Raw genomic sequence first — 56,821 nt, forward strand, 5'->3', positions numbered from 1 at the left:
CAGTCTGCGCGCCCGCCCCCTCGCGGAGAAGGCGGCGATCGTCGCGGCGGTGCGCGAGCATGTCTGGCCCCTCGTGGAGAGCGGCCGGGTGCGTCCGATCGTCGACCGCATGATCCCGATGCCCGAGGCGGGGCAGGCGCACCGCGTGCTCGAGGAGAGCGGCCACATCGGCAAGGTGCTGCTGACGGTCTGAGACGGCCGGATGGCCCAAGCCTCGCGTGCCGTGCCCATGCCGTCGTGTGACGCTGAAACCGTCATGCGACGGCTCGGCACGGGAGGGTGACGACCGTGGGACCTGCGCTTCAAAGGCTGCGCACGCTGCCGGCGGTGCTGGTGATGGCCGGTGTGGCACTGCCGGCCGTACCCGTCGTGGCGCATGCCGACGACAACGACGAGCTGGCCGGGACCCGGGCCGGCGAGGGCCGGGCGCACCCCGGGCGCACCGAGGCGCCCGACGCCATACCGCCCGCCACATCGGTTCGGCCCGCGCCCTCGCGGCGGGCCGGCGAGGGCACGGGGGAGCGGCGGGAGGGGCAGCGCGAGCGGGGCCGGGGGAAACAGACGCAGGGGCCGCGGGGGTCGTACGACGACGCGTACGACCCGGCCGATCCCGCCGATCCCGCCGACGCCGCGCGGACCGACGCCGTGCCCACCGGGCGGACGCTGCGCGTGCTGCCGCTGGGCACCGGCCTGGCCCTGACGGGGCTCGGCCTGGGGCTGGCGTTCCTCGGCCTGCGGCTGCGCCGTCAGTGAGCGCCGAATCCTGACCACCCTCCCCCTCCGTACGGGTGCGCGTGCGGAACAATGGGGGTTATGAACCAGCCGATGAACGAACGATCGCAGGAGAGCCCGCACGTCCTGGTCGTCGGCCCGGACGGCATGGCCCTCGGGGGCGCCACTTCCGGCGACGGCGGCGGTGACGACGAGTCGCGCGAGGTTCCCGTGACGGACATGGTCGAACAGCCGGCCAAGGTCATGCGCATCGGCAGCATGATCAAGCAGCTTCTGGAGGAAGTCCGTGCGGCGCCTCTCGACGAGGCCAGCCGGGTCCGTCTCAAGGAGATCCACTCCAGCTCGGTGAAGGAGCTGGAGGACGGGCTCGCGCCCGAGCTCATCGGCGAGTTGGAGCGGCTTTCCCTCCCCTTCACCGATGAGGCGGTTCCGACCGAGGCCGAGCTGCGGATCGCCCAGGCGCAGCTGGTCGGCTGGCTCGAGGGCTTGTTCCACGGCATTCAGACGACGCTGTTCGCCCAGCAGATGGCGGCGCGCGCGCAGCTGGAGCAGATGCGCCGGGCCCTGCCGCCGGGCCTCGGCGGCGAGGACGGGGAGGGGGGTCCGCAGCACGGCGGCGCCCGCTCGGGCCCGTACCTTTAGCCGTCGGCCGATCTTTTACCCACGGCGGGTCGCCCCTCGGGGCGGCCCGCCGCCGTCTTGCCTCCGACGCGACCCGTGACACGACCCCTGACGCGACTCCCGACACGCCACGCGACGCGACCCCTGACACACCCCGCGACGCGAAATGGCCCACGGTCTCGCCCCCGGATTGTCCCCTGACAGTGATCCGGTCGCTTTCTAGCCTGGCCTGGTTGTTGATCATCCGGAGCAGAGAGAGGTCCGCCATCATGCGCATCTTCGTCGCGGGAGCCACGGGCGCCGTCGGCCGCCGCCTCGTCCCGCTTCTCGTCGCGGCGGGACACGAGGTGACGGGCGGTACGCGCACCCCGCAGGGAGCGGAGCGGCTGCGCGCGCAGGGGGCCTCGGCCGTACGTGTCGACGTCTTCGACGCCGACAGCGTGCACCGGGCGGTCACGGCCGCCGCCCCCGAGGCGGTCATCCACCAGCTGACCGACCTGGCGGGGGGCGACCGCGCTGCGAACGGGCGGATCCGCAGGGAGGGCACCCGTCACCTCGTCGACGCCGCCAAGCGCGCCGGGGTGACGCGCATCGTCGCCCAGTCCATCTCCTGGGCCTACGCACCCGGCGACGCCCCGGCCGACGAGTCCACCCCGCTCGACGGGGCGGCCGAGCCGCCGCGGGCCCAGATGGTCGCGAGCCTGCGGGCGCTGGAGGAGGCGGCCGCGGAGATCGAGACGCATGTCGTACTGCGCTACGGGACCTTCTACGGCCCCGGCACCTGGTACGCGCGGGGCGGGCCGCTGGAGGCCGCGCTGCGCGGCGAGCAGACGGCGGGGGACCCGGTGGCGGCGCTGCTCGGCCCGGTCGTGGCGGGCGACGCGGTCAGCTCGTTCGTCCATGTCGAGGACGCCGCCCGCGCCGCGGTGGCCGCGCTGGACTGGCCGAGTGGCGCGGTCAACGTGGTGGACGACGAACCGGCGCCGGCCCGCGCGTGGCTCCCGGCGTTCGCGGCCGCGGTGGGCGCGCCGGCGCCCGCCCCCGCCGGGGACGGCGGCCGGGCGGGCTGGGAGCGCGGGGCCGACAACACCCTCGCCCGCCGCGGGCTCGGCTGGCGGCCCCTCCACCCGACCTGGCGTACGGGCTTCACAACACTGTGATGCGGAAAGGGGCCCGGCGGACGCCGGGCCCCTTCAGAGAGAACCTGAGTGCGGAAGCGGGCGGGCTCAGCCCGGCAGCCCCGTGGAGACCGTCAGCTCGATGGTGTCGGTCTTCGGGTCGTACGGCTCGTAGTTGCGGTACGTGTAGTTGAGGACGGTGCCCTTGCCCCACAGGTTCTCGTCCTCGGTGGTCACGCGGTAGTGCCAGCCCGCGGCCCGGATGCACTTCTTCACCGAGTCGATGTAGAGGTTCTGGAAGTCGGGCACGTTGTAGGCGCCCTTCTGCTCGTACGACTCCGAGGCGTCGGTGCACTTCTCCGGGTCGATGACCTTGCTCTTGTCGCCCTCGCGGAACCCGGACGGGGTCGAGGACGCCGTGGCCGTCTTGGTGTCCTTGCCGTCGTCGCGCGCTTGGTCGTCCTTGGACCCGCCGCCGCTGAGGGCGATCACCAGGACCACGGCGACGACCGCGATCGCCGCGACGACCGCCGAGCCGATGATCACGCGCTTGTTGCCGTTGTCGCCGCCCTGGCCGCCGCCGGAGGCCGGGGCCGAGGCGGGCGAGACGGTGTACGGCGGCGGGGTGTTCGCGCCGCCCTGCGCATACGGCGCGGGGGCCGGGGTCGGGGCCGGCGCCGGGGTGTTGTAGCCCTGCTGGCTCACCGGCTGGGTGGGCGGCGGCGGGGTGGAGGGGCCGAAGCCGCCGAAGCCGCCGGAGGACTGCGGCTGGTACGGGGTCTGGACGTTCCCCAGGCCCGGGCCGGGGGGCTGCTGGCTGACCGGCGGGAAGACGGCCGAGCCCACGCCGGAGCCGCTGCGGGCGGGCGGGCCGCCGCTGATGATGATCGGGGAGGCGCCGGTCTGGCCGGTGCGCGTGACGCGGTCGCATTCGTCGCGCATGGCCTCGGCGGTGGGGAACCGCTCGTTCGGGTTCTTCTTCAGGGCCCGGGCGACCAGCGCGTCCACCGCCGGGGGGATGGACTGGTTGATCGAGGAGGGGGCGACCGGCTCCTCCTGGACGTGCGCGTACGCGATGGCGAGCGGCGAGTCCGCGTCGAACGGCAGCCGGCCCGTCAGCAGCTCGAAGAGCATGATGCCGACGGAGTACAGATCGCTGCGGGCGTCCACGCCGCGGCCGAGGGCCTGCTCGGGCGAGAGGTACTGCGGGGTGCCGACGACCATGCCGGTCTGGGTCATGGAGGTCACACCCGACTGCATGGCGCGGGCGATGCCGAAGTCCATGACTTTGACCACATTACGCTTGGTCATCATCACGTTACCGGGCTTGATGTCGCGGTGGACCAGCCCCATCTCGTGGCTGATCTCCAGCGCGGCCAGCACGTCTGCGGTGATTTTCAGCGCTTTTTCCGTGGGCATCGCGCCGTACTGCCGGGCATCCGCGTCGAGGACGGCGCGCAGCGGCTGGCCCTCGACGTACTCCATGACGATGTACGGCATCACGGAGCCGTCGATCGTGTCCTCGCCGGTGTCGAAGACCGAGACGATGTTGGTGTGGGTCAGCTTGGCGACCGACTGGGCCTCGCGGCGGAAGCGCTCGCGAAAGGACTGCTCACGGCCCAGTTCGGTGTGCAGGGTCTTGATCGCCACCTGGCGGTCGAGGACGCTGTCGTAGGCCAGGTGGACGGAGGCCATGCCGCCCTCGCCGAGCAGGTCCCGCAGTTGATAGCGGCCGCCGGCGAGGGACTTCCCTTCGTAGCGGCCCGGTGCGCCCTGCTGGCTCATTTCTTACTTCCCCCTCGGCGCACTCACTATCTTGACGCGCACGTTCCGACCCATTGATCTTCTTGTACTCGATACCCTGGCCCAGTCTGCCCCAGGCCGCGGACACGTCAAGCGACGTGCCCGTTCCGTGACCGGATGCGCAAGAACCCGTCACGCGATTTGCATGGCCTCACCTACAACAGGTTGGATGGCCGGTCCATCAGGAACCGGCGAGTGGCACGAACCCTGTAGCGTGCCCTAGCAGGAAACCGTACCGCCCGCGAGCGGGGCGATCACGACAGACCCCCACCCAGATCAGACGGCGAGGACCGATGGCACAGACCCAGAGCGCCCAGGGGCCCTCCGAACCTGACGCCACCGGGTCCGGAATCCAGGACTCCCCGGAAGCGTGGGGTAACGGCGGACTGGTCGGCGACGGCCGGTACCGGCTCACCAGCCGTCTCGGCCGCGGCGGTATGGCCGAGGTGTTCGCCGCCGAGGACGTGCGGCTCGGCCGTACGGTCGCGGTGAAGCTGCTCCGCGCCGACCTGGCGGAGGACCCGGTCTCCAAGGCCCGCTTCACCCGCGAGGCCCAGTCGGTCGCCGGGCTCAACCACCACGCCGTCGTGGCGGTCTACGACTCCGGCGAGGACATCGTCGGCCAGAGCACCGTGCCGTACATCGTCATGGAGCTGGTCGAGGGCCGTACGATCCGCGATCTTCTGGTCAACGCCGAGGCGCCGCCGCCGGACCAGGCGCTGATCATCGTCTCGGGGGTGCTGGAGGCGCTGGCCTACAGCCATCAGCACGGCATTGTGCACCGTGACATCAAGCCGGCCAACGTGATCATCACCCACAGCGGCGCCGTCAAGGTGATGGACTTCGGCATCGCCCGCGCCCTGCACGGGGCCGCCTCCACCATGACCCAGACCGGCATGGTCATGGGCACCCCGCAGTACCTCTCGCCCGAGCAGGCCCTCGGCAAGGCCGTCGACCACCGCTCGGACCTGTACGCCACCGGCTGTCTGCTCTACGAACTGCTGGCGCTGCGCCCGCCGTTCGTCGGTGAGACCCCGCTGTCGGTGGTCTACCAGCACGTCCAGGACATGCCGGTGCCGCCGTCCGAGGTCTCGGGCGGTGTGGTGCCGCCGGAGCTCGACGGGCTCGTGATGCGCTCGCTGGCCAAGGACCCGGACGACCGGTTCCAGAGCGCCGAGGAGATGCGCGGCCTGGTGCAGTACGCCCTGCAGATGCTGATCGACGCGGGCGGCCACACCGGCACCTGGAACACCGGCCCGGTCACCCAGCACCTGGGCGGCTCCACGGGCGCCATGGGCGTGGCCGGCACCACCGCCCTGCCCCACCCCGGGCACGGCGACACCACCCAGCAGCCGGTCCTGTCGGGCCGGCGCGACGACGGCGGCGGTTACGACGGCGGGTACGACAACGGCTCCGGCGGCCGCGGTGGCCGCGGCAAGCTGTGGCTGCTCGCCGTGCTCGCGGTGATCGCCATCGCGGCCGGGGTGGCGTTCGCTATGGACTTCGGCGGCGACAAGGGCGGCGGGAAGCAGCCGGGCAAGGCGGAGACGTCGACCTCGAAGCCCCACACCAAGGAGCCGACCGAGAAGGCGACGGACGAGCAGACGGAGACGAGCTCGCCCACCGAGACCTCGGGGGACACGGGCGGCGGCTACCCCGGCTCCGCGGAGCCGTCCTCGCCCACGTACACCGAGCCCACGACCGAGCCCCCGACGGCCACGGAGACGGACTCGCCCACCGACCGGCCGACCGACGACGCGACGACTCCGGGCGACGGCGGCGAGGAGACCACCCCGCCGACGACTCCGCCCACGACGCCCCCGACCACCGACCCCACCGACCCGGCCGACCCCGGGGTGACGGGCTGACGGGCTCACTGGACCTCCGACGGGGCGCGCCTTGTGTGAAGGCGCGCCCCGTCGCGCGTCATCCCGGCGTGTGAAGCGTCATCCCGGCGTTTGAAGGGGATCAGCCGCAGAAGGCGTCGCGGACCGCCTCGTACTCCCGCGTCCACCACACCGCCAGGGCCGCCGCCGCGGGGAACAGCGGATCGGCGCGCCGGTCCCCGTCCTGGTAGCGCCAGCGCAGCATCCAGAAGTCGTTGAGCCGCTCCCACCACACCCGGTGCACGGCCGCCGCCATCTCGGCGGCCCCGGCGCCCGTCGCATGGCGGTACGCCCGCGCGTACGGGAGCACCTTGTCCAGCTCCAGCGGGCCGCCCGGCCGTACGAAGAAGATCGCGGCGGCGCGGACCGCCTCCTCGGCGCGGGGCTTCACTCCGAGCCGGTCCCAGTCGACGATCGCGGCGGGTTCCGTATCGCGGTAGAGGAGGTTCAGCGGGTGGAAGTCGCCGTGGACCCAGCCGGTGGCCGGGATGGCGTCGGCCTCCGGGCGGCGGTGCGCGTGCCGCTCCAGCAGCGAGCGCCGTTCGACCAGGCGGTGCTCGGCGAGCTCGTCGAAGGGGTCGCGTCGGCGGCGGCCGCGGGCGAGGGTGAGCAGCCGGTCGATGAGCGCGAAGGTGTAGGCGGGGTCGGCCGAGGCATCGGGCGGCTGGCGGTCGGCCGCGCGGGCCACCACGACCTGCTCCAGGCAGGTGTGGACGCGCCCGAGCAGCCCGCCGAGCCGCGACGACTGGGCACAGGTCAGCTCGACGCCGGCCCGGTGCCGTCCGTCGACCCAGGGGTGCAGGGCGTAGCAGCGGCCGCCGATGACCGCGACGGTGTGGCCGTCGGCGTCGGGGACGGGCGGGGCGACGGGCACCCCGAGCGCTTCCAGCTGTTTGGTCACGCGGTGCTGACGGTCGATGGCGGCGCTGTCCCCGTCCAGGTGGTGCTTGAGGAAGAACCGGCCGCGGGTGGTGGCCAGCCGGTAGCCGCGGTTGAGCAGGCCCTCGGCGACGCGCTCGCAGGTCACCGCCTCACCGGGCCCGTCGTAGCGGCGCAACAGCGCGCTCAGGGTTTCCCCGTCGGGAGCGGTCTCGGCGGAGGTTACATGTGAGCGCGGCACGCGCCAGATGTTAGATGAACGAGCGCGGGCGGCACGGCGCGAGTTGACGCGGGGGTCCGCTCAGTGCTTCTGCGGCTGGGTCTTCCGGTCCTCGGCCGCGGCCCGGGCCGGGGCGTGGTCCCTCGCCGGGGGCCGGCCGGGGGCGGGGGCCGGGGCCTGCGCCCGGGCCTGCAGCCGGGCCACATACGCGGCGGCCTGCGAGCGGCGCTCCATGCCGAGCTTGGCCAGCAGCCCGGAGACATAGTTCTTGATCGTCTTCTCGGCCAGATGCAGCCGCTCGCCGATCGCGCGGTTGGTCAGCCCCTCCCCGATCAGCAGGAGGATCCGGCGCTCCTGCACGGTGAGGCCGGCGCTCCGGTCGTCGTCCAGCGCGCCCGCGCCGCCGCTCGCACCCGCCTCGGCGCCCGTGCGCATCCGCTCCAGCATGCGGGCCGTGGCGGCCGGGTCGAGCAGGGAGCGGCCCGCGGCCACGTCCCGTACCGCCGCGAGCAGTTCGCCGCTCCCGACGTCCTTGAGGACATAGCCGTAGGCGCCCGCCATGATCGCGTCGATGAGGGCTGCGTCGTCGGCGAAGGAGGTGAGCATCACGCACTTGATGTCCGGATGGTGGGCACGGACCTCCCGGCAGACGTCGACGCCGCTGCCGTCCGGCAGCCGCAGATCCAGCAGGGCGACATCGGGGTGCGCCGCGGGGAGGCCGGTCAGGGCCTCGGCCACGGTGCCCGCCTCGCCGACCACGACCATGTCCGGCTCGCCCGAGAGGAGCTCATGAACACCACGTCGTAGGATTTCATGGTCGTCGAGGAGGAAAATGCTGATTTTTCCTTCTTCGCGCACGAAACCAGTCTCACACACCGAGCCTTCTTGGGGCTTTCAATGTCTTTCCGCGCCGTTGGCCGGGGAGATAACGTGCCGTTGTTCCGACGGGCTGCGGGGCTGTGACCAGTGATTGTTCCGCTTCTGCGCGATTTACTTGGAAATCCAAGCAAAATTGCAGGTCAGAAGGGGTTTCGCAGAGATGCGACCCACTGGGTAACGTGCCCTTTGCAGGGCCAGCCGCCGGGATACCTGTCACGCCCGGTCGGTCTTCGGCGCACCCACCCCGTGCGCTGTCGTCGAGCGAGCGAGCCGCAACTGGCCGCCGGCGGACCCCGGGGGCCGGACAGACGGAGGAGCACACGTGACCGTGGAGAGCACTGCAGCGCGCAAACCGCGCCGTAGCGGAGCCAAGCGCACCAGCGCGAAGCGGCGGACGGCCGACCAGCCCGAGCTCGTCCAGCTGCTGACCCCCGAGGGCGAACGGGTCGAACACCCCGAGTACTCCCTGGACCCCACCCCCGACGAGCTGCGCGCCATGTACCGCGACATGGTGCTGACCCGCCGTTTCGACGGTGAGGCCACCACGCTGCAGCGCCAGGGCGAGCTGGGCCTGTGGGCCTCGCTGCTGGGCCAGGAGGCCGCCCAGATCGGCTCCGGCCGGGCCCTGCAGGACGACGACTACGTCTTCCCCACCTACCGCGAGCACGGCGTCGCCTGGTGCCGCGGCGTGGACCCGGTGAACCTGCTGGGCATGTTCCGCGGCGTGAACCACGGCGGCTGGGACCCCAACAGCAACAACTTCCACCTCTACACCATCGTCATCGGCTCGCAGACGCTGCACGCGACCGGGTACGCGATGGGCGTGGCCAAGGACGGCGCGGACAGCGCGGTCCTGGCCTACTTCGGGGACGGGGCCTCCAGCCAGGGCGATGTCGCCGAGGCGTTCACCTTCGCCGCGGTCTACAACGCCCCGGTGGTCTTCTTCTGCCAGAACAACCAGTGGGCCATCTCCGAGCCCACCGAGCGCCAGACCCGCGTCCCGCTCTACCAGCGCGCCCAGGGCTACGGCTTCCCGGGCGTCCGGGTCGACGGCAACGACGTGCTGGCCTGCCTCGCGGTCACCAAGGCCGCGCTGGAGCGGGCCCGCACCGGCCAGGGCCCCATGCTCATCGAGGCGTTCACCTACCGGATGGGCGCCCACACCACCTCCGACGACCCGACCCGCTACCGCCGGGCCGAGGAGCGGGAGCTGTGGGAGACCAAGGACCCGATCCTGCGGCTGCGCACCCACCTGACCGCCCAGGGCCTGGCGGACGACGCCTTCTTCGCCGATCTCGAGAAGGAGAGCGACGCGCTCGCCAAGCGGGTGCGCGACGCGGTACGGGCCATGCCCGACCCCGACGACATGGCGCTCTTCGAGCACATCTACGCCGACGGGCACCCGCTCGTCGACGAGGAGCGGGCTCAGTTCGCCGAGTACCAGGCTTCGTTCGCTTCCGCCGAGGAGGGCAACTGACATGGCCGCCCAGAAGATGTCGCTCTCCAAAGCGATCAACGCGTCGCTGCGCACGGCGCTGGAGAACGACCCCAAGGTCGTGATCATGGGCGAGGACGTCGGCAAGCTCGGCGGGGTCTTCCGCATCACCGACGGCCTTCAGAAGGACTTCGGCGAGGACCGGGTCATCGACACCCCGCTCGCCGAGTCCGGGATCGTCGGCACCGCGATCGGGCTCGCGCTGCGCGGCTACCGCCCGGTGGCGGAGATCCAGTTCGACGGGTTCGTCTTCCCCGCGTACGACCAGATCGTCACGCAGCTCGCCAAGATGCACGCCCGGTCGCTGGGCAAGGTCAAGCTGCCGGTCGTCATCCGGATTCCCTACGGCGGTGGCATCGGCGCGGTCGAGCACCACAGCGAGTCGCCCGAGGCGCTGTTCGCGCACGTCGCCGGGTTGAAGGTGGTCTCGCCCTCCAACGCGTCCGACGCGTACTGGATGCTGCAGCAGGCCATCGACAGCGACGACCCGGTGATCTACTTCGAGCCGAAGCGCCGCTACCACGACAAGTCCGAGGTCGACACGGCCGCGATCCCCGGTCCGCTGCACGCCGCCCGGGTGGCCCGGGCCGGGACCGACCTGACGCTCGCGGCGTACGGGCCCATGGTCAAGGTCGCGCTCGACGCCGCCGGCGCGGCCGCCGAGGAGGGCAAGTCGCTGGAGGTCGTGGACCTGCGGTCGATGTCGCCGATCGACTTCGACACCCTTCAGCGGTCCGTCGAGAAGACCGGCCGGCTGGTCGTCGTCCATGAGGCACCGGTCTTTTTGGGCACCGGCGCGGAGATCGCCGCGCGGATCACCGAGAGGTGCTTCTATCACCTTGAGGCCCCGGTGCTGCGGGTCGGCGGTTTCCACACCCCGTACCCGCCGTCGCGGCTGGAGGACGAATACCTCCCGGGCCTCGACCGGGTGCTCGACGCCGTCGACCGCGCGTTGGCGTACTGAAGGGCTTGAGGAGAGTCGTGACCATGGCTGCAACCGATCAGCGCTTCCGTGAGTTCAAGATGCCCGATGTGGGCGAGGGACTTACCGAGGCGGAGATCCTCAAGTGGTACGTGGCGCCGGGCGACAGAGTCGCCGACGGCCAGGTGGTCTGTGAGGTCGAGACCGCGAAGGCGGCGGTCGAGCTGCCGATCCCGTTCGACGGCGTGGTGCACGAGCTGCGCTTCGGCGAGGGCACGACGGTGGACGTGGGCACCGCGATCATCTCGGTGGACACCCAGCCGGGCGCGGGGGACGAGCTCGCACCGTCCGCCGCACCGACGGAGCCCGCACAGGCCGCCGAAGCCGCCGAGGACGACGAGGCCGCCGGATCAGGGGGGCGCCAGGCCAATCTGGTCGGCTACGGAGCGGCGCCCTCGTCCACCAAGCGCCGCCCGCGCAAGCCGCGGCCCGGCGCCGGGGCGGCGCCCGCCCGGGGCGTCCCGGCCCAGCCCGCGCCCGCTGCCGCCGCCCCGGCCCCGGCGGCTCCCGCACCCGCCCCCGCACCCGCCCCCGCGCCGCCGCAAGCCGAGCTGAACGGCCACGCCAAGGCCGCGCGCCCGCTGGCCAAGCCCCCGGTCCGCAAGCTCGCCAAGGACCTGGGCGTCGACCTGGCGGCGGTCACCCCGACCGGCCCCGACTCCACCATCACCCGCGAGGACGTCCACGCGGCCGCGGCCCCCGCGCCCGCCGCCGTGGCCGAGCCCGTGGCGGAGGGCGCAGCGGCCGAGGCGGAGGCGGCCCCTGCCCGGCTCGCCGGCCGGGAGCGCCGGGTGCCGATCAAGGGCGTACGGAAGGCCACCGCCCAGGCGATGGTCAGCAGCGCCTTCACGGCCCCGCACGTGACCGAGTTCATCACCGTCGACGTCACGCGCACCATGAAGCTCGTCGCCGACCTCAAGCAGGACCCGGACATGGCCGGGCTGCGGGTGAACCCGCTGCTGCTGGTCGCCAAGGCCTTCCTGGTGGCCATCCGGCGCAATCCGGACATCAACGCGGCCTGGGACGAGGACGCCCAGGAGATCGTTTACAAGGACTACGTCAATCTCGGCATCGCGGCCGCCACACCCCGGGGGCTGATCGTCCCCAACATCAAGGACGCGGGCTCGCTCACCCTGCCCGAACTGGCGTCCGCCCTCGGCGAGCTCGTCTCCACCGCCCGCGAGGGCCGGACCAGCCCGGCGGCGATGTCCGGCGGCACCGTCACCATCACCAACGTCGGCGTCTTCGGCATCGACGCCGGCACCCCGATCCTCAACCCCGGCGAATCCGCGATCCTCGCCTTCGGCTCGGTCAAGCTCCAGCCGTGGGTCCACAAGGGCAAGGTCAAGCCGCGCCAGGTGACCACCCTCGCGCTGTCCTTCGACCACCGGATGATCGACGGCGAGCTGGGCTCCAAGGTGCTCGCGGACATCGCGGCCGTCCTGGAGCAGCCCAAGCGCCTCATCACCTGGGGCTGAACCCGGGGCTGAGCCCAGTGCTCAACCCGGGGCTCGGCCCCAACCCCGTACGGCCCGGCTGCCTCTCGCGGCCGGGCCGTCGGCATGACGGCCTTGTCCCATATCCCGGACGGCCCATGCCACGCATACGTGTTGTATCTATGATGTGCGCATGGCCTCCGCCCCTGTCCCCGTCAGCCCGACCGCCAAACAGCCACCCGCCGCCGAGCGCGTCTACGCGCATGTCAAACAAGCCGTCCTCGACCGCCGCTACGAGGGCGGCACCCTGCTGACCGAGGGCGATCTCGCCGAGGCCGTCGGCGTCTCGCGCACACCCGTGCGCGAGGCCCTGCTCCGGCTCGAGGTCGAGGGGCTGCTCAAGCTCTACCCGAAGAAGGGCGCCCTGGTGCTGCCCGTGTCCGCGCAGGAGATCGCGGACGTCGTCGAGACCCGGCTGCTGGTCGAGCGGCACGCCGTCGCCAAGGTCGTCCCGGCCGGGCCGAGGCTGCTCGCCCGGCTGGAGGAGCTGCTGGAGGAGCAGAAGGAGTACGCGGCGGCCGGGGACCTGAACGCCTTCGCGGTCGCCGACCGGTGCTTCCACGCCGAGATCGTACGGGCCGCGGGCAACGGCATCCTGGCGCATCTGTACGACCAGCTGAGGGACCGCCAGCTGCGGATGGGCGTGGCCACCATGCACGCCGAGCCCGACCGCATCGCCAAGAACATCACCGAGCACACCGAGATCCTGACCGCCCTGCGCTCCGGCGACGCCACGGCCGCCGCCGGGCTGGTCGAGCGCCACATCAGCTGGGTGAACAACCTCGCCCGGGGTGAGGAGCGATGAGCGGGCTCCGGCTGCCCGGCGATCCACCCGGCGGGCGGCGCGCCGCCGCCGTCTGGGGCATCGGGGTCGCCGTCTACTTCATGGCCATCACCTACCGCACCAGCCTGGGCGTGGCCGGCCTGGACGCCGCCGAGCGGTTCCACATCAACGCCTCGGCGCTGTCGACGTTCTCGATCCTCCAGGTGCTCGTTTACGCGGGCATGCAGATACCCGTCGGCCTGATGGTCGACCGGCTGGGCACCAAGAAGGTGCTCACGCTCGGCGTCGTGCTGTTCACCGCCGGCCAGCTCGGTTTCGCGCTCTCCCACTCGTACGGCTTCGCGCTGGCCTCCCGCGCGCTGCTCGGCTGCGGCGACGCCATGACCTTCATCAGCGTGCTGCGGCTGGGCTCGCGCTGGTTCCCGGCCCGCCGCGGGCCGCTGATCGCGCAGGTCGCCGCGTTGTTCGGAATGGCGGGCAACCTGATCTCGACCCTGGTGATCGCCCAGGCGCTGCACACCCTCGGCTGGACCCCGACCTTCGCGGGCAGCGCGATCGGCGGCGCGGTCGTCCTGGTCCTGGTGCTGGCCTTCCTCAAGGACCACCCGGAGGGGTACGAGCCCGTCCCGGCCACCCACTCCGGCGCCGCCTTCGTCCGCCGGCAGATCGCCGCGGCCTGGCGCGAGCCGGGCACCCGCCTCGGCATGTGGGTGCACTTCACCACCCAGTTCCCCGCGATGGTCTTCCTGCTGCTGTGGGGGCTGCCGTTCCTGGTGGAGGCCGAGGGGCTGTCCCGTGCGTCCGCCGGTGAGCTGCTGACCCTGGTGGTGCTCTCCAACATGGCGGTCGGCCTGGTCTACGGACAGGTCATCGCCCGGCACCACGCGGCCCGCGCGCCGCTGGCCCTCGGCACGGTGGGGGCCACCGCGCTGCTGTGGGGCGCCGTGCTGGCCTGGCCCGGCGACCACGCGCCCATGTGGCTGCTGATCATGCTGTGCGCCGTGCTCGGCGCCTGCGGACCCGCCTCGATGATCGGCTTCGACTTCGCCCGCCCCGCGAACCCGCCGGAGCGTCTTGGCACCGCCTCGGGCATCGTCAACATGGGCGGCTTCACCGCCTCGATGACCACCCTGCTGGCCATCGGCGTGCTGCTCGACGCGACCGGGGGCAACTACCGCGCCGCATTCGCCTCGGTGTTCGTCCTCCAGGCCCTCGGCGTGACCCAGGTGCTGCGGCTGCGCGGGCGGGCGCACCGCCGGGAGCGCGAGCGCGTCGTCGCGAGCCGCGTCGAGGCGGTGCACGTACCGGCGTGACGGTGACCGTGACCGTGGCTGTCCCGCTCGTCCCCTGGGGAACGCGTACGCCCTGAGGCCTTTCGAGGCCCCGGGGCGCCTCAGGCCGTGACGGCGAAGTGGGCCAGGATCGCGTCGGCCAGCTGCTGATCGCCCTCGATCTTCAGCTTGTCGGCGACCGCCTCCGGCCGCACCCGCCCGCACGCCAGGCGCAGATACGTCTCCCAGTCCACCGCGATCGTCACGGTCGGCCCCAGCGAGACGCTGCCGTCGATGGTGGCCCGGCCGTCGGCGCCCACCCGGACCGTGCGCATGAACTCCAGCGGGCCGCTCACATCGAAGACCACCGCCGAGCCGGGCGCCGCGCCCGCGTCCTCGGCGACCACCTTCGGAAGCGCGGCCAGCAGCCGGTCCCGGACGATGATCGCGCCCGGCGAGTCCAGATTGCCCGGCTTCCCGAGCGCCCGCCGCAGGTCCTGCTCATGCACCCACACGTCGAAGGCCCGCGCGAGCAGGGCCTTCTCCAGGGTCACCTCGCCCCCGCCGTACCAGCGCACCATGGTGTCCGGCTGGCGCTTCTCGTTCCGCAGCTGCCGGCTGCGGCGGATGATGGTGTAGTCCAGCTCGGAGGTCATCTCCGGCGCGGTGTGGCAGCGCCGTACGTCGACCTGGACCTCCATGTAGCGCGCTTGCTCGCTGGTGACGTGGAACAGGTCGCGCGGCAGCGAGTGGATCGGGCGCGGATCGCCGAGCATCTCGGTCTCGAGGCCGATGACATGCGAGACCACGTCGCGCACCGACCATCCTGGGCACTCGGTGGCCCGGTTCCACTCCCCTTCGACGAGCGGATTCACCAACTCGAATATCGCTTCGACGGAATGGGTCCAGGCGTCGATGGAAGTCTGCAGGCTGGGATGGACGGTCACGGGACCCCTCGGGCGGTTCGTACGCGGGCTGGGTGCTTGTGTGTGCGTTTAAGTTACGCTGCGCACGAGCACCCCGGGAGTGCTTTCGGCTCTGATCGTAGGCCCGGATCGGCCGCTCGGTCGCTGAGAGCGGTGGTAGGGTGCGCACCTCCCCGCCGCAGATCCGGATGAATCCGGACAGGTCGCTGGAAATCCATCGAGCGGTACCTCAGTTGGCGATGTGACGGTATCCGGTGACCTGCCCCGCCGATGGCAGGGGCGCCACCCGGACGGTGAGGCCGGTGCCCGGGGAGTGGATGACCTTGCCGCCTCCGATGTAGAGCGCGACATGGCCGCCGTGGTTGGACAGGACCAGGTCGCCGGGGCGCAGCGCGGCCCGGGTGGTCTCCTTACCGGCGTAGCGCTGCTGCCAGGTGGTGCGGGGGATGCTGACCCCGGCGGCCTGCCAGGCCCGCATGATCAGGCCGGAGCAGTCGTAACTGCCGGGGCCGGTGGCGCCCCAGACATAGGGCTTGCCGAGTTGGGCGCGGGCGAAGGCGACGGCCTTGGCGGCCCGGCCCGTGCCGTGCGGCTCGGGGTGCTTCTTGGCGGGCTTCTTGACGTGCTTCTTGACGTGCTTCTTGACGGGCTTCTTGGCGGGCTTCTTCGGCTGCTTCTTGGTGTCCTTCTTGGTGGTCTTCTTACCGCCGTCGTCAGCGTCGTCGGTGCCGCCGTGCTCGCCGTCGGCCGGCGCCGGACGCTCGACGGTGTCCCCCGTGACCGTCCCGGGCAGGTTCAGGGTGTCGCCCGCGTAGATGAGGGTGGAGCTGCCCAACTCGTTCAGCTGCTGCAGCGTCCTGACGGTGGTGTGGTTCTTCTCGGCGAGGCCGTACAGCGTGTCGCCGGAGACCAGCACCACCGTCGTCGGCGCGGCGGGCTCCACCGTGCCCGGGCGGTCGTCGGCGCCCCGGTCGTCCTTCTGGTCCTTCGGCTGCTCGGCCGGGGTCTTCGCCTCGGCCGGCGGAGCCAGGGTCACCTGCTCGGAGGGGGCGGGCGACTGCGCGGAGGCCCGGGCGCCCGGCCCGTGCAAGGCCAGCAGAGCCCCCGCCAGGATCGCCAGGACGGTCAACACCGCCAGGGCGCCAGTGCGCACCGCTGCCCGCGCCACCACGGCCAGCGACCCTCGCCGCGCGGCGCGCGGCTTGGCGTGGGCGGCCGATGACGACCCGGTGCGGCGCTTGGCGGCCCCTGTGTGCTCTCCCATCACAACCTCCTTCGCGGGCCCCTGGCTCGGGGCATGAAAGGGAGGCTGCTGGGGCGCGGGGGTGTCCGGCAACGCGTGGGCCGTCTGGGACAGTCCGGATCTGTCCGCACAGGTCAGGCCCTCTTCGGGCAGCCGATCCCGCCGACTGTCGGAGGGAGTTGGGACCATCCCGGCATGCGATTCGACGACCCCTCCGAGATGCGCCGAGAGTGCACCGAACGGCTCGGCGAGCAGGCCGGCCGGCAGTTCGCCGCCATGGCCCGCCGTGGCTTCCGACTGGAATCCCCCACAGACGACGCTCCGGCCACCGGCCGCTGCCGGCTCGGCGGCCCCGCCCTGCTCGAACCGGGCACCCCCTGGCCCGAAGTCGGGGGCATCCCGCTCTCCTTGCACGCCGTCCTCGACACCGACGCCCTCGCCCCCTGGCTCGGGGACGAACTGCCCACGCGGCCCGGCCTGCTCAACTTCTTCTGCCTCGACCCGGACCTGCCGTACCAGGAGTACTCGAGGCTGGACGACGAGCCCGAGGCGTGCCGCGTCATACCCGCCGATCCGGCACGGGCGGTCGAGACCACCGCCCCCGCACCGGCGCGGAGCTATCCGGCCACCCCCGTCCACGCGGCCGGGGTGGTCATGCTCCCGGACGCCTGGGACGTCGAGGACCGCGACGTCGAGTTCGACCGGGACGAACACTGGGGCGCGGCCTCGCTCATCCTCGACGCGATGGGCGACCTCAACGGCAACACCTCCGGCAGCCACTGCGCCTTCGGCTGGCCCGACACCTCGTACGCGTTCTGGGTGACCCGCCGCGACGCCGACGGCCCGGCTGTCCATCTGCTCCAGCTGCCGGAGGACTCGGAGCTCGGATGGGGCTGGGGCGACTCCGGGACGATGTACTTCACGATCCCCGCGAAGGCCTTCGCGGCGGGGGACTTCAGCAAGGCCCAGGCGGAGATGCGCTGCTGCTGAACCCCGCCCCTGGACGGCCGCCGTCGTCGCCGAGATCCCGTCCGGTCGCCCCGACCGGACGGGATCTCGGCTTTGCGTGGCCTGTCCCCACGACCCCGACGCGAGCCCGGACACCCAAGCTGACCTGCGCAGACGATCCTGGACGGGCCCGGACGCCGGAAACCGTTGCCGGACGTGCCGGACACCCCGAGGCTCTTGCCCATCGCCCCGCACCGCCGGGCGGCGCCCCGTCGAAGGCGCCGCCCGGGTGCTGCCGGGCCCGCCTTGCCGCTCACCGGTGTCGACGACCGAAGGCAGGCGCGACAGGAGCCTCATTCCTTGGACACAGGAGCATCAGCATGCGCATCACACGAGCCGGGCGCACCCGCAACCTGGTGGTCGCGGCCCTCGCCGGCAGTCTGCTCGCCGGCGGCGCGGCGGTCGTCGCGGGCGACGACCTCTTCACCACCGACGCCTCCGCGAAGCCCACCGACATCGTCGCCAACGCGGCGGCGGCGAAGTCGTCGAAGCAGTCCAAGAAGCAGGGCACGTCCTGCTGGACCGGCGCGCGGGAGGTCAGGAACAAGAAGTTCGTCAAGACCGTCTACGAGTGGCCCGACACCCCCGACTACGTGCAGAGCATGCCGGGTCCGGCGAAAACCACCTGGGAGTACAAGGTGGACCTCACCAGCAAGGTCAGCGCCACCCTCGGCATGAGCGAGGACGGGATCAGCGCCGGCCTGGGCTTCGAGATCAGCAAGACGCAGAGCAGGACCAAGAAGGTCGAGCTCAACCTGAAGGAGAAGGCGCACTATCTGGCCCGCGCCGGGATCGTCTACAAGCAGTACCAGTTCGACGTCTACGAGGAGCGGGGCTTCTGGAACTGGTACGGGGACTACCTCATCTGCCAGTCCTACCAGCAGCCCACCTGGGTGAAGAAGGGCAGCAGCACCGCCCTCAGGGCATGGACGGACACCTACCGGGTCAAGAAGGTCTCCAAGCGCGCGAACCAGCCGGCGGCCGTCCCCGCGTACCCCACGTACCAGACGGCGTAACCCACCGGGTGACGCCCGTGGGCTCGCCCTGGCCGGGCGAGCCCACGGCAACGCCCCAGGGGCGGGGAGCACCCACGGGCACACGAGTGGCACCCTTGACGTCATGACCAAGCGAGCCCGTGTCCGCGCCCCTGAGCTGCAAGGACGTACCTGGATCAACACCGGCGGCAAGGAACTGTCCCTCGCGGACTTCCGAGGCAGCATAGTGATCCTGGACTTCTGGACGTTCTGCTGTGTGAACTGCCTGCACGTCCTGGACGAGCTGCGCGAGCTGGAGGAGAAGCACCGCGACACCGTCGTGATCGTCGGTGTGCACTCGCCGAAGTTCGTCCACGAGGCCGAGCACCAGGCGGTGGTCGACGCCGTCGAGCGCTATGAGGTGCACCACCCCGTGCTCGACGACCCCGAGCTGGCCACCTGGAAGCAGTACGCGGTGAGGGCCTGGCCGACGCTGGTCGTCATCGACCCGGAGGGGTACGTGGTCGCCCAGCACGCGGGCGAGGGGCATGCGCACGCGCTGGAGAAGCTGGTGGCCGAGCTGGAGGCCGAGCACGGCGCCAAGGGCACGCTGCGGCGCGGCGACGGCCCGTATGTGCCGCCGGAGCCGGTCGCCACCGAGCTGAGGTTCCCGGGCAAGGCGCTGCTGCTGCCCGGCGGCACCTTCCTGGTCTCGGACACCACCCGGCACCAGCTGGTGGAGCTGGCGGCGGACGGCGAGAGCGTGGTGCGGCGGATCGGGGCCGGTGAGCGGGGGCTGGTCGACGGGCCCGCCGACCGCGCGCGGTTCAGCGAGCCGCAGGGGCTTGCGCTGCTGCCGGACGGCACGGTGATCGTCGCCGACACGGTCAACCACGCGCTGCGCTCCCTGGACCTTACGACCGGCGAGGTGCGGACCGTCGCCGGGACCGGGCGGCAGTGGTGGCAGGGGTCCGCGGCCGCCGGGCCCGCCCGCGAGGTCGACCTGTCCTCGCCCTGGGACGTGGCCTGGTTCGCCGACCGGCTGTGGATCGCCATGGCCGGCGTCCACCAGCTGTGGACGTACGACCCGGCGGACGGGACGGTGCGCGCGGCCGCGGGGACGACGAACGAGGGCCTGGTCGACGGGGAGGCCGCCGAGGCGTGGTTCGCCCAGCCGTCCGGGCTGGCCGCGGCCGGGGACCGGCTGTGGATCGCGGACTCCGAGACCTCGGCGGTGCGGTACGTCGAGCGGGACGGTCAGGGCGGCTTCGTGGTCCGCACGGCCGTGGGCACCGGGCTGTTCGACTTCGGCCACCGCGACGGCCCCGCCGACCAGGCGCTCCTCCAGCACCCCCTGGGCGTGACCGCGCTGCCCGACGGCTCGGTCGCGGTCTCGGACACCTACAACCACGCGCTGCGCCGCTTCGACCCGGCCTCCGGCGAGGTCAGCACCCTCGCCACGGATCTGCGCGAGCCGTCGGACGCCGTGCTGGTGGACGGGGACATCGTGGTCGTCGAGTCGGCGCGGCACCGGCTGACCCGGCTGCGGCTGCCCGAGGAGGCCGTACGCGTGGCGGCGGTGGCCCACCGCACCCAGCGGGCCGCCACCGAGATCGCCCCGGGGACGCTGCGGCTCGATGTCGTCTTCCAGGCCCCTGCCGGGCAGAAGCTCGACACCCGCTACGGCCCCTCCACGCGCCTGCTGGTCAGCTCGACCCCGCCCGGGCTGCTGGCCGAGGGCGAGGGGGCCGGTACGGACCTGAGCCGCGAGCTGGTGCTGGCGGACGGGGTGACCGAGGGCGTGCTGCACGTCTCCGCGATGGCCGCCTCCTGTGACGACACAGCGTCCAACAGCGGCTCCGCCGCGGGTGCCAACGAATACCCGGCCTGCCATGTGCACCAGCAGGACTGGGGCGTCCCGGTCCGGGTCACCGACGGCGGGGCGGCCAGGCTGCCGCTGGTGCTGGCGGGGATGGACGAGCCGTCCTGACGGGGTAGCCGTTCTGACCGGGTAGCCGTCCTGACGGTGTATGGGTCAGTCGGGACAGTTGGGAAGCTTGGTGTACTGCACCTCCTCCGGGTGGATCCGGATGCCCGGGACCCACATCCGCTTGCCGTCCTTGGAGACGCGGAACCACATGCTGCTGTGTCCGCCCGCCTCGTCGGTGACCGTGACGCCGTTGGCGATGCGGCAGTCGGCGCGCAGGACGTCGCCGTGCCACGCCCGGCCTACGATGTTCGCCGGGCGGTAGGCCATGTACGGATCGCGGGCCAGGCCCAGCGCGCAGTCACGGGTGCGCTTGTTCTGGCAGGCCCGCTCCGCGTTGTACACGGTGATCCCGGCATTACCCAGGTGCGCGGAGGCGGACGCGGGCAGCCCGTCATCGGACGACCGGAGGGCGATGACCGTGGCCGTGGCTCCGGCGATGACGACGGCCGTGCCCATCGCCGCGAGCAAAAGCCGCCGTCGGCTCCATGACGTCCGGTCCTCCGGGGACGGCGGCGGGGCGGCCGGCCCGGACGCGCCGTCCGTTTCCACGAGGGGCTCGGCCTTGTCGGCGGAGGTGGCCTCGTTGGCCCGGTGCAGCAGGTCCACCAGCGCGGGTAAACGGTCCTCGGCGGTGAAGGAGAGCTTGCCCCACTGGACCAGGAGCCGCTCGTCGGGGAGGCTCTGGCCACGCAGGTAGCGGGAGAGGGAGGAGCGGCTGGCCGGCAGCCGGTCCTCCAGTTCCTTGAGGCTCAAGCCGAGTTCGCCATGCATGTGGCGCAGTGCGGTCACGAATTTCCGCACTGGCTCGGCGAGGTTCTCGGGAAGCGGGGCGAGTGGCTTTCGTCGTGGGTTCTCGGAGCGATTCGGTTGTGCTGGCATGCCCTCATTGGAGCATCTTGATCATGAACATGCGGAGCGACACGTCCACCCCCCTCGGCGGACGTGTCGCTCGTTACAGGAACGGGATCAGGAGTGCATCAGTCCGCGAACTTCAGCGGCCGGTAGGGCTTGTACTCGCTGCCCGGCTCCAGTCCGTACCTCCGGGTCGTGTGATCCGTCCCGAAGTCGCCGCGCTGCTCGTACGACGTGTACGAGGTGTGGGCGGCGTCGTTCCACTTCTCGAACATCACGACGTGACGGGTGTTGTTGTTGCCGTTCGCGTCGATGAGCAGATCGCCGGGCTGGAGGTCGTTGAGGGCGATCGGCTTGGTGATGCTGGGGCTGGCGAGGCCCACGGTGTTGGTGCCGGGCGCCTTCAGGCCCAGCGCCATGGAGACGTAGCCCGAGCAGTCCTGGCGGTAGCCGTCCTTCCACATCCTGGCCTGGCTGTATGGGACCCGGGTGCCGTTGTTCGCCGTGAGCCAGGTGGACGCGCGCTGGAGCGTCTCGGCGCGAGTGCCGCCGGTCTGCGGCGGCTTCGGCGGCTCAGCACCGTTCTGCACGGGGACTCCGGGCAGCGAGTCCTCCGGGATGTCCACCGCGACGACGGTCACGAAGCCGTTGACCGGCTTGGTGATGTGCGCCATGTAGGTCGAGCAGGCGCCGTCCTCGCACACCCTCTTCCCGGTGTTCACCTGATAGTCGGCGCTGATGCGGTCCTGGCCCGGGGCGCCCTGGTTGAGCATGCCGACGGAAGGGGAGCTGAGATCGGCGGTCTGGTGGACCACCCAGCGCGTGCCCCAGGTGGGGAAGTCGGCGGCGGCGGCCGCCTTGGTGCCGAACTCCCCGGTCGTCGTCTTCAGCTTGGTGCCGGTGCTCTTGGCCTCGGTGTCGCGGCTGGCTTTCGTGTCGCTGCTCACGGCGCTCTTGTCGGCCGCCTTGCCGACCTTCGCGTCCTGGCCGCCGCTGTCGTCACCGCCTGAGCAGCCGACGAGTCCAGCGGCGCCGATGCCCGCCGCGGCGATCGTGGGAAGGAGCTTGTGCAGGAAGGTCCGGCGTCGGCCGGGGCCCGTGGAGTACGTCATGTCTGGAATCCCCCTGTGCGGAGCGCTGACTGGCCGTCGGCGCCGCTCGGTCGAGACCGCCGGGCCGGTCGGCCGCGGCGACGGAAACCACTCTCGGCCGAGTGGGAGGGGACTGTGGCGATCACGCTGTCCTATGGGATGTCCCATCCCGCCGCACCCTTGTGACCTGCTGGGACGTGGCAGGGGGCGGCCGGGAACGGGACACGGACGGTGGTGATGTGAGACATGACGAGACGTCCCCCGCCGCAGCGAGGGGCGTCCGGGGCGCGCAGCTGTCGGAGCCAGGGCCGGACGCGTCGCCTTTCTCGGGCGGGCTGCCACTGGTGCCGGTGAGGATGACGAAGACGACGCCGTCAGGGCGTGAGCACCAGCCGCCCGCGCAGACCGCCCGCCGCCACGCGGCGGTGGGCTTCCTGGGCCTGGTCGAGGGGGAGGGTGCCGGCCACGCGCAGGGTCAGGCGGCCGGCGGCGGCCAGCGCGGACAGCTGGGCGAGCGCCGTGCCGTCCGCCGCGATCCAGTGGTTGGCCGACCGAATGCCGCGCAGCCCGACGGGTGCGTCGGCGGCCACCGCGACGAACGCGCCCGCGTTCCGTACCGCCGCGAGCGCCGGCAGCCCGACGCCCGCCGCGTCCAGGGCCCCCGCCACGCCGCCCGGGACGACCTCGCGCACCGCCGCCGCCAGGTCCGGGGCGTCCCGCGCGACGAACCACTCCGCGCCCAGCCCCCGCACCGACTTCTCGTCCGCCGCGCCCGCGACGGCCACCACCCGCAGCCCGCGCAGCGCGGCCAGTTCGACCGCGAACCCGCCGACCGCGCCGGCCGCGCCCGTCACCAGCAGCGTCGCTCCGCTCGGCAGGTCCAGCGCGTCCAGCGACTGCCAGGCCGTCAGGCCGTTCAACGGCAGCGTCGCCGCCGCTTCCGCCGTCAGGCCTTCGGGCGCCGGGGCCACCGCCGTCGCGTCCAGGACGACGTACTCGGCGTAGGTGCCCAGCGACATGTCCAGCAGGTCGCGCAGCCCGACCACCGCCTCGCCCGGGGCGAACATCCGCACTCCGGGTCCGGTGGCATCCACCACGCCCGCGACGTCCCAGCCAAGACCGGTCTGGGCGCGCGGTGCCATCCGTCCGGCCGCGACCAGCGTCCCGGCGCGGGTCAGCAGGTCCACGGGGTTGACGGTCGCCGCCGCCACCCGGATCCGCACCTGTCCGGGGCCCGGCTCGGGCAGGGGCACCTCGGTGATCTCCACTGCCTCCGGCTCGCCGTACGCCCGTACCACGGCGGCACGCATCCGCTCGGTCATGGTTCCCAGCTCCTCACCTCGGTCGGGGGTTGACCACTCCCGCCCAACCTAGGGAGAGTTGCTCTCCTGAGGTAAGTACCTACCTGGAAGTGCCTAACCCACGCCGAGGAGAGCCACCGTGCCCACCCGCACCGCCGCTCAGCGCCGGGCCGAGGCCCGCATCGTCTACGACGCCTTCGTCGCCGAATGCCCCACCCGGCACCTCCTGGACCGCATCGCCGACAAGTGGGTCAGCCTCGCACTCGCCGCCCTGGCCGACGGCTCCCTGCGCTACGGCGAACTGTCCCGCCGCCTGGCCGGGGTCAGCCAGAAGATGCTCACCCAGACCCTGCGCAATCTGGAGCGCGACGGTCTGGTCACCCGGACCGTCACCCCTTCGGTGCCGGTCCGGGTGGACTACGCCCTCACCCCGCTCGGCGAGAGCCTGGCCGGGCTGATGCGGTCGGTCAAGGAGTGGGCGGAGGCGCACATGGACGAGGTCCAGAGCGCGCGGGCCGTCTACGACGGCGCCACCGGGGCGCCTGGCAGCGGCTGACGCCCGTCGCTATTCGTAGTAGCGCTGTTCCTCGACGACCGGCGCGGCCGGGCTCGGCGCCCTGGTGCGCCGGTGTTTGAGGACGCTGACGTAGGCCGTCATCCCGATGAAGCCGACGGCCATGAGGATCAGTCCGATGAGGTGGACGTTGAAGCCGTCGGTCTTCACGTCCACGGCGAAGGTGAGGATGGCCCCCACCGCGATCATTCCTATGCAACCGCCCAAGCCCATGGGTCGTGCCTCCGAACTGGATTGACTTCTTCGGGCTGGTCTCGAACGCGTACCCGGGTCGGCGGCGGCCAATCCGTTCCGGGCGATGCCCTGCGGGGGAAGCCGACGACCCCCGCCGCAGGGCAGCGGCGGGGGTCGTCGGGGCGGGAAGCCGGGGGGAGGCGGCTCCCCGGGTCTGTGGGCGCGTCAGTCGAGCGCGTTGGACAGGTCGCTCTGCCAGTACGTCACCTGGGCGGTGTCGTCGATGTAGACGGAGCCGCCGGGCAGTTCGACCGTCTTGGAGTCATCGGAGCCTTCGAGGAAGACCTCGAGGGAGGTGGCCTTGTAGCCGTTCTGGCCCGAGCCGTCGGCGGACGAGGTGCGGATGCCGGCGTACGCGGTCTCGCCGGGGGCGAGGGTGACCACGGCCTGCGGCTTGCTGTCCTCGTACACCGGGGTCGCGGCCTGGGCGTCCTCGCCGAACTTCAGGCGGGGGAAGCCGGGCATGTTGCAGTCCACACCCGCGTGGTTGTTGACCTCGAGCACCATGTAGTTCACCGGCCGCTGAACCGACTTGACGCCAACCGTCAGCTTGTTGATGTCGCAGGGGCCGATCTCCTGCTCGGAGTCGTCGGAGCCCGAGGAGCCACCGGAGCCCTTGGCGCCGTCCTTGGAGGACCCGGTCTGCTGGTTGCCGCCGCCCTTCTTCGCGTCGCTCGCGCCGCCCGTGGAGTCGGACCCGCCCGTGGAGTCGGTGCCACCGGAGCCCTTGGAGCTGGACGACTGGTCCGTCTGGCCGGCCGGGGCGGAGCTCGAACTGTCCGACTTGCCCTCGCTCTTGGTGCCGGTGCCCTCGCTGCTGTTGCAGGCGGTGAGGGTGAGGGCGGCGACGGCGGTCAGGCCGGCGGCGGCGAGGCGCAGGGTGCGGGCGCGGCGGGCGGCGAAGGTGGTGATCGACATGGTGGGCTCCCCCAGATGGGACTTGGCCGTTTCCGGTCTGTCTTTCTCGGTACGGCTCAAGCCTCTCGCCCCCCGCTGGCGTTCGGCTGCCGCGCCACTGCCGCGCGGCTGCCGAGCCGCTAACGTCCCACTAACGTCGCGCCCTCACCGCCCCCCTTCGCCGCTCTGCCCGTCCTCGCTGTCCTGGGCGAAGAGCTTCACCAGGTCGCTCATCACGTAGCGGTTGGTGGCCTCCTCGTCCAGCAGATGCATCTCCGCCAGCCGCTCCAGGCCGTCCTGGATCAGCTCGGGGTCCGCACCCGCCAGCGCGGCGGCCTCCGCGGTGTTGACCTCGCGGGCGAAGCCGGTGCCAAGCGTGCGCAGCAGCCGGGCGTCGTCCGCGGAGAGGCGCGCCACTGAGTTCCGCAGGGCCGCGGCGACCCCGGCGTCCTCGGCGGACAGCAGCGCGAGCCGCCGCCGCTCGTCGCGGAGCGCCGTGGCCAGCCGGGCCAGCCGCCAGCGCGGCCGGGACAGCAGCTGGGCCGAGGCCGCGCGCAGCGCCAGCGGCAGCCCGTCGCACAGGGCCACCAGCTCATGCGCGGCCTCCGGGTCCTCGGCGACCCGGTCGGGGCCGAGCAGGGCGCCGAGCAGGGCCACCCCGTCATCGGGCCCCAGCGCGTGCAGCCGTACGGGGCGGGCCGCGTCGGTGGCGATCAGCCCGTCGAGCCGGCTGCGGCTGGTGACCAGGGTGGCGCAGTGGGGCCCGCCGGGCAGCAGCGGCCGGACCTGCGCCGAGCTGCCCGCGTTGTCGAGCACGACCAGCAGCCGGCGGTCCGCGACGAGCGACCGGTACAGCGCGCCCGCCGCCTCCGGGGAGGGCGGAATGCGGTCCGCGGGCGTCCCCAGGGCGAGCAGGAATTCGCGCAGCACCTCGGCGGGCGCCGCCGCCTCACCGCCGCTGAACCCGCGCAGATCCGCGAACAGCCGCCCGTCGGGGAACGCGTCCGCCTGGACGTGGCCCCAGTACACGACCAGGCCCGTCTTGCCGACCCCGGCGGGCCCGGTGACGACCGTGATGCCGCCCTCCGGGGGGAGCCCGGTGGGGGCCGCGCCGTAGGCCGGGCCGTCCGGCTCGGCGGCGGGCAGGGTGAGCCGGGTCAGACCGGCCAGCTCGCGGTCACGGCCGAGGAAGCCGGCCGGGGGGCGGGGGAGCAGCTGCGGCCCGGACGCGGAGGGCCGGTGGGCGGCCTGGGCGGAGGCCTGGGGGTGGCCCTGGCCCTGCTCCGGAACCTGGCCCTGACCCTGCTCCGGAACCTGGGGGTGGCCCTGCGCGGGAGCCTGGGGGTGGCCCTGCGCGGGGACGTGACCCTGAGGCTGGGCCTGGGCCGGGAGGGGGGCAGGCGCGGTGGGCTCGGCGGCGCCGCGCGGGCGCCCCACCACGGGGGCGGCGCGCAGGATCTCCTCGTACGCGGTGCGCAGCCGCTCGCCCGGGTCCACCCCCAGGTCGTCGGCGAGGAGCTGCCGGGTGCGGTGGTACCAGGCGATCGCGTCCGACTGGCGTCCGATGCGGTACAGCGCCAGCATCAGGGCCGCGATGAGCCCTTCGCGCAGCGGGTTGGCCACGGCCACCGGGTGCAGTACGTCGGCCGCCTTCTCGTACTGGCCGAGCGCCCCGTGGGCGCGCGCCAGCGCCTCGACGGCGGTCAGCCGCCGCTCCTCCAGGGCGTGGGCCGCCGCGGCGAACGGCGGGCTGGGCACCGTGCCGGTGAGGGCCGGGCCGCGCCACAGGTCGAGCCCCTGGCGCAGCAGGTCCACGGCCTCCTCGGGAGCGGCCTCGGGGCGGGCGAGGGAGACCAGTTCGGAGAAGCGCTCGCTGTCGACGAGCTGTTCGGGCATGCGCAGCCGATAGGCGGAGCCGTGGGTGGTCAGCTCGACGCCGTAGGCGTCGGCTCCCGCCTCGGCGAGCGTCGCGCGCAGCCGCGAGACATGGCCCTGGATGACGGTGCGGGCGTGTTCGGGTGGTTCCTCCTCCCACAGACAGGTGATCAATTGCTCGACGGGAACGGTGGCGTTGGGCTGCAGGAGCAGCATCGCGAGCAGGCTGCGCCGCTTGACCGGGCCCAGCACGAGCTCTCCGGTGCCGGTGGTCACGGCCACCGGACCGAGTAGGGAGAAGTCCAACTCAGCCCTCCAGGAAGGCGGTCATCGCCCTGGTGAGCAGCTGCGGGTCCCGGGCGCCGCACAGCTCGCGGGCCGAGTGCATGGACAGGATGGCCGCGCCCACGTCGACGGTGGTGATGCCGTGCCGGGCGGCGGTGATCGGGCCGATCGTGGTGCCGCACGGCATGGCGTTGTGCGAGACGAAGGTCTGCCAGGGCACGCCCGCGCGCTCGCAGGCGGCGGCGAAGACGGCCCGGCCGCCGCCGTCGGTGGCGTACCGCTGGTTGACATTGACCTTGAGGATGGGGCCTCCGTTGGGGAGCGGGTGGTGGCCGGGCTCGTGTCGCTCGGCGTAGTTGGGGTGGACGGCGTGGCCGGTGTCGGAGGACAGGCAGACCGTGCCGGCGAAGGCGCGGGCCTTGTCCTCGTACGCCCCGCCGCGGGCGAAGACCGAGCGCTCCAGCACATTACCGAGCAGCGGGCCCTCGGCGCCGGTGTCGGACTGGCTGCCGTTCTCCTCGTGGTCGAAGGCGGCGAGGACGGGGATGTACGGCAGCTCGGGGCGGGTGGAGACGGCGGCGAGCGCGGCCGTGCCGGAGTGCACGGACAGAAGATTGTCCATCCGGGGGCCGGCGATCAGCTCCTGGTCCCGGCCGAGGTAGGCGGGCGGGTCGACGCTGTGCGCCATCAGGTCCCAGCCGCTCACCTCGGCGGCGGGGACCCCGGCGGCCTCGGCGACGAAGCGGATCAGAGCGCCCTCCTCCATGTCGCCGAGGCCCCAGATGGGTGTCATGTGGCGCTGCTTGTCGAGCTTGAGCCCCTCGGCGTTGACACCCCGGTCGAGGTGGACGGCGAGCTGGGGAACGCGCAGCAGCGGCCGGTCGACGGCCACCAGGTGGTGCGAGCCGTCCTTGAGGGTGAGCCGGCCGGAGATGCCGAGGTCGCGGTCCAGCCAGGTGTTCAGCAGCGCGCCGCCGTAGATCTCGACGGCGATCTGCCGCCAGCCGTGGGCGGCGGTGTCGGGAATCGGCTTGACCCGCAGATTGGGGGAGTCGGTGTGCGCTCCCACGATCCGGTAGGGGGTGGAGGGTCTCGCCCCGTCGGGCACGTACCAGGCGATGATCGCGCCGCCCCGCAGGACGTACTTGCCTCCCGCCCCGCCGTCCCAGGGCGCGGTCTCCTCGACCTGCCGGAATCCCACCTTCTCCAGCCGCTCGGCGGCACTCGCCACCGCGTGGTACGGCGATGGGGCAGCGGAGAGGAAGGACATCAGGTCGTCGGTATGGCCGCGGTCGAAGCCGGAGTGCGCGCTCATGTGAACAGCATAGATACGTGAACCGCCTGGAGCCCGTGTTCGATTAGGGCCTGTGGAAAACGGCTAAGAGCGTGCGGCGGGGGCTCGGCGGGGGGTGTTGCGGCTTCCGTGGGATCGTGCTGCGCCGATCAGATGAAGAACGGCAGCCCGGCGATAAGAAGGGCGTATTTCCTCTCATATCTCCTGTGATCGTGCAATAACGCACTAAAGGGGATATCGGATGCGCGCTCTACGTCACGTCCTCCTCGTCCTGGGAGCGCTCCTCCTGCTGTGCGCGGGCGCGCCGGCCGTGGCGCAGCCCACCGCCCCGGCCGCTGCCGCCCCGTACCCGAAGGAACCTGTCCCCTGCCCCACCACGGACCGGGTGGGGGCCCACACTCCCCCGCCGGCCCCGTTCCAGAGGTACTACGAGGACGACTGGCGGCTGGGCCCCGCGCAGCTCCCCCGGAGCGGGCCGATCGCCGAGATGCTCAAGGGCTGGGAGGGGGCACCTCCCAGCGGTAGCTGGGGGAGGTTGGACCACCTCTCGTCCACCGAGTTCCTCGGCTGCTACTGGGACGAGGACACCTCCGGCTGGTGGTTCCCGGACCCGGACGGCTGGGTGCTCATCAACGGCACGCCGCTGCACGTCACCGTCACCCTGCAGCCGGGGCAGAAGGTCGACCTCTTCGGCAGCGGCTTCGGCCACTTCCTGGCCCCGGCCGGTACGCCCTTCGCCGAGCGCGCGCTTCCGCCCAGCAGCCTCAATACCCTCGATCCGGCGTTCCCCTTCGGCTACCACCTCTACGAGGTCGTGCAGCCCTTCACGGTGGAGGCGGGGCCCATCAGGCCCTGGTTCGCCCAGCCGGGGGGCGGTCTGCAGTACCTCACGACTCCCTCGATCCCCCAGCTGGTCGCCGCCGGCAACCTCCGTCCCCTCAACTGACGCGCGGTGGACCGGCGGGAGCTCGTCCGGGCCCTGCGCGAGGAGCGGGTCCCGGACGCGCTGTACGACATCCCCGGTGTGCACGACATCCCCGTCCAGCCGGACGCCTACTACTTCCTGCGGCCCGCGACGGGCGGCTGGGTGGTGGGGCTGCGTGAGCGCTCCCAGGACCGCGATACGAGCTGGTTCCGTTCGGAGGACGCGGCCTGCCGCGATCTGCGGGCGAAGCTCATCCCGCCCCCGGCCCCCCTCCCGCCCGGGGGCGAGGGGATGGAGGACGTGCTCGCGCACAGCGAGGAGATCCAGCGGCAGGCATGGCACGACGTCGAACGCGCGCTGCGCGAGCGGAGGCGCGAGAGCGGCGGGGACGCGGACGCGTAAACGGTCGAGCCGGGTGCCCCGCGCGGGGCACCCGGCTCGATGAGAGGAATCAGAAGGCCTCCTCGGCCAGGTCCATCAGGGAGCCGTCGACGGACTCGGCCACGGCGCGCTGGACCGCGACGCCCGGCAGCACCTCCTGGGCGAAGAACTTCGCGGCCGCGATCTTGCCCTCGTAGAAGGACTTGTCCTTGGCCGAGGCGCCGGGCAGCTTGTCGGCGGCGATCGCCGCGCCCTTGACCAGCAGATAGCCGATGAACACATCGCCGGAGGCGAGCAGCAGCCGGGTGGCGTTCAGGCCGACCTTGTAGATGGAGGTGACGTCCTGCTCGGTGGCGGCGAGATCGGTGAGCATGGTGCCCACCAGCCCCTCCAGGTCGCCGGCGGCCTTGGCGAGCGCGTCGCGGGTGGCGGCAAGCTCCTCCCCGCCGCCGGCCTCGGCCAGGAACTTCTTGATCTCCTCCGAGATGACGGTCAGCGCCTGGCCCTGGTCCCGGACGATCTTCCGGAAGAAGTAGTCCTGCCCCTGGATGGCGGTGGTGCCCTCGTAGAGGGTGTCGATCTTGGCGTCCCGGATGTACTGCTCCAGCGGGTACTCCTGGAGGTAGCCGGAGCCGCCGATGGTCTGCAGGGACTGTGCCAGCTGCTCGTACGCCTTCTCCGAGCCGTAGCCCTTGACGATGGGCAGCAGCAGGTCGTTGAGGGCGTGGGCGGCGGAGGCGTCCTCGCCGGCGGCCTCCAGGGCCTGGATCTCGTCCTGGACGGAAGCGGTGTAGAGGACGAGCGAGCGCAGGCCCTCCGCGTACGCCTTCTGCGCCATCAGGGAGCGGCGCACATCGGGGTGGTGGGTGATGGTGACGCGCGGGGCGCTCTTGTCGGTGAAGGCGGCCAGGTCCGGGCCCTGGACGCGCTCCTTGGCGTACTCCAGCGCGTTCAGATAGCCGGTGGACAGGGTCGCCATGGCCTTGGTGCCGACCATCATCCGGGCGAACTCGATGATCTTGAACATCTGGCGTATGCCGTCGTGCTTCTCGCCGAGCAGCCAGCCCTTGGCCGGGCGGTCCGCGCCGAAGGTCAGCTCGCAGGTGTTGGAGACCCGCAGGCCCATCTTGTGCTCGACATTGGTCGCGTAGACGCCGTTGCGCTCGCCGAGCTCCCCGCTCTCCCAGTCGAAGTCGTACTTCGGGACGATGAAGAGGGACAGCCCCTTGGTGCCCGCGCCCGCGCCCTCGGGGCGCGCCAGCACGAAGTGGACGATGTTCTCCGAGAGGTCGTGCTCACCGGAGGTGATGAACCGCTTCACGCCCTCGATGTGCCAGGAGCCGTCCTCCTGGCGGACCGCCTTGGTGCGGCCGGCGCCGACGTCCGAGCCCGCGTCGGGCTCGGTGAGCACCATGGTGGCGCCCCACTGCTTGTCCACGATGTGCCGGGCGATCGCCAACTGCTCCTCGGTGCCCTCGTCGTGGAGCACGCCGGCGAAGGAGGGGCCGCAGGCGTACATCCAGATCGGGGTGTTGGAGCCGAGGATCTGCTCGGCGCAGGCCCACAGCAGCGAGCGCGGGCAGGCGGCTCCGCCGAGGTCCTCGGGGACGCCCAGGCGCCACCAATCGGCGTCCATGTACGCCTGGTAGCTCTTCTTGAAGGACTCGGGCAGCGGCGCGGTGTGGGTCTTCGGATCGAAGACCGGCGGGTTCCGGTCGGCGTCCGCGTAGCTTTCGGCCAGCTCGTTCTCGGACAGCCGGGAGATCTCGGAGAGCACGCTCTTGGCGGTCTCGACGTCCATCTCCTCGAACGGTCCCGTGCCGTACAGCTTGTCGCGCCCGAGCACCTCGAAGAGGTTGAACTCGATGTCGCGGAGATTCGACTTGTAGTGCCCCATGGCGAACAGCTCCGTAAGGCTCGGGAGGCGGCGGACCTCATCAATGGCATCGCGCGATCGATCGTCGACCGCCATGATGCTACCCGTGGGTAATAAAGGGCAACCCTCAATCGGGCAACTGTGACGCACTGCGCTTCGCCGACTCAGTACGCTTCTGCGCATGTACGGCTACGACCAGAACGCGAGCGCAGGGCAGGGTTACGCGGCGCCGCCGCCGCAGCCGGGGCAGCAGCCGCCTCTGTCGCACCACCCACAGCCGGGCGCCGGCTACGGCGAGCAGCCGCTGTATCCGGAGCCCTCCCCGCCGTCCCTGGCCGACGCGGTGCGCGCCTTCACCACCGGCTCGATGTCGGCCGAGGACTTCCAGCAGATCTTCGCGAGCTCCAAGGTCTACTGTCCGCGCGGTGACAACCCCGGGTTCCTCGCCCTGCACAACACCCAGCAGCCGGTGATCCCCATGTTCACCTCGCTCAAGGAGCTGCGCCGCTACGCCGGCAAGGAGTCCAAGTACTTCGTGATCACCGGCGCCGAGGTGATCGACCTGCTGCCCACCGGCTACGGCTTCGTCCTCGACATGGAGGGCGACCACCGGATGGTCTTCGACGCCAAGGCCGTGGAGCAGATGGTCGACTTCGCGATGCGCCGGATGTACGGCTGAGCGCTACCAGAGCCTCACTCTGTGTGCCCGGCCGCGCCGGGAAATAAAGACCCTCTTGCGGGTCGTTCACCCTTCAACTAAGTTGAACCTTGAACGACCGAGGAGGCCGTCATGCCAGCTGTGACCGTAGACAACCCGCTCACCCTGCCCCGCGTCGCGGCGCCCGCCGACGCCAAGCAGCGCCCCGTGCTCGCCGTCACCACCGCTCCCAGCGGTTTCGAGGGTGAGGGCTTCCCGGTGCGGCGTGCCTTCGCGGGCATCGACTACAAGCACCTGGACCCGTTCATCATGATGGACCAGATGGGCGAGGTGGACTACGCGCCGGGCGAGCCCAAGGGCACCCCGTGGCACCCGCACCGCGGCTTCGAGACCGTCACGTACATCATCGACGGGATCTTCGACCACCACGACTCCAACGGCGGTGGCGGCACCATCACCAACGGTGACACCCAGTGGATGACGGCCGGGTCCGGTCTGCTCCACATCGAGGCGCCGCCGGAGCACCTGGTCATGTCCGGCGGTCTCTTCCACGGCCTCCAGCTGTGGGTGAACCTGCCGAAGAAGGACAAGATGATGCCGCCGCGCTACCAGGACATCCGTGGTGGCCAGGTCCAGCTGCTCACCTCCCCGGACGGCGGCGCGCTGCTGCGCGTCATCGCCGGTGAGCTGGACGGTCACAACGGGCCCGGCATCACGCACACCCCGATCACGATGGTGCACGCGACGCTGGCGCCGGGCGCGGAGATCAACCTGCCCTGGCGTGAGGACTTCAACGGCCTCGCGTATGTGCTCGCGGGCCGCGGCTCTGTCGGCGCCGAGCGCCGCCCGATCCACCTCGGCCAGACCGCGGTCTTCGGTGCCGGCTCCTCGCTGACCGTGCGCGCGGACGAGAAGCAGGACTCCCACACGCCGGACCTGGAGGTCGTCCTCCTCGGCGGCCGGCCGATCCGTGAGCCCATGGCGCACTACGGGCCGTTCGTGATGAACACCCGCGTGGAGCTCCAGCAGGCGTTCGAGGACTTCCAGAAGGGCCGGCTCGGCACGATCCCCGCCGTGCACGGGATGTCCGAGGGTGGAATGTAAGGCTCGCCGGGACGACATACAGACGAGCCCCGTCCGGATACGGACGGGGCTCGTCGGCGCTCACGGGCGGATCACCCGTCTTTCACTGGTGCCTGGTTGTCTCAGTGCAGCCTGGCGCGACGCTTCCGGGCCGCATACGCGAATGCCGCGCCCGCACCGACCAGCAGGGCACTGAGGGAGATGATGGTCAGCAGCTCCGTGCCTGTGTTGGCCAGCGAGCCACCGCCGCCGCCGGTCTGCGGGCCCGGGTTGTTGGGCGGCACAGAGGTCGTCGGCTCGGAGCTCGGCGGCTCGTGGGTCGGCGGCTCCGACGACGGCGGCGTGGGCGTCGGCGTGGGAGTCGGCGTTTCCTTGACGATGTACACGCCGGCGTCGATCGTGTGGTCGACCTCTCCCGGCTTGTCCGGCGCCGTGACAGGTGCCTGTCCCTTGCACAGCTGCCCGGTCTTCGGCGGGGTCACATTGGAGTCGTGTGCCCGGTTGTCACCGGCCCGCGGGAGGGTGAACCGCAGCTCGGTGGCCGGCGGCTCGGTCGGCACGTTGCTGGTGTCCGCGGTGCACACGTCGAACTCCACCGTGTACTTCGCACCCGGCTTGAGCTCGTAGGCGGCGCCGACCCCACCGAAGTAGTACTCGCCGGCGGCATCGGTCTTGGTCGTGGCGACCTGCTTGCCGTCGGCGTCCAGCAGGTTGACCGTCGCGTCCGGCAGCGGCACCTCGTTCGTACCCTCGGGGTCCTGGATGCCGTTGTGGTCGCCGTCGAACCACACCCGGTTGCCGATCTGGATCGGCGCGTTCGCCGCCTCGTAGGCGACATCGCCGAGCCCACCGGCTTTACCGAACCCGCTCTGTGCCTGACTGACGAACTGGTACCCGTTCTTGGTCGGAGCGTTGCCCGGGCCCTGACCGGTCGTGACGTCGTAGTAGCCGGTCCCGGAGGTGGCGACGTTGACGACCGGGTCGAACTCCGTGCTGATGACCCACTGCTGCTGCGGAATGTAGGCCACCGACCCCAGCGCGGTCTCCGCGTGAACTCCGTTGCCGAAGAAGTCGCCCGGGAAGTACTCGACGACACCGGCGTCCTGGGTGCCACCGGTGGCGGGACTGGCGTGGTTCGGGCAGTCCCCGGTGCCTTCCCACGAATACCCACCGGTGGGATTGGCGCAGGCCATGGTGATGTCACCGCCGGCCATGCCGCTCTCCGGGGTGTCGTTCCCCGGCCTCGGGTCCAGTCCACCCCAGGCCACGACGTCCATGAACCGGTCGCGGAAACCGAGGATCATCGAGCCGTCGCGGGTGAAGGCGAGGGAGGAGAGCTCCGGCTGCGGATCGATGAAGACGTTGCCCACCTTCCGCTCGTCCCACGTGGCCAGGCTGGTGTTCCACGGGTTCCAGTGGGTGGCCTGGTCGTCGTCGTTGGAACCGAAGACGGAGCCGCGCTTGGCCGTGAGCGGGTGGTCCAGCACCGTGTCGAACCGCTCGCCGTCGTAGGCATAGACGACGGCTTTCAGGTCCTCGCGCTTCTGTGTGCTCTCCGCACTGCACACGCCGCCGACGTACAGCTTGTTGTCGTGGACCTGAAGACCGAACGGCCGCCAGTCGCCGGAGCTCGCGCAGCCCGGGTCCGGGATGCGCACCGTCGCCTTGGGCGCGGACGCGGTGGCCCCGGTCGCGTCGAAGCTGACCAGGCGCCGGGTCAGCAGGTTCACCGCGTAGAGCGTCGAGCCGTCCTCGGACAGGGCCAGGCCGCCGATGCTCTCCTTGCCCGGCGCGTCGGTGAACCCGGCGTCCTTGATCAGGTTGGAGGCGTCGTGCGATGTCTCCGTGGCGCCCGGCACCTTCGCGAACAGGGTCGGCGCCCCACCGTTGGTCGGCGTGGTGTAGATCGCGTCACCGCCGCCCGGCCCGTACGGGGTGTACCGGCGGGCGAACGCGCCCTGGAACATCCGCTTCTTGTACTTGTCGTAGGCCAGCGCGAACGTCGTGCCCACCTGGTCCTGCGTGTTGAGGACGGTCGGGCAGTCCGCGTCGCCGGGACACGTACCTCGTTTGTCCGTCCCGAACGCCACCAGTGCCCGGGTGTCATTCCCGCCGGCGCCGTTCTGGATCGGTACGAAATACCGTGTCTCCGGCAGCGCGTAGTCGGCAGGATTCCAGACCCCGGTAATCACCGAGTCGTCCTTGCCGTCCGACACGTTCACGAAGGTCGTGAAGCTGTCGAAGTGGTTCTCCGCCGTCGAGGCCGGCGCCGCCTGAAGGTACTTGTCGTACGGCGCCGGGATGGTGACGTCGACGCGGTACTGACCGCCGGTCAGGTCGTCCGACGGCGAGACCACCACCTTTCCGGTGGCGTCCGTGGTGCCGGTGACCCGATGGCCGGCGGAGTCCGACACCGCGACCTTCATGCCCCGTTGCGGCACATCCATGGTCGTGTTGATCACGCCGGTGCCGAAGAAATCCCGGAGTACCTGAACGGTCAGGGTTCCGTCGCCAGTGGAAGCGGTGGCCGTACCGGCCGTCGCGCCCATGACGCCACCCGACAGCAAGAGAACGGATAAGCCCACTCGCGTCAGCGCATCCGTACGCTTCCCGGCTGTCCGGTTTAATCTTCCATGCACTTTTCGCACAGCCATCACTCTCCCCTCGTGATGTGAACCGAACACCCGCTTTCAGCCGTACATCCGCTTTTCGGCCCCGGGTATCACATCGGTCATGAAAAGGGCCCACCGCTCTTTCGGTGGGCCCCGTCGTTCCTGGTCGTCTTGGCGGATGTGGCGAATTCAGGGACTTGGGAATGCCTTCCCCAGGTCAGTGGCACTCGTCCTCGCTTCCCCACGCGGAAACAGCACAAGAGTCTGAACAGTCATCCTGAACCGCCCTACCAGCGACGATACTGTAGCGGGTGGCCGCCAAGATCGGGGGGAGCAGAGGGTGAATGAGCGGAACAAGTTACCAATGCGTCGCCTGCGGCACATGAGGACCAAGCAAGGCCCGCGGGGCGCGGCCGGCCGGCGCCGATGGCTGCGGCCGCGCTGGGTGGCAGCCGTCCTCGGCGGTGTGGCCGTCGCGGTGGTCACGCTCCTGGTCATCGACAGCGACTCCGGCCCCACCGGTCCAAGGGACTTGACCTCGGATCAGGCGAACCGTCTGGCGGTCACGCGGTTCCGCAACTACCAGGCGGGCGGGCGCGCCGTGACGATCAACGTGCCGGGCACCGCGGGCGGGTTGACCATCACCGGGTCCATCGACTACCGCGGCAAGATCGGTTACGGCGTGGTGCACGGCACCGGGCGCGACACGTCCAGCAACGGGCTGATCGAGTGGACGGCCACCACCGTGTTCGTCCACCCGATGACGAACGCCCCGGCGAAGGCACCGGCACGGCCCCCGGGCTCGGGTTGGGTCAGCCGTCCGCTGCAGCAGTACGGCAGTTCACTGGACAGTTCGCTGGCCATCGCGCTGAAGCTCGGTAACGACCGGCCGGACAACGCCGAACTGCTGCCGCAGAACGGTGCCGCCTGGGTTGGAGAGGACCGGTTGGACGGCCATCAGGTGGACATCATGACCGGGCCGAGCGCCACCCGTGCCACGTCCGGTACGGCCAGTGCCGTGCCCACGTCCGGTACGGGGGGTGCCGTGCGCTACTGGATCGGTTCGGACGGCACCATGTACCGGGTCCGCGTCGGCGTGGCTTCCGCGCCGGAGCCGGTGGTCATCGATTTCGACACCCACAAGTACGTTCCGGTCAGGAAGGTACCGGGAGTCACCCCGGCGCGGTAGCCGCCGCTCAGGACGTCCGCACACGCGCGCCGCTGGCGAGCAGTGACACCGACGGCAGCCGGATGTCCGCCGTGTCCGGGAGCGCCGGAACGGCCGGAACAGCGGTGGCGCCCGTGGTGGTGGCCTTGGGGAACTGCGGCTGTCGCCCCGGCGCCGCCACGTCGGTGAACGGGATACCGCCGGGTGCCGTCGGCTTCGCCCAGGTGCCGGACGGCGAGAGCGACCCGGCGGGGCGCGGGCAGGAGGCGGTTTTCGCGAGCCGGGCGGGCACCGTCGTGCGAAGGTCATTGCCGCGCAGGCAGTTGCCCCGGCCCTTCGTGGCGGTGGGGAACGTCCAGCCGACGTCAACGCCGTTGGCGGCGAAGGTGTTGTCCAGGATCCGGTTGCCGTCCGGCTTGATGTCGGCGTTGGCGGTGATGACCAGCCCGGCGTTGCTGTTGTGGGCGATCCGGTTGCGGACGAACTGGTTGTCGCTGCCGCCGTCGATGCCGACGCCGATGCCCCAGCCGCCGTCGGCCTGTTCGGGGGTGGCCTCCTGCTGGTTGGCCGCGATCAGGTTGCCCGCGATGACGGCGTCCTTCTGCGGGAGCAGCTTCTCCTGGTGGTCGGAGTTGGTGGTCAGTCCGACCCGGTTGCCGACGAGGCGGTTGCCGACCACGTACATGTCGCCACTGGCGTTGGTGCCTTCGTAGCCGACCGCGTTGAGTTCGGCGATGTTGTCCCGCACCACGATGCGACAGGGCTTGCACTGTCCGACATAGATCCCGGAGTCGGCCGAGCCCGACGTGTACGAGTGCTCGATGACACCGTTCTGCGCGGAGAACGCGTAGATGCCGTACAGCCCGTTGCGGGTCGCGGTCACATGGGAGACCAGGAACGACTTCAGGAAGGTGACGGGCTCGTCGCCGGTGTCGTAGCCGCCGGACTGGCCCGGCATTCCGGCGGCCGCCTTCGCCGAACCGGTGACCAGGACCCCGTTCTGGGTGTTGTTCCGCACGGTCAGGTTCTCCACGGCCACCCCGGGAGCGGTGACGACGATGCCGTTCGGCTGCTGCAGCCGCCCGTCGATGACGACCTTGTCCCGGGACTCGCCGCGAAGAGTGATGCGAGGCTTGGAAACCTTCACCGACTCGTGGTACTTGCCCGGCGCGACCAGCACGAGATCGCCGGGACGGGCCAGGGACACCGCGGCCGAGATCGTCGGGGCGTCAGCCGGCACCTTGATCGTCACACGCTCACCGGACGGTCGCCGGCCGTCGTCCGGTCCCTCATCGCCCCCGCCGCAGCCGGCCAGTACGGGGGCCAGGGTGCCGAGCACCGCGGCCATCAGGCGAATACGGAGACGAGGCATGGCCTCATCCTGGCACGGATGCTGACGGAGTCGCAGGCGCCGATACGGTTATGGCACAGTTCACACTGTGCGCCAAGCCGACTCCCGCCCGTCACGCCGCGCGTTCCTCGGTGCCACCGGCACCGTGACCGCCGCCGGCCTCACCGCCGGGTGCCAATCGAGTTCCGCCCGGCCGGACCGGTCCGACGCCCCCGCGCCGACCCCGCCGGTGTCCCCCACGGGCCGGTACCAGGCGGGCATCACGCTTCCACAGCCGGCCCAGCGGAACCTGATGGTCGTGGTCGCCGACCTCGTCGATACCAAGTCCGTCCGCCCGTTGCTGGCCGAACTCGGCGAGGCCATCAGCGAACTGACCAAGGGGACCGACTCGCGGCTGATGGGCCTGTCGCCGGGCGATCTCACCGTGACGATCGGAGTGGGCCCCCGGCTGGTGCGCGGGGTCGATCCCGCCCTGCCCGGCGCGAAGGACCTCCCACGGTTCTCCCGCGAGCAGATCGCCCCACGGGCACGCGGCGGCGACCTGCTGATACAGATCTGCGCCGGCGACCCCTTGGTGTTATCGGTCGTGGCTGCCGCGCTTCTGGAGCAGGCAGGTGAGCGGATGGAGGAACGCTGGCGGCAGTCCGGAGGCCGCGGTGCCAACGTGCCCGTGAAGAAGGGCGTTGCCGCGCCACGGAACCTCTTCGGCTTCGTCGACGGCATCGTGGGACCCCACACCAAGGACGAACAAGAGCGCCACCTGTGGCTGGCCGGGCCGGCTCCGGTCGCCGGCGGCACCATCGCCGTCCTGCGACGCATGGAACTCGACCTGCCGCGGTTCGCCAAGCTGTCCGTCGCCGAACAGGAAGCGGTCTTCGGCCGGCGCCGGGCCACGGGCGTGCCCCTCTCCGGTGGCGCCATCGCCTCCGGCCCGGACCTCGGTGCCAAAACGCCGGACGGACGCTATCTCGTCCCGGTGGACGCCCACGCCCGCAGGGCGCACGCCACCGCGGTCGGCGTCGGCCTCATGCTCCGTCGCTCCTACAGCATCGACGGACCCACCCCCGGCCTGCTGTTCATGAGCTTCCAGAACGACATACGGACCTTCACCAGCACCCTCACCCGTATGGACAACTCCGACGCCCTGCTGGAATTCACGACCACGACCGCCAGTGCGAGCTTCCTGATCCTCCCCGGTTTCGACGAGCGGCACCCGCTCGGTTCCGGGCTCTTCCGCTAGCTCGCCGAGCCCGGCCCGTCCGGCCCCGCCTCGTACAGCTCGTACCAAATGCACTTGCCGTCGCCGCGCGGGTCCACCCCCCACGCGTCGGCGAGCATCTCCATCAGCATCAGCCCGCGCCCCGAGGACGCCAGCTCGCCCGGGTGGCGGCGGTGCGGGAGTTCGTCGCTGCTGTCGGCGACGTCCAGGCGCAGCCGTCTGGCGCCCGGCCGGCCGCTGACCTCGGCGACCAGGAGGGCGTCGCCGTCGGTGTGCACCAGGACGTTGGTGACCATCTCGGAGAGCATCAGCACCGCCGACTCCACCTGGTCGCGGTCGGTCCAGTCGTGGAGCATGTCGCGCAGCTGCTGCCGGGCCTCGGCTATGCGCTCCGGCTCGGCCTGGGCGACGGTGACGGCCGTGCGCCGCACCGGGGCGGAGCCGGGGCCGACCAGGCACACCTCGGCGTCGCGCCGAATCAGCAGCAGCGCTATGTCGTCCTCGCGGCGGTCGGCGAGACGGCCGGTGGTGTGGTGGGAGGGCGGCCCGTGCACCGCCTGGACCAGGGCCTCGGCGAGCGCGTCGAGATCGTCGGTTTCCACGGCGGCCAGGGCGGCGGGGGAGGCCGAGCCCGCGGCCGTGTCCACGGCGGCCGCGATGGTCGCGGCGCACGAGGCGGCGCCCGCGGCATCCGGATCGTCCAGGGCGCCCGGGGCGGCGGTGTGGTCCGGGGCCGTGCGCTCGAAGACCGCCCGGATCCGGTCCCAACCCGACTCCACGTCGTGCCCGCCGGTCTCGATCAGCCCGTCCGTGCACATGAGCAGCGTCTCGCCGGGCTCCAGCACCACCCGGGTGGTGGGGTAGTCGGTGTCCGGGTCGACGCCCAGCGGCAGCCCGCCCGCGGTGGGGCGGATCATCATGGTGCCGTCGGCGAGCCGGACCGCCGGGTCGGGGTGGCCCGCGCGGGCGATGTCCAGCGTGCCGGCGACCGGGTCCACCTCCATGTACAGGCAGGTCGCGAAGCGCGGGTCGTAGCCGGGCTCGCCGCCGGGGCCCGGCGCCTCGGTGAGCCCGGCCAGGAAGCGGGAGGCGCGGGAGAGCACCGCGTCGGGGTGGTGGCCCTCGGAGGCGTACGCCCGGACCGCGATCCTCAGCTGCCCCATGATCCCGGCGGCGCGCACATCGTGGCCCTGGACATCGCCGATGACCAGCGCGGTACGCCCCGAGGGCAGCCCGATCACGTCGTACCAGTCGCCGCCCACCTGCAGCCCGCCGCCCGTCGGCACATAGCGCGCGGCCACCGTGAGACCGGGGATGGCCGGCTTGTCGGCGGGCAGCATCGAGCGCTGCAGGCCGTCCGTCAGCTCGCGCTCGGTCTCCTGGAGCGAGGCCCGCGACAGCGCCTGGGCGAGCATCCGCGCCACGGTGGTGAGCACCGAGCGCTCGTCGGGCGAGAAGGACACCGGGTGCGCGAAGCTCGCCATCCACGCGCCGATCGTGCGGCCCGCGACGATCAGCGGCAGAAAGGCCCAGGCCCGGCGGGCGACCGGCCGGGTGCGCGCCCAGGAGCCCGGGAACCGGTCCCGGTAGTCCTCCGGGCCGGGCAGATAGACCGCCCGGCCGGTGCGGATCACCTCGGCGGCCGGGCAGTCGGCGTCCAGCGGCTGAGTGGAGCCGGGGCGCTCGTCCCCCGCCAGGTCCCCGTGGCGGCCGATCAGCGAGATCCGGTCGCCCTTGACCCCGAAGACCGCGAGACCGTCCGGCGAGAACCCCGGCATCGACAGGCCCGCCGCCACCCGCAGCACCTCGGCGGTCGAGGGCGCCTCGGCCAGCGCCCGCCCCGCGTCCAGCAGAAACGCCTCGCGGCCCCGCCGCCAGTCGCCGGTGACCGCGGACAGCGTCGGCGCGGAGGTGCCGGGCAGCGCCTCGGGCACCTCCTGCAGGGTGCCGACCAGGTCGTGGCCGTTCTCGGCGCCCCGCCGGCCGGGGTCGCCGCCCTGCACCACGGGCCGGCAGCGGCTGCGCAGCGTGCGCAGCACCCGGCCCTTCTCGTCGACGACCCGCACCCGGGCCTCGGCGAGGGTCCCCTCGGCCACCGCGAGGTTCACGATCGCCTTGACCTCCACCCAGTCCACCGGGTGGAAGCAGGCGCGGGCGGCGGACTCGGGGAGGGTGACCGGCTCCGCGGGCAGCCCCACCAGCCGGGCCGCCTCCGCGTCGTAGCTCACGGCGCCCGAGACTGTGTCCCAGCGCCACAGGCCGGTCGCGAGGGCGGCGAGCAGATCCTCGGTGCGCATTGGGTCACCATATGGGGATATGCGGCGGCCTTACCAGTGAGGGGCGCGGCGCCGGTAGGCTTGCCGAGAAGCTTTTCGAGGGTGCCTGCGCCTTCCCGACCAACGACTTGGATGAACGATGCATCGGTACCGGTCCCACACCTGCGGCGAGCTCCGCGCCGCTGACGTCGACACCGACGTGCGGCTCTCCGGCTGGCTGCACAATCGTCGGAACCTGGGCGGCATCCTCTTCATCGATCTCCGTGACCACTATGGCCTGGTCCAGCTGGTCGTCCGCCCGGACACCCCGGCGAACGAGGCGCTGAGCTCCCTGTCCAAGGAGACCGTCGTCCGCGTGGACGGCAGGGTCATCGCCCGTGGCGCGGAGAACGTCAACCCCGAGCTGCCCACCGGCGAGATCGAGGTCGAGGTCACCGACATCGAGGTGCTCGGCGGCGCCGACCCGCTGCCCTTCACCGTCTTCCCCGAGGACGGGGTGAACGAGGAGCGGCGGCTGGAGTACCGCTTCCTGGACCTGCGCCGTGAGCGCATGCACCGCAACATCATGCTGCGCTCGGCCGTGATCTCCGCGATCCGGCAGAAGATGACCGCGCAGGGCTTCAACGAGCTGGCGACCCCGATCCTGTCCGCCACCTCGCCCGAGGGCGCGCGGGACTTCCTGGTGCCCTCCCGGCTGCACGCGGGCAAGTTCTACGCGCTGCCGCAGGCCCCGCAGCAGTTCAAGCAGCTGCTGATGATCGCGGGCTTCGACCGCTACTTCCAGATCGCGCCCTGCTTCCGCGACGAGGACGCCCGCGCCGACCGCTCGCCGGGCGAGTTCTACCAGCTCGACGTCGAGATGAGCTTCGTCGAGCAGGAGGACGTCTTCCAGGTCATCGAGAAGGTGATGACCGAGCTGTTCGAGGAGTTCGGCGGTGGCCGCCATGTCACCTCGCCGTTCCCGCGGATCCCGTTCCGCGAGGCCATGCTGAAGTACGGCTCCGACAAGCCGGACCTGCGAGCTCAGCTGGAGCTGGTGGACGTCAGCCATGTCTTCGCCGACTCGGGCTTCAAGGCGTTCGCGGGCAAGCACGTGCGCGCGCTGGCCGTGCCGGACACCGCCGACCAGCCGCGGAAGTTCTTCGACCAGATGGGCGAGTTCGCCGCTCTGCAGGGTGCGAAGGGGCTGGCCTGGGTCCGGATCGGCGAGGACGCCAAGCTGACCGGGCCGATCGCGAAGTTCCTCACCGACGAGGACGTCGAGAAGCTGATCGCCGAGGTCGAGGGCAAGCCGGGCACGGCGGTCTTCTTCGGCGCCGGGGAGTTCGACGAGGTCTCCAAGATCATGGGCGCGGTGCGGGTCGAGGCCGCGCGCCGGGCCGGGCACTTCGAGGAGAACGTCTTCCGCTTCTGCTGGATCGTCGACTTCCCGATGTTCGAGCGGAACGAGGACACCGGCCAGATCGAGTTCTCGCACAACCCCTTCTCCATGCCGCAGGGCGGCCTGGAGGCGCTGCGGACCAAGGACCCGCTGGACATTCTGGCTTGGCAGTACGACATCGTCTGCAACGGTGTGGAGCTGTCCTCGGGCGCCATCCGGAACCACGAGCCGGATGTGATGTACCAGGCGTTCGAGATCGCGGGCTACTCGCGCGAAGAGGTGGAGCGCGAGTTCGGCGGCATGCTGCGCGCCTTCCACTTCGGCGCCCCGCCGCACGGCGGTATCGCCCCGGGCGTGGACCGCATCGTGATGCTGCTGGCCGACGAGCCCAACATCCGCGAGACCATCGCCTTCCCGCTCAACGGCAACGCGCAGGACCTGCTGATGGGCGCGCCCAGCGAGGTGGACGAGGCGCGGCTGCGGGAGCTGCACCTGTCGATCCGCAAGCCGCAGATCAAGCAGGCGGACAAGGGCGGCGAGAAGGCCGGGGAGAAGTCCGGCGAGAAGGCGGCGGGCGAGTCCGGCAAGTAGCCCCACGGGCCCGGCCGGGCCCCGGCTGTGCCCGTTCGTGCGCCGTTCGTGCCCCGCTTCCGCTTCCGGCGGAACGCGGGGCAACCTGCGGCCCGACCCAACGGGTTCCCTGAATGTGAATGACAATCTGAGTGTCGTAACAATGTCTGCCGAACGGGTGGAGCGGGCGGTACGGACCGGGGCCGGGCCGCGGCGCCGGCCCGCCCGCGGGGCCGCGGCCCTCGTGGCGGCGGCCCTCACCCTCACCGCGCTCGCCGGTTGCGGTGCGTCCAAGGGCTCCGCGTCCGGCGGCGCCGAGCCCAGAGCCGCCGCCGGCGCCCCCGGCGAGAAGCGGGGCGCGACGCCCGGCCCCGGCGCCACGGCCCAGCGGCCCGCCCCCGCCGCGCTGCGGAACGACCTGCCCGGGCTCGGCCCCCAAACCCTCGCCAAGGTGCCCGACAAGGCCCGTCAGGTGGTGGTCGTGACGGGCGAGGGGCGCGACTCCTCCCGTTCGACCGTGGTGGTCTACCAGCGGCGCGACCCCGACGGCGACCCGGACATGGCCGCGGGCGCCGACTGGCGGGCCGTCGTCACCTGGGACGCCCACAACGCCCGCAAGGGCTGGACCGACCGCCACATCACCGGCGATCTGCGCTCCCCGATCGGCGTCTTCCCCCTCACCGACGCGGGCGGCCGGCTCCCGAACCCCGGCACCCGGCTGTCGTACGACCACTCAGGCCGCTTCACCATCGGCGGCACCGGCTTCGAGGGCGAACCGCTCGCCGGGTCCTTCGACTACGTCGTGGCGATCAACTACAACCGCAAGGCGGGCACCTCGCCGCGCGACTGGACCAGGCCGCTGGGCCTGAAGCGGGGCGGCGGCATCTGGTTCCACGTGGACCACGGCGGGCCTACCCAGGGCTGCGTCAGCATCTCCAAGAAGCACATGAGGAAGCTGCTGCTCATGCTGGACCCGGAGCGGCACCCCGTCGTGGTGATGGGCGACGCGGCCTCACTGGCCCGCTGACCGGGCCGCGTCACACCGCTTTCACCGCTTCCTGAGATGCCCCTGCCAGGTTGCGCTCCTGGCGTCCCCCGCCATGACTGAGGACTCCAGCCTGCGTACTCATGGCGGTGGGCGAGCCGGACAGCGCGCGGTGCCGCTCGGGTTCAGCCGAACTGGCCCGGCTGGTAGTCGCCGGCGGGCTGCTGGATGATCACGTTCATCCGGTTGTAGGTGTTGATCAGCGCGATGAGGGACACCAGGGCGGCCAGCTGGTCCTCGTCGTAGTGCTTGGCGGCGTTCGCCCACGCCTCGTCGGTGACGCCGCCGGCCGCGTCGGCGATACGGGTGCCCTGCTCGGTCAGTTCCAGGGCGGCCCGCTCGGCCTCGGTGAAGACCTTGGCCTCCCTCCAGGCCGCGATCAGGTTGAGGCGCACCGAGGTCTCGCCGGCGTGCGCGGCGTCCTTGGTGTGCATATCGGTGCAGAAGCCACAGCCGTTGATCTGGCTGGCGCGGATCTTCACCAGCTCCTGCGTCGAGGCCGGCAGCGTCGAGTCCGAGATGGCCTTGCCCGCGGAGTTGATGTACTTCGCGAACTTCGCCGCGACGGGGTTGCCGTAGAAGTTGAGCCTGGCGTCCATGGTGATCTCCTTGCCGTTCCGACGGTTACACAGCACTGACGGAACGGCTCGGCGGGATGTGACGACCGGATCGACCGAGCGATTGTGACCCGCGTCTCACCACTCGCACCCCGGAGCTAGTACACGAAGTGCTCGCTCAGCCGCCGGTCCACGCCGCACGGATCGGTCCGCTCCGAGCGGGCGGCCCGGTGTACGGCGCGCAGCAGGCGCCTCGGGGTCGCCCGGTGCTGCCACAGCACGGCCCGTACGCCGTACTCCACGACCGTCATCAGCTCCGTCTCGCGCAGCTCGCCCGTGATCAGCACCACCCGCTGCTCGCCGCCCCGCACCAGGCGGCGCAGCTCGGCGCCCGCGCGGGCGTCCAGGCGCTCGGCGAGCATCACGGCCACGGTGCCGCGCGGCTCGTCGCTGAACGGACGCGGACGGTTGATCAGTTCGACGGTGGGCTGGTGCCGCAGGTGACGCACGACCCCGGCCCGCGAGTGCGGATCGGGGCCGTGGACCGTCACCGTGATACGTGGTGCGTCGGGCACTGCGCTCCTCGACCTCCCTGTGGATGGACTCCACAGACTGGTCGAACGCGCTAAACGAACGGTTGTCGAGCGATCAACGGTGCGACGGGGCGGCGGGCCCGGCCCGCCACCCCGTCGAGACCGGCCGGGCAAGCCCCGGCTCTCCCGCCGCCGCGCGTCGTGATGCGCCGCTACTCGACCGGTTTGCCCTCGGTCGCCACCTCGGCCGGCGCCCCGCCGCCCGCCTGCTCCGGCGCCCCGCCGAAGCGCTCACGGTAGGACTCCAGGTCTTCCTCGGTGATCTTGGCGAAGAGCACCGGCGGCACGGTGAAGGCCGTACCGGCCGGAACGGAGGCGAGCGCCTTGGCCTCCTCCTGGCTCACCCACGGCGCCGTGTCGTCCGCCAGCGAGAACGCCGACCGCATGGCCTGCGCGGAGGCCGGGATGAACGGCTCCGAGACGACCGCGTACAGGTGGATCAGGTTCATCGCCGTACGGAGCGTGAGGGCCGCGCCCTCCTGGTCGGTCTTGATCTCCAGCCAGGGAGCCTTCTCCTCCAGGTAGGAGTTGCCCGCGCTCCACAGGGCCCGCAGCGCGGCCGAGGCCTTGCGGAACTGCAGCGCGTCCATGTGCTCCTCGTACTCCGCGAGCAGCCGCGCGATCTCCTCGCCGAGACGCGCCTCAGCCTCCCCGGCGGCCTTCCCCGCCGGGACCTCGTCACCGAACCGCTTGCGGGAGAAGGACAGCACGCGGTTGACGAAGTTGCCGAGGGTGTCCGCCAGGTCCTTGTTGACCGTGGCGGCGAAGTGCTCCCAGGTGAAGGACGTGTCGTCCGACTCCGGCGCGTTCGCCATCAGGAAATAGCGCCAGTAGTCGGCGGGCAGCAGCTCCAGCGCGGCGTCGGTGAACACCCCGCGCTTCTGGGACGTCGAGAACTTGCCGCCGTAGTACGTCAGCCAGTTGAACGCCTTGACGTAGTCGACCTTCTTCCACGCGTCCCGGGTGCCCAGCAGCGTCGCCGGGAACATCACCGTGTGGAACGGGACGTTGTCCTTGGCCATGAACTCGGTGTAGCGGACCGTCTGGTCCACGTCGTACCACCACGACTTCCAGTCGCGGTTCGCCGGGTCCAGGTCCGACCACTCCTTCGTCGCTCCGATGTACTCGATCGGGGCGTCGAACCACACGTAGAAGACCTTGCCCTCGGCCGCGAGATCCGGCCAGGTGTCGGCCGGCACCGGCACGCCCCAGTCCAGGTCACGAGTGATCGCCCGGTCCTGCAGCCCCTCATTCAGCCACTTGCGGGCGATCGAGGACGCGAGCGTCGGCCAGTCCTTGCCGTGCTCGTCCACCCACGCCGCGACCTCTCCCGCCAGCTTCGACTGGAGCAGGAACAGGTGCTTGGTCTCCCGCACCTCCAGATCGCTGCTGCCGCTGATCGCCGAGCGCGGGTTGATCAGGTCGGTCGGGTCCAGCACGCGGGTGCAGTTCTCGCACTGGTCGCCGCGGGCCTTGTCGTACCCGCAGTGCGGGCAGGTGCCCTCGATGTAGCGGTCGGGGAGGAAGCGGCCGTCGGCGTTGGAGTACACCTGGCGGATCGAGCGCTCCTCGATGAAGCCGTTGGCCTTCAGCTCGCGCGCGATGGTCTGGGTGATCTCCACGTTCTGCGCCGAGGAGCTGCGGCCGAAGTAGTCGAACGCCAGCCCGAAGCCGTCGTAGACCGCCTTCTGCGCGTCGTGCTGCTGCGCGCAGAACTCGTCCACCGGCAGGCCCGCCTCCTTGGCGGCCAGCTCGGCGGGGGTGCCGTGCTCGTCGGTGGCGCAGATGTACAGCACGTCATGGCCGCGCTGGCGCATATAGCGCGCGTAGACGTCGGCCGGGAGCATGGACCCCACCATGTTGCCCAGGTGCTTGATCCCGTTGATGTAGGGAAGGGCGCTGGTGATGAGGTGTCGAGCCATCGCGGGCTGCTCCCGGGTCGATGCAGTGGGTGACATGTCGCTCTGCGAGCGCTCTGTGAGCTACGTGAGCCCTGTGCCGAGCCGCCTCTTCGAGCCGTCCTTATCGTATCCGAGCGGTGAGGGCCACCTGCGCGGCAATATTCGTGCCGCGCGGGTGGCCCTCACGTCGTCTCTGCCCGTCCTGGACTCCGGTCAGCTCAGCACGCCCGCCTCACGCGCCTCCCGCAGCCACTCCGGGAACTCCACCATCAGCTGCCCGTACAGCTCCCCGTCCGACAGCGCGCGCGGGTCCTGGCCCGCGTGGAAGAACCCCGCGTTGTCCACCATCCGCTTGTCCGGCACCGCCAGATCGTCCAGCTTGCGCAGGAAGTCGAACCCCTTCGCCTCCGGGTCCCCGAACCCGATGAACTGCCAGAAGATCGGCAGCCGCGCCGCCTCGCACAGCGCCTTCTCGGCAGCGGGCTTGCTGGTGGGCGCGCCGTCCGTCTGGAAGATCACGAACGCGGGGTCGGTGGCGCCGGACGCCTCGTAGTGGTCGATGACCGCCTTGATCGCGTGGTGGTAGTTGGTACGGCCCATGTGGCCGAGCGAGGAGTGCAGCTCCTCGACGCGGCCGCTGTAGTTGGCCAGGTCGATGTCCGCGGTGCCGTCGATGTCGGTGGAGAAGAACACGACCGGGACGGTGCCGTCGTCGTCGAGGTTCGCGGAGAGGGCGAGGGCCTGCTCGGCGAGGTGCTGGACGGTGCCGTCCTTGTAGTAGCCCCGCATCGACCCCGACCGGTCCAGCACGAGATACACGGCGGCCCGGCGCCCCGCGAGCCCCTTCTGCGCCAGGGCCTCCGCGGCGCTCTTGTACAGGCTGACGAGCCCGGGAGCGCGGGTCTCCACGTCGGTGAGGGGGATGGCGGCGCCTCCGTCGTCGGCGGTCTCGGGGCCAGAGCCGGTCGCGGCCGCGGCGGCCTCGGGGGCTGCGGCTTCGGCGTCTGCCTCTGCCTTGGCCTCGGGGGTGGTCTCGGCTTCGGCGTCTGCCTTGGCCTCGGGGGTGGTCTCGGCTTCGGCTGCGGCTTCCGCGTCTGCCTTCGCCTTGGCCTTCGCCTCGGCCTTCGGCTCGTCGGCCGCTTCCTGCTTCGGCTCCGTTTCGGCGGCGCCCTCCGGGGCCGCGTCGGCCTCGGCGTCGACGGCGGGCTCGGCGGGGGCGTCCGCCACCTCGGCCTCGGCCTTCGTCTCGGCGGTGGTGGCCTCGGCCGCCTCCTCGGTGACCTGCTCGGTCGGCTCGGCCGCGGCTTCTGCGTTTGCCTCGGCCGGAGCGTTGTTCTCGGTCTTCGACGCGGTCTCGGCTTCGGCGGGGGCCGATGGGGCGTCCGGAGCATCGGCGTCGGCGATGGGCTCGGCCGCGTCGGCTGCTGCGGAGGCGGCCTCGGGCTCCTGCTCGGGCGCGGAGGCATCCTCGGCGGGCGCGGCGACCTCGGCCGTGGCCGGCGCGGCGACCTCGGCCGTGGCTTCCGTCTCGGCCGCCTGCTCGTCGTCAGCCGCGGCGGGCGTTTCGGCTGCGGGTGCGGCCTCCGTTGCGTCGGTCGCCTTCGGGTCGGCCGGGGTGTCGGCGTCGCCGGTGGTGGCCTCGGTGCCAGCGGCCGCCTCGGCGGGCTTGGCCGCGGCTTCCGCGTCTGCCTCGGCCGGGGCGTCGTTGTCGGTCTTCGGCGCGGGGGCGTCGGCGTCGGTCGTGGCCGTGGCCGCTACGGGCTCGGCTGCGGCTGCCTGTTCGCCCTCAGCCGCGGCGGGCGCGGCTTCCGTTTCGGTGTCGGCCGCGGTGTCGGCGGCGGGCTTGTCCGTGGCTTTCGCCTTCGGCTCGGCCGTCTCCTCGGCGTCGGCCTTCTGCTCCGGCTCACCCGCGTCACCTGCTGCGGAGGCGGGTTCCGCCGTGGCGGTCTCGTCGGCCGGCGCGGGGGTGGGCTCCTTGGCTTCGGCTGCTGCCGTGGCCGGCTCGGCGGGCTCAGCCGGGGATTCCGCTTCGGGCTTTGTGCCGGTCGCCTTCGCCGGCTCCGCGGGTCGGTCCGCGGATTCCAGGATCTCGTCCAGCGTCTTGAGCGGTTCGGTCAGCGAGGGGTGGTGGGCGACCGTCTCTTCGTCGTCCGCCTGCTTCGCGGGCGACTTGGCGGCTGACGACGAGGCAGCCGTCGCGGCAGGCGCGGGCTCAGCGGCAGGCTCGGGCGCGGGCTCAGCGGCGGGCGCGGGCTCAGGCGCAGGCTCGGGCGCGGGGGCGGGCTGCTCCTGGGGGTCCGGGACAACTGCCGCCTCCGGCGCAGCCGAAGCGTCGACCCGCGGCGTGCGGGAGCGGCCGAAAACTTTGCGCAGTAGGTCCCGTATGGCCATGGGAGATACCTCTCACGTGTCTAGTCCGGGGCATGGCGGTACATGTCCGTGGTGCGGAAAGGCTAGCGGGCCCATCAGCAGTACTCAGCTGCCGATTCCGGTTACCCGCCATTCACTCCCGATTCAGGCGACGGTCGCCGGTCCGCGACTCTACGCCCATAGCTTCGCCTCGGATGGGCCCCCACACCGTGGCGGCGCGGGCTGCGCGCCGGACGGTTCCTACGCGAAGTTCATGCGTGCAATCCGTACGGAGGGTAAGACGTGCGCAAGCTCCTGCCGGTCATCAGCTCGCACCCGGGTGGTCGTTCCGCCCTGACATGCCGGTACCGCTGTGGTGACGCCTGTTTTCACGAGGTGCCCAACACCAGCGACAACGCCTACATCGGTGATGTCATAGCCGGTGCGCTGTCACGCCGTTCGGTGCTGCGCGCCGGCGCCGTGGTCTCGGTCGCGGCCGCGGCCGGGGTGACCGCGGTGGGGCGGGCGCCCAAGGCCGCGGCGGCCGAGGGGGCCGGCGCGGCGGCCGCCGCCGACAAGGGGGCGGGCAAGGCCGCCCGCGGTCTGCGCTTCTCGCCGGTCGCGCCCAACACCACCGACGCCGTCGTGGTCGCCCAGGGCCACGACCAGAACGTGGTGATCCGCTGGGGCGACCCGATCCTGCGCGGCGCGCCCGCGTTCGACCCGGCGAACCAGTCCGCGAAGGCGCAGGCGGGCCAGTTCGGTTACAACAACGACTACATGGCCGTGCTGGACATCCCGCACGAGCGCGACCGCCAGCTGCTCGTGGTCAACCACGAGTACACCGACGAGGTGCTGATGTTCGCCGGGTACGACGCGGCGAACCCGACCCGCGAGCAGGCCGAGATCGCGTGGGCCGCGCACGGCCTGTCCGTGGTGGCGACGCAGGAGGACCGCGAACTCGGCAAGCTGACCGCCGTGTCGCGCCACCGTCTCAACCGCCGGATCACCGCGACCACGCCGTTCGAGGTGACGGGCCCGGCCGCGGGCAGCAAGCTGCTGCGGACCTCGGCCGACCCGACGGGCAGGCGGATCCTGGGCACGCTGAACAACTGCGGTGGCGGCATCACCCCGTGGGGCACGGTCCTGTCGGGCGAGGAGAACTTCAACCAGTACTTCGCAAACGGCGGTTCGGTGACCGACCCGACGACCGCCGCCCGCCTCAAGCGTTACGGCATCGCGGGCGCGGCCACCGAGCGCAAGTGGGAGCGTTTCGACAAGCGCTTCGACGTGGCGCAGGAGCCGAACGAGACCAACCGCTTCGGCTGGGTCATCGAGATCGACCCGTACGACCCCGAGTCGACGCCGCGCAAGCTGACCGCGCTGGGCCGGTTCAAGCACGAGGCCGCCGAGCCCCGGCTGACCGCCGACGGCCGTCCGGTCCTCTACATGGGCGACGACGAGAAGTTCGACTACTTCTACAAGTTCGTCTCGTCCAAGCGGATGATGAAGGGCACCAGCCGGGCCGCGCGCGAGCACAACCGCACGCTGCTCGACGAGGGCACGCTGTACGTCGCCAAGTTCACCGGCGACAGCCCGGCCGCCGAGATCGACGGCAGCGGAAAGCTGCCGAAGGACGGCGAGTTCGACGGGTCCGGCGAGTGGATTCCGCTGGCGAGCGGCACCACCTCGTACGTCGAGGGGATGACGGCCGAGGAGGTGTACGTCTTCACGCGGCTGGCCGCCGACAAGGTGGGCGCGACGAAGATGGACCGCCCCGAGGACGTCGAGCCGAGCCCGCGCACGGGCAAGGTGTATGTCGCGCTCACCAACAACAGCGACCGCGGCAAGGCGGGCAAGGCACCGACCGACGAGGCGAACCCGCGCAACAGCAACAAGCACGGCCAGATCCTGGAGCTGACCGAGCGCTGGGGTGACCCGGCGGCCCGCCGCTTCAGCTGGCGGCTGTTCCTGGTCTGCGGCGACCCGGCGGACCCGAGCACCTACTTCGGCGGCTTCCCGAAGGACCAGGTCTCCCCGATCTCCTGCCCGGACAACATCACCTTCGACTCGTACGGCAATCTGTGGATCTCCACCGACGGCAACGCGCTGGGCAGCCACGACGGGCTGTTCGGGGTGGCGACGGCCGGCAGCAGGCGCGGTGAGGTCAAGCAGTTCCTGACCGTTCCGACGGGCGCCGAGACCTGTGGGCCGATCGTGCAGGACCGGCGGGTGCTGGTGGCGGTGCAGCACCCGGGCGAGATCGACGGCGCGAGCGTGGAGAAGCCCGCGTCCACCTGGCCCGACGGGCCGGGCAAGCTGACCCGGCCGTCCGTGATCAGCGTGTGGCGGCGCGACGGCGGGAACATCGGCGTCTGATCCGGACCCGGAATTCCTCGGAATTCAGCACGGCGGAATTGTCCCCGAGATGCACCCGAGAACAATTCAACTGGCGGACTGGTGAGTTCCGTTCGGACGGGAAATACCCTCCGGACGCGTCTCGCGGGACAATTCCGCCAATCGCCGCCGCGGTGCGCGCAGCGAGCGGCCCCGCGTACCGGCGCCGGCCCAGGGGTCGTGCTCCAGCCGGTCGCCGAGGGTGCGCAGGGTCCAGCGGTCGGCCCTCAGGCCGGGGTCGTCCAGCTCCTCGGCGGCGATCGGCATGGCGACCGGCGCGCCGGGGCGGGCGCGTACGGCGTACGGGGCCACCGCCGTCTGCGCATAGCCGTTGCGCTGGGTGTCGAGGTAGAGGCGGCTGCCCCGCTTGGCCTTGCGGGCCTCGGTGGTCAGCCGGTCGGGGTGGCGGGCGGCGAGCAGATCGGCCGCGTCCCGGGCGAAGTCCCGTACGGAGTCGAAGTCCGCGCGGCGGTCGAGCGGGACGACCACGTGCAGCCCGCGCGAGCCGGTGGTCATCAGCAGCCCGGGCAGTTCGACCTCGCGCAGCAGCCCGCACATCCGCCGGGCCGCCCAGCGCACCTCCTCGAAGCCCGCGTCCGGGGGCGGGTCGAGGTCGAAGACGAGGCGGTCGGGGTGGTCTGGCCGGTCGGCGCGGGAGAGCCAGCGGTGCGGGGTCACACAGGCCTGGCCGGCGAGGTAGACCAGGGTGGCGACGTCGTCGCAGACGACATGGGTGACCTCCCCGCCCTCCTTGGGGACGACGGCCCGCTGCACCCAGTCGGGGAAGTAGTCGGGGGCGTTCTTCTGCATCAGCGGGCTGCCGCCGATGCCGTCCGGGTGGCGTTCCATCATCAGCGGGCGTCCGCGCAGCTGGGGGAGGATGCGGTGGGAGACCGCGCGGTAGTGGCCGACGAGGTCGGACTTGGTGATTCCGTCGTCGGGGAAGAGCACCTTTTCCGGGCGGCTGATCGACACGGTGCGCCGCCCGGCCCTGACGGAGGCCTTCGTGCCGGTCCTGGTATCGGTCTTCGTATCCGTACCGGTCTTCGTATCGCTCATATCCGGGGCGAGTAACCGGACCCGTCACGCGTAAACAGGATTGACGGCCGTACACGCATAGGGATGGTAAATCCGCGCTTATCCGAAATGAGCCCCGGGTGACTTCCGGTACCCCCGTGATCAAGCATCCCGGGGCTAAACTCGTGAGTCCATAAATCGGGCTGAGTTGGGAAGCGAGAGGATTCATGGCCACACCCGGGCCGCTCGGACCACCGACGGCCAACGGGCGAAGCAGGCTGCTGCAGAGCCCACTCGCCCTCATGGACACCACGATGGACCAGCTCCGCACGTTGATCGTGGTCCATGAGACCGGCACCGCGCTGGGCGCCGCCCGGGTGCTCGGCCGGGAACAGTCGAGCGTGCAGAAGCAGCTGGACACGATGAACCGCAACTTCCGGGATCTGTGCGGCGAACCGCTCGTCCTCAAGCAGGGGCGCGGCAAGGACGTGCTGTTCACCGGCACCGGCGAGGCCCTGGTCGAATTGGCGCGCGGCACCCTCGGCGACTGGCTGGAGGGCATCCACGAATCCCGGCGCCGGCTCGGCAAAACCCTGATGGTGGGCACCACGCGCTTCACCCTCGGCTATCTCGCGGGGGCCGGTGAGCGGGTGGCCGAGGAGTTCGAGCGGCGCGGTATCGAGCTGAAGGTCGGGCATGTCCGCACCCGGGACGTGCTGGGCAAGCTGCGCGCCAAGGAGGTGGACCTGGTCTGCGGCTCCGTGGTGACCAGGCCCGAGGGGGACAACGAGCTCGACGCGTTCGATGTGATGGAGTGGCGCCGCAGCGGGGTGTCGCTGCTGACGAACCTGCCGCACTCCCGGCTGCCCGGCCCGACCGCCCCGAGCAGCGAGCTGCGCACGCTTCCGCTCGTCGTCTCGGCGAGCGGGCTGATGGCGGGGGTGCTGCACACCTGGTTCGGCGCCGACTACCGCAACAGGCTGCACATCGCGGCCGAGATCGACACCGTCACCTACGGCTTCGAGCTGCTGCGCTCGGGCCTGTTGCGCGGCTGCATGCTGGTCACCAAGGGCGTCGCCGAGGCGGCGGGCGACCCGCGGGTCGCGTACGGGCGCGGGATGCGGGCCGTCGAGCTGGTCAACGACACCGGGCCGCGGCTCGAGGTGCTGCTCGGCGCCTTCACCCGCCGTGGGGAGCGCGCCCACTTCGAGCCGGGCCATCCGCTCAATCTGCTGTGGGACGCGCTGGCGCTGGAGAACGAGCAGTGGCGGCGGGAGCAGCGCTGGCCGACGGAGAACCTGGAGCCTGACCCCTTCGAGCTGGCCAACTCCTACAACCCCAGCGAGAGCTGAGCCGCGCCGGGGCGGCCCGCGCGGGTCAGTGCAGCTCGAGGTCGACCAGCAGCGCCCGGTGGTCGGTGTGCGGCAGATCCAGGAAGCGGGCGGCGCGGGGCCGCAGCGCCTCGCTGACCAGGACGTGGTCGATCTGGGCGCCGAGCGCCGGGGTCGTCACGGCCGGCCAGCTGGGGGTGCGCGACATGCCGACCGCCCGCGCGCTGTCCCGCATCCCGGTGTCGAGGAGCGCGCGGAAGGCGGCGTGGTCCTGGGTGGCGTTGAAGTCCCCCGCGATCAGGGTGGGTTCGCCGCCCCGGCCGGCGGCGTAGGCGCGCAGCCGCCCCAACTCGGTGCGCCAGACGTCCAGCTGCCCCGGCATCGGCGGCATCGGATGGGCCACCTGCACATGGACCCGCCGCCCGGCGACCCGTACGACGGCCCCGGGCATCGCCAGCTTGCCGGGCACCCCGGCCTCGGGGGTGAGCGGGTAGGCGCTGAGGATCGCCGAGCCGTGTGCCGCGTCGCCGGGGACCGTGATGACCTTCCGGTACGGGTAGGCCTTGCGCAGGGCGGCCGAGTCGAGGGCCGCCCCGCAGCGGGTGTCGCACTCCTGCACCGAGACGAGGTCGGGCTCCTCCCGCCGTACCGCCTCGACCAGCCCGCGCGTCGCCCCGCCGAACTCCAGGTTGGCGGTCAGCACCCGCAGCTGCGCCACGGCCGGTCCGCGCGGCGCCGGGCCGCCGGCGGCAGGGCCGGGGTCATAGGGCTGGGTGAACCAGCCGGTCACCGCGGCCGCGGCCAGGGCCCAGGCGCACCCCAGCGGCCAGCGCGCCACCGCCGCGAGCACCAGGCCGAGCAGCGCGGGGACCAGCAGCCAGGGCAGGAAGGCCAGCAGCTGGGGCACGGGCGTGATCCCGTCGCTGTCCGCGGCCCGGCAACCCAGCACCCCGCTGACCAGGGTCAGCGGCAGCGCCGCGCAGCCGGCGGCCACCTGCCGGGCCCGCCCGCGCGGGGGCCGCGCGAAGCGGCGTACGGGCCGTATCAAGCGGCGTACGGGGTGTACGGGCTCGGTGGCGCGGTCCTCCCCGACTGTGGTCTGCACACTGACCTCTCTGGTTTTCGGGGCTCGGTTCGCCCCCGGCTGCCGCAGGGCGGCGGGAGCCTCATTCTCCGTGAACCCGCTGTGGGCGCGGTCGCCCAGGGGGTGAAGGTCACTGATGGTGCGGCCGTCCTTACTGTGTGAGCATTGACACGTCGTCAGGTCCGCTGGCATGTGCCAAAATTCCTCAGCATGGCAGTGGTAGAGCAGACGGTCGCCCCCGAGCGCCTCCTGGCGGTCGAGCAGGCGATCGACGCGTTCGCCGAGGGCGGCTTCGTCATCGTCTACGACGAGCTGGCCAAGGAGCACCGGGGCGTTC

46 protein-coding genes and 1 pseudogene (2 of these 47 cut by a window edge) are annotated in these 56,821 nt (G+C 71.6%); 25 read left to right on the forward strand and 22 right to left on the reverse strand.

Annotation, left to right across the window (positions count from 1 at the left end; translation table 11 throughout):
• From ACFZDL_RS32120 to ACFZDL_RS32135, 4 genes are all read left to right on the forward strand, one after another.
• A protein-coding gene (locus ACFZDL_RS32120; RefSeq protein ID WP_353594784.1) for an NAD(P)H-quinone oxidoreductase crosses the window boundary here: on the forward strand, positions 1-193 show its 3' end. Its footprint begins 785 nt before the window's first position; 193 of the gene's 978 nt are visible here — the last part of the coding sequence; its start codon lies off the left edge, out of view; its stop codon occupies positions 191-193.
• A gap of 95 nt (positions 194-288) precedes the next feature.
• A complete protein-coding gene (locus ACFZDL_RS32125) occupies positions 289-753 on the forward strand; it encodes a hypothetical protein (RefSeq protein ID WP_353594783.1) in 465 nt (154 codons plus the stop codon).
• 60 nt (positions 754-813) lie between these two features.
• Positions 814-1,374: a bacterial proteasome activator family protein gene (locus ACFZDL_RS32130; RefSeq protein WP_353594782.1), complete on the forward strand. Its 561-nt coding sequence runs from the start codon at positions 814-816 to the stop codon at positions 1,372-1,374.
• A 248-nt stretch (positions 1,375-1,622) separates the two neighbouring features.
• Entirely contained in the window at positions 1,623-2,513 is an 891-nt protein-coding gene (locus ACFZDL_RS32135; RefSeq protein WP_353594781.1) for an NAD(P)-dependent oxidoreductase, read from the forward strand.
• Positions 2,514-2,579: 66 nt separating this feature from the next.
• Here the strand turns inward: ACFZDL_RS32135 and ACFZDL_RS32140 are convergent, their stop codons facing one another.
• Entirely contained in the window at positions 2,580-4,256 is a 1,677-nt protein-coding gene (locus ACFZDL_RS32140) for a protein kinase (protein ID WP_353594780.1), read from the reverse strand.
• A 311-nt stretch (positions 4,257-4,567) separates the two neighbouring features.
• Between ACFZDL_RS32140 and ACFZDL_RS32145 the strand changes: the two genes are divergently transcribed.
• The gene (locus ACFZDL_RS32145; RefSeq protein WP_353594779.1) at positions 4,568-6,142 is read left to right on the forward strand and encodes a protein kinase; all 1,575 of its coding nucleotides are present in this window, start codon (positions 4,568-4,570) and stop codon (positions 6,140-6,142) included.
• Between the two features lie 100 nt (positions 6,143-6,242).
• Here ACFZDL_RS32145 and ACFZDL_RS32150 read toward each other — a convergent pair whose 3' ends face one another.
• Both ACFZDL_RS32150 and ACFZDL_RS32155 read right to left on the reverse strand, forming a co-directional pair.
• Entirely contained in the window at positions 6,243-7,280 is a 1,038-nt protein-coding gene (locus ACFZDL_RS32150; protein ID WP_353594778.1) for a phosphotransferase, read from the reverse strand.
• A gap of 165 nt (positions 7,281-7,445) precedes the next feature.
• Positions 7,446-8,117, reverse strand: a pseudogene (locus tag ACFZDL_RS32155) (response regulator); the annotation flags it as partial.
• A 343-nt stretch (positions 8,118-8,460) separates the two neighbouring features.
• On the opposite strand from ACFZDL_RS32155, the gene pdhA reads away from it, so the two are divergent.
• The 5 genes from pdhA (at position 8,461) to ACFZDL_RS32180 (ending at position 14,208) form a co-directional block, all read left to right on the forward strand.
• Positions 8,461-9,615 carry a pyruvate dehydrogenase (acetyl-transferring) E1 component subunit alpha gene (pdhA, locus tag ACFZDL_RS32160; protein ID WP_353594777.1) on the forward strand — a complete coding sequence of 385 codons (1,155 nt, stop codon included), beginning with the start codon at positions 8,461-8,463 and terminating at the stop codon, positions 9,613-9,615.
• A 1-nt stretch (position 9,616) separates the two neighbouring features.
• A complete protein-coding gene (locus ACFZDL_RS32165; protein WP_353594776.1) occupies positions 9,617-10,597 on the forward strand; it encodes an alpha-ketoacid dehydrogenase subunit beta in 981 nt (326 codons plus the stop codon).
• 23 nt (positions 10,598-10,620) lie between these two features.
• Positions 10,621-12,093 (forward strand): dihydrolipoamide acetyltransferase family protein, encoded by a 1,473-nt coding sequence (locus tag ACFZDL_RS32170; protein ID WP_353594775.1) that lies wholly within the window; start codon positions 10,621-10,623, stop codon positions 12,091-12,093.
• Positions 12,094-12,244: 151 nt separating this feature from the next.
• Positions 12,245-12,916, forward strand: a complete 672-nt coding sequence (locus tag ACFZDL_RS32175) for a GntR family transcriptional regulator (protein ID WP_353594774.1) — start codon at positions 12,245-12,247, stop codon at positions 12,914-12,916.
• Entirely contained in the window at positions 12,913-14,208 is a 1,296-nt protein-coding gene (locus ACFZDL_RS32180; protein ID WP_353594773.1) for an MFS transporter, read from the forward strand. Before ACFZDL_RS32175 ends, ACFZDL_RS32180 begins: the two co-directional genes overlap by 4 nt.
• 80 nt (positions 14,209-14,288) lie before the next feature.
• On the opposite strand, the gene ACFZDL_RS32185 is transcribed toward ACFZDL_RS32180, so the two are convergent.
• Both ACFZDL_RS32185 and ACFZDL_RS32190 read right to left on the reverse strand, forming a co-directional pair.
• The gene (locus ACFZDL_RS32185) at positions 14,289-15,113 is read right to left on the reverse strand and encodes a maleylpyruvate isomerase family mycothiol-dependent enzyme (protein WP_353594772.1); all 825 of its coding nucleotides are present in this window, start codon (positions 15,111-15,113) and stop codon (positions 14,289-14,291) included.
• 208 nt (positions 15,114-15,321) lie between these two features.
• On the reverse strand, positions 15,322-16,356 hold the full coding sequence (locus ACFZDL_RS32190) for an NlpC/P60 family protein (protein WP_353594771.1): 1,035 nt from the start codon (positions 16,354-16,356) through the stop codon (positions 15,322-15,324).
• Positions 16,357-16,530: 174 nt separating this feature from the next.
• On the opposite strand from ACFZDL_RS32190, the gene ACFZDL_RS32195 reads away from it, so the two are divergent.
• From ACFZDL_RS32195 to ACFZDL_RS32205, 3 genes are all read left to right on the forward strand, one after another.
• The gene (locus ACFZDL_RS32195) at positions 16,531-17,325 is read left to right on the forward strand and encodes a YwqG family protein (RefSeq protein ID WP_353594770.1); all 795 of its coding nucleotides are present in this window, start codon (positions 16,531-16,533) and stop codon (positions 17,323-17,325) included.
• A gap of 338 nt (positions 17,326-17,663) precedes the next feature.
• On the forward strand, positions 17,664-18,359 hold the full coding sequence (locus ACFZDL_RS32200) for a hypothetical protein (protein ID WP_353594769.1): 696 nt from the start codon (positions 17,664-17,666) through the stop codon (positions 18,357-18,359).
• A 103-nt stretch (positions 18,360-18,462) separates the two neighbouring features.
• Positions 18,463-20,307, forward strand: coding sequence for an NHL domain-containing thioredoxin family protein (locus ACFZDL_RS32205; RefSeq protein ID WP_353594768.1), 1,845 nt, complete (start codon positions 18,463-18,465; stop codon positions 20,305-20,307).
• A 45-nt stretch (positions 20,308-20,352) separates the two neighbouring features.
• On the opposite strand, the gene ACFZDL_RS32210 is transcribed toward ACFZDL_RS32205, so the two are convergent.
• The 3 genes from ACFZDL_RS32210 to ACFZDL_RS32220 form a co-directional block, all read right to left on the reverse strand.
• Positions 20,353-21,096, reverse strand: coding sequence for an XRE family transcriptional regulator (locus ACFZDL_RS32210; RefSeq protein ID WP_353594767.1), 744 nt, complete (start codon positions 21,094-21,096; stop codon positions 20,353-20,355).
• Between the two features lie 188 nt (positions 21,097-21,284).
• On the reverse strand, positions 21,285-22,271 hold the full coding sequence (locus ACFZDL_RS32215) for a hypothetical protein (protein ID WP_353594766.1): 987 nt from the start codon (positions 22,269-22,271) through the stop codon (positions 21,285-21,287).
• Between the two features lie 353 nt (positions 22,272-22,624).
• Positions 22,625-23,572: an NADP-dependent oxidoreductase gene (locus tag ACFZDL_RS32220; protein WP_353594765.1), complete on the reverse strand. Its 948-nt coding sequence runs from the start codon at positions 23,570-23,572 to the stop codon at positions 22,625-22,627.
• Between the two features lie 118 nt (positions 23,573-23,690).
• Here ACFZDL_RS32220 and ACFZDL_RS32225 point away from each other — a divergent pair, with 118 nt between their 5' ends.
• Positions 23,691-24,107, forward strand: a complete 417-nt coding sequence (locus tag ACFZDL_RS32225; RefSeq protein WP_353594764.1) for a helix-turn-helix domain-containing protein — start codon at positions 23,691-23,693, stop codon at positions 24,105-24,107.
• A 9-nt stretch (positions 24,108-24,116) separates the two neighbouring features.
• Here the strand turns inward: ACFZDL_RS32225 and ACFZDL_RS32230 are convergent, their stop codons facing one another.
• From ACFZDL_RS32230 to ACFZDL_RS32245, 4 genes are all read right to left on the reverse strand, one after another.
• Positions 24,117-24,338 carry a hypothetical protein gene (locus tag ACFZDL_RS32230; RefSeq protein WP_353594763.1) on the reverse strand — a complete coding sequence of 74 codons (222 nt, stop codon included), beginning with the start codon at positions 24,336-24,338 and terminating at the stop codon, positions 24,117-24,119.
• A 186-nt stretch (positions 24,339-24,524) separates the two neighbouring features.
• On the reverse strand, positions 24,525-25,277 hold the full coding sequence (locus ACFZDL_RS32235; protein WP_353594762.1) for a DUF4232 domain-containing protein: 753 nt from the start codon (positions 25,275-25,277) through the stop codon (positions 24,525-24,527).
• A gap of 144 nt (positions 25,278-25,421) precedes the next feature.
• Complete coding sequence (locus tag ACFZDL_RS32240; protein ID WP_353594761.1) at positions 25,422-27,437, reverse strand: BTAD domain-containing putative transcriptional regulator; 2,016 nt, start codon at positions 27,435-27,437, stop codon at positions 25,422-25,424.
• Between the two features lies 1 nt (position 27,438).
• Complete coding sequence (locus tag ACFZDL_RS32245) at positions 27,439-28,731, reverse strand: M18 family aminopeptidase (protein WP_353594760.1); 1,293 nt, start codon at positions 28,729-28,731, stop codon at positions 27,439-27,441.
• Positions 28,732-28,951: 220 nt separating this feature from the next.
• On the opposite strand from ACFZDL_RS32245, the gene ACFZDL_RS32250 reads away from it, so the two are divergent.
• Together ACFZDL_RS32250 and ACFZDL_RS32255 are read left to right on the forward strand one after the other, a co-directional pair.
• Positions 28,952-29,656, forward strand: a complete 705-nt coding sequence (locus tag ACFZDL_RS32250) for a TNT domain-containing protein (RefSeq protein WP_353594759.1) — start codon at positions 28,952-28,954, stop codon at positions 29,654-29,656.
• 6 nt (positions 29,657-29,662) lie between these two features.
• Positions 29,663-30,037, forward strand: coding sequence for a hypothetical protein (locus tag ACFZDL_RS32255; protein WP_353594758.1), 375 nt, complete (start codon positions 29,663-29,665; stop codon positions 30,035-30,037).
• Between the two features lie 49 nt (positions 30,038-30,086).
• On the opposite strand, the gene ACFZDL_RS32260 is transcribed toward ACFZDL_RS32255, so the two are convergent.
• Positions 30,087-31,913 carry an acyl-CoA dehydrogenase gene (locus ACFZDL_RS32260; protein ID WP_353594757.1) on the reverse strand — a complete coding sequence of 609 codons (1,827 nt, stop codon included), beginning with the start codon at positions 31,911-31,913 and terminating at the stop codon, positions 30,087-30,089.
• A 160-nt stretch (positions 31,914-32,073) separates the two neighbouring features.
• On the opposite strand from ACFZDL_RS32260, the gene ACFZDL_RS32265 reads away from it, so the two are divergent.
• Both ACFZDL_RS32265 and ACFZDL_RS32270 read left to right on the forward strand, forming a co-directional pair.
• Positions 32,074-32,571 (forward strand): SseB family protein, encoded by a 498-nt coding sequence (locus ACFZDL_RS32265; protein ID WP_353594756.1) that lies wholly within the window; start codon positions 32,074-32,076, stop codon positions 32,569-32,571.
• 111 nt (positions 32,572-32,682) lie between these two features.
• Entirely contained in the window at positions 32,683-33,654 is a 972-nt protein-coding gene (locus ACFZDL_RS32270) for a pirin family protein (protein ID WP_353594755.1), read from the forward strand.
• 101 nt (positions 33,655-33,755) lie between these two features.
• On the opposite strand, the gene ACFZDL_RS32275 is transcribed toward ACFZDL_RS32270, so the two are convergent.
• A complete protein-coding gene (locus tag ACFZDL_RS32275) occupies positions 33,756-36,182 on the reverse strand; it encodes an SdrD B-like domain-containing protein (protein WP_353594835.1) in 2,427 nt (808 codons plus the stop codon).
• A 445-nt stretch (positions 36,183-36,627) separates the two neighbouring features.
• On the opposite strand from ACFZDL_RS32275, the gene ACFZDL_RS32280 reads away from it, so the two are divergent.
• The gene (locus tag ACFZDL_RS32280) at positions 36,628-37,434 is read left to right on the forward strand and encodes a hypothetical protein (RefSeq protein WP_353594754.1); all 807 of its coding nucleotides are present in this window, start codon (positions 36,628-36,630) and stop codon (positions 37,432-37,434) included.
• Positions 37,435-37,441: 7 nt separating this feature from the next.
• Here ACFZDL_RS32280 and ACFZDL_RS32285 read toward each other — a convergent pair whose 3' ends face one another.
• Entirely contained in the window at positions 37,442-38,785 is a 1,344-nt protein-coding gene (locus ACFZDL_RS32285) for a right-handed parallel beta-helix repeat-containing protein (protein ID WP_353594753.1), read from the reverse strand.
• A 67-nt stretch (positions 38,786-38,852) separates the two neighbouring features.
• On the opposite strand from ACFZDL_RS32285, the gene ACFZDL_RS32290 reads away from it, so the two are divergent.
• Positions 38,853-40,004: a Dyp-type peroxidase gene (locus ACFZDL_RS32290; protein WP_353594752.1), complete on the forward strand. Its 1,152-nt coding sequence runs from the start codon at positions 38,853-38,855 to the stop codon at positions 40,002-40,004.
• Here the strand turns inward: ACFZDL_RS32290 and ACFZDL_RS32295 are convergent.
• Positions 40,001-42,280, reverse strand: a complete 2,280-nt coding sequence (locus tag ACFZDL_RS32295) for a SpoIIE family protein phosphatase (RefSeq protein WP_353594751.1) — start codon at positions 42,278-42,280, stop codon at positions 40,001-40,003. The two genes, ACFZDL_RS32290 and ACFZDL_RS32295, sit on opposite strands and share 4 nt — an antisense overlap.
• Before the next feature lie 118 nt (positions 42,281-42,398).
• Between ACFZDL_RS32295 and aspS the strand changes: the two genes are divergently transcribed.
• Entirely contained in the window at positions 42,399-44,231 is a 1,833-nt protein-coding gene (gene aspS / locus ACFZDL_RS32300; protein WP_353594750.1) for an aspartate--tRNA ligase, read from the forward strand.
• Positions 44,232-44,373: 142 nt separating this feature from the next.
• The gene (locus ACFZDL_RS32305; RefSeq protein WP_353594748.1) at positions 44,374-45,237 is read left to right on the forward strand and encodes a L,D-transpeptidase family protein; all 864 of its coding nucleotides are present in this window, start codon (positions 44,374-44,376) and stop codon (positions 45,235-45,237) included.
• A 143-nt stretch (positions 45,238-45,380) separates the two neighbouring features.
• Here ACFZDL_RS32305 and ACFZDL_RS32310 read toward each other — a convergent pair whose 3' ends face one another.
• The 4 genes from ACFZDL_RS32310 to ACFZDL_RS32325 form a co-directional block, all read right to left on the reverse strand.
• Complete coding sequence (locus ACFZDL_RS32310; RefSeq protein WP_353594747.1) at positions 45,381-45,854, reverse strand: carboxymuconolactone decarboxylase family protein; 474 nt, start codon at positions 45,852-45,854, stop codon at positions 45,381-45,383.
• A 116-nt stretch (positions 45,855-45,970) separates the two neighbouring features.
• Positions 45,971-46,387: a DNA-binding response regulator gene (locus ACFZDL_RS32315; protein WP_353594746.1), complete on the reverse strand. Its 417-nt coding sequence runs from the start codon at positions 46,385-46,387 to the stop codon at positions 45,971-45,973.
• A gap of 170 nt (positions 46,388-46,557) precedes the next feature.
• Entirely contained in the window at positions 46,558-48,327 is a 1,770-nt protein-coding gene (gene metG, locus ACFZDL_RS32320; RefSeq protein WP_353594744.1) for a methionine--tRNA ligase, read from the reverse strand.
• A 192-nt stretch (positions 48,328-48,519) separates the two neighbouring features.
• Positions 48,520-50,697: a VWA domain-containing protein gene (locus tag ACFZDL_RS32325; RefSeq protein ID WP_353594743.1), complete on the reverse strand. Its 2,178-nt coding sequence runs from the start codon at positions 50,695-50,697 to the stop codon at positions 48,520-48,522.
• A gap of 261 nt (positions 50,698-50,958) precedes the next feature.
• Between ACFZDL_RS32325 and ACFZDL_RS32330 the strand changes: the two genes are divergently transcribed.
• Entirely contained in the window at positions 50,959-53,034 is a 2,076-nt protein-coding gene (locus tag ACFZDL_RS32330; protein ID WP_353594742.1) for a PhoX family phosphatase, read from the forward strand.
• Positions 53,035-53,100: 66 nt separating this feature from the next.
• On the opposite strand, the gene ligD is transcribed toward ACFZDL_RS32330, so the two are convergent.
• Positions 53,101-54,111 (reverse strand): non-homologous end-joining DNA ligase, encoded by a 1,011-nt coding sequence (gene ligD / locus ACFZDL_RS32335; protein ID WP_353594741.1) that lies wholly within the window; start codon positions 54,109-54,111, stop codon positions 53,101-53,103.
• Between the two features lie 260 nt (positions 54,112-54,371).
• On the opposite strand from ligD, the gene ACFZDL_RS32340 reads away from it, so the two are divergent.
• Positions 54,372-55,421, forward strand: a complete 1,050-nt coding sequence (locus ACFZDL_RS32340; RefSeq protein WP_353594740.1) for a LysR family transcriptional regulator — start codon at positions 54,372-54,374, stop codon at positions 55,419-55,421.
• A 25-nt stretch (positions 55,422-55,446) separates the two neighbouring features.
• On the opposite strand, the gene ACFZDL_RS32345 is transcribed toward ACFZDL_RS32340, so the two are convergent.
• Positions 55,447-56,505, reverse strand: a complete 1,059-nt coding sequence (locus ACFZDL_RS32345) for an endonuclease/exonuclease/phosphatase family protein (protein WP_353594739.1) — start codon at positions 56,503-56,505, stop codon at positions 55,447-55,449.
• A 189-nt stretch (positions 56,506-56,694) separates the two neighbouring features.
• Here ACFZDL_RS32345 and ACFZDL_RS32350 point away from each other — a divergent pair, with 189 nt between their 5' ends.
• A protein-coding gene (locus ACFZDL_RS32350; protein WP_353594738.1) for a 3,4-dihydroxy-2-butanone-4-phosphate synthase crosses the window boundary here: on the forward strand, positions 56,695-56,821 show its beginning. Its footprint extends 536 nt past the window's final position; the window shows 127 of its 663 coding nt (coding positions 1-127); it begins with the start codon at positions 56,695-56,697; its stop codon lies beyond the right edge, outside the window.

It is taken from the genome of Streptomyces sp. NPDC007917 (assembly GCF_042959105.1).
In the GTDB taxonomy this organism is placed as follows: Bacteria; Actinomycetota; Actinomycetes; order Streptomycetales; family Streptomycetaceae; genus Streptomyces.

Excerpts from the sequence above, each read along its gene's own strand:
- ACFZDL_RS32130 (WP_353594782.1), top strand. The coding sequence starts at position 814 with ATGAACCAGCCGATGAACGAACGATCGCAGGAGAGCCCGCACGTCCTG.
- ACFZDL_RS32135 (WP_353594781.1), top strand. The coding sequence starts at position 1,623 with ATGCGCATCTTCGTCGCGGGAGCCACGGGCGCCGTCGGCCGCCGCCTC.
- ACFZDL_RS32140 (WP_353594780.1), bottom strand. The coding sequence starts at position 4,256 with ATGAGCCAGCAGGGCGCACCGGGCCGCTACGAAGGGAAGTCCCTCGCC.
- ACFZDL_RS32145 (WP_353594779.1), top strand. The coding sequence starts at position 4,568 with ATGGCACAGACCCAGAGCGCCCAGGGGCCCTCCGAACCTGACGCCACC.
- ACFZDL_RS32165 (WP_353594776.1), top strand. The coding sequence starts at position 9,617 with ATGGCCGCCCAGAAGATGTCGCTCTCCAAAGCGATCAACGCGTCGCTG.
- ACFZDL_RS32170 (WP_353594775.1), top strand. The coding sequence starts at position 10,621 with ATGGCTGCAACCGATCAGCGCTTCCGTGAGTTCAAGATGCCCGATGTG.
- ACFZDL_RS32175 (WP_353594774.1), top strand. The coding sequence starts at position 12,245 with ATGGCCTCCGCCCCTGTCCCCGTCAGCCCGACCGCCAAACAGCCACCC.
- ACFZDL_RS32180 (WP_353594773.1), top strand. The coding sequence starts at position 12,913 with ATGAGCGGGCTCCGGCTGCCCGGCGATCCACCCGGCGGGCGGCGCGCC.
- ACFZDL_RS32190 (WP_353594771.1), bottom strand. The coding sequence starts at position 16,356 with ATGGGAGAGCACACAGGGGCCGCCAAGCGCCGCACCGGGTCGTCATCG.
- ACFZDL_RS32195 (WP_353594770.1), top strand. The coding sequence starts at position 16,531 with ATGCGATTCGACGACCCCTCCGAGATGCGCCGAGAGTGCACCGAACGG.
- ACFZDL_RS32200 (WP_353594769.1), top strand. The coding sequence starts at position 17,664 with ATGCGCATCACACGAGCCGGGCGCACCCGCAACCTGGTGGTCGCGGCC.
- ACFZDL_RS32205 (WP_353594768.1), top strand. The coding sequence starts at position 18,463 with ATGACCAAGCGAGCCCGTGTCCGCGCCCCTGAGCTGCAAGGACGTACC.
- ACFZDL_RS32215 (WP_353594766.1), bottom strand. The coding sequence starts at position 22,271 with ATGACGTACTCCACGGGCCCCGGCCGACGCCGGACCTTCCTGCACAAG.
- ACFZDL_RS32220 (WP_353594765.1), bottom strand. The coding sequence starts at position 23,572 with ATGACCGAGCGGATGCGTGCCGCCGTGGTACGGGCGTACGGCGAGCCG.
- ACFZDL_RS32230 (WP_353594763.1), bottom strand. The coding sequence starts at position 24,338 with ATGGGCTTGGGCGGTTGCATAGGAATGATCGCGGTGGGGGCCATCCTC.
- ACFZDL_RS32235 (WP_353594762.1), bottom strand. The coding sequence starts at position 25,277 with ATGTCGATCACCACCTTCGCCGCCCGCCGCGCCCGCACCCTGCGCCTC.
- ACFZDL_RS32245 (WP_353594760.1), bottom strand. The coding sequence starts at position 28,731 with ATGAGCGCGCACTCCGGCTTCGACCGCGGCCATACCGACGACCTGATG.
- ACFZDL_RS32250 (WP_353594759.1), top strand. The coding sequence starts at position 28,952 with ATGCGCGCTCTACGTCACGTCCTCCTCGTCCTGGGAGCGCTCCTCCTG.
- ACFZDL_RS32260 (WP_353594757.1), bottom strand. The coding sequence starts at position 31,913 with ATGGGGCACTACAAGTCGAATCTCCGCGACATCGAGTTCAACCTCTTC.
- ACFZDL_RS32265 (WP_353594756.1), top strand. The coding sequence starts at position 32,074 with ATGTACGGCTACGACCAGAACGCGAGCGCAGGGCAGGGTTACGCGGCG.
- ACFZDL_RS32270 (WP_353594755.1), top strand. The coding sequence starts at position 32,683 with ATGCCAGCTGTGACCGTAGACAACCCGCTCACCCTGCCCCGCGTCGCG.
- ACFZDL_RS32275 (WP_353594835.1), bottom strand. The coding sequence starts at position 36,182 with ATGGGCGCGACGGCCGGTACGGCCACCGCTTCCACTGGCGACGGAACC.
- ACFZDL_RS32280 (WP_353594754.1), top strand. The coding sequence starts at position 36,628 with ATGAGGACCAAGCAAGGCCCGCGGGGCGCGGCCGGCCGGCGCCGATGG.
- ACFZDL_RS32285 (WP_353594753.1), bottom strand. The coding sequence starts at position 38,785 with ATGCCTCGTCTCCGTATTCGCCTGATGGCCGCGGTGCTCGGCACCCTG.
- ACFZDL_RS32295 (WP_353594751.1), bottom strand. The coding sequence starts at position 42,280 with ATGCGCACCGAGGATCTGCTCGCCGCCCTCGCGACCGGCCTGTGGCGC.
- aspS (WP_353594750.1), top strand. The coding sequence starts at position 42,399 with ATGCATCGGTACCGGTCCCACACCTGCGGCGAGCTCCGCGCCGCTGAC.
- ACFZDL_RS32305 (WP_353594748.1), top strand. The coding sequence starts at position 44,374 with ATGTCTGCCGAACGGGTGGAGCGGGCGGTACGGACCGGGGCCGGGCCG.
- ACFZDL_RS32310 (WP_353594747.1), bottom strand. The coding sequence starts at position 45,854 with ATGGACGCCAGGCTCAACTTCTACGGCAACCCCGTCGCGGCGAAGTTC.
- metG (WP_353594744.1), bottom strand. The coding sequence starts at position 48,327 with ATGGCTCGACACCTCATCACCAGCGCCCTTCCCTACATCAACGGGATC.
- ACFZDL_RS32325 (WP_353594743.1), bottom strand. The coding sequence starts at position 50,697 with ATGGCCATACGGGACCTACTGCGCAAAGTTTTCGGCCGCTCCCGCACG.
- ligD (WP_353594741.1), bottom strand. The coding sequence starts at position 54,111 with ATGAGCGATACGAAGACCGGTACGGATACGAAGACCGATACCAGGACC.
- ACFZDL_RS32340 (WP_353594740.1), top strand. The coding sequence starts at position 54,372 with ATGGACACCACGATGGACCAGCTCCGCACGTTGATCGTGGTCCATGAG.